45 protein-coding genes, 3 tRNA genes and 4 pseudogenes (2 of these 52 only partly in view) are annotated in these 57,671 nt (G+C 34.4%); 29 read left to right on the top strand and 23 right to left on the bottom strand.

The genetic code is table 11. The features are described 5' to 3' along the window. The 4 genes from rpoC to Bho11B_RS03535 form a co-directional block, all read left to right on the top strand. On the top strand, positions 1-1,722 hold the end of the coding sequence (gene rpoC / locus Bho11B_RS03520) for a DNA-directed RNA polymerase subunit beta' (RefSeq protein ID WP_078673684.1). 2,490 nt of this gene lie to the left of the window's left edge; the window shows 1,722 of its 4,212 coding nt (coding positions 2,491-4,212); its start codon lies beyond the left edge, outside the window; the stop codon is at positions 1,720-1,722. 470 nt (positions 1,723-2,192) lie between these two features. Next, positions 2,193-2,579 (top strand): MerR family DNA-binding transcriptional regulator, encoded by a 387-nt coding sequence (locus Bho11B_RS03525; RefSeq protein ID WP_035006010.1) that lies wholly within the window; start codon positions 2,193-2,195, stop codon positions 2,577-2,579. A gap of 1,167 nt (positions 2,580-3,746) precedes the next feature. After that, entirely contained in the window at positions 3,747-4,433 is a 687-nt protein-coding gene (locus Bho11B_RS03530) for a nitroreductase (protein ID WP_035006008.1), read from the top strand. 316 nt (positions 4,434-4,749) lie between these two features. After that, complete coding sequence (locus Bho11B_RS03535) at positions 4,750-6,147, top strand: L-serine ammonia-lyase (protein WP_035006007.1); 1,398 nt, start codon at positions 4,750-4,752, stop codon at positions 6,145-6,147. Between the two features lie 364 nt (positions 6,148-6,511). On the opposite strand, the gene Bho11B_RS03540 is transcribed toward Bho11B_RS03535, so the two are convergent. From Bho11B_RS03540 to Bho11B_RS07365, 4 genes are all read right to left on the bottom strand, one after another. Beyond that, positions 6,512-6,787 carry a hypothetical protein gene (locus Bho11B_RS03540; RefSeq protein WP_078673685.1) on the bottom strand — a complete coding sequence of 92 codons (276 nt, stop codon included), beginning with the start codon at positions 6,785-6,787 and terminating at the stop codon, positions 6,512-6,514. A gap of 31 nt (positions 6,788-6,818) precedes the next feature. Continuing rightward, positions 6,819-8,168, bottom strand: a complete 1,350-nt coding sequence (locus Bho11B_RS03545) for a D-alanyl-D-alanine carboxypeptidase (protein ID WP_078673686.1) — start codon at positions 8,166-8,168, stop codon at positions 6,819-6,821. 952 nt (positions 8,169-9,120) lie between these two features. Further along, the gene (locus Bho11B_RS03550) at positions 9,121-9,555 is read right to left on the bottom strand and encodes an HIT family protein (RefSeq protein WP_078673687.1); all 435 of its coding nucleotides are present in this window, start codon (positions 9,553-9,555) and stop codon (positions 9,121-9,123) included. Positions 9,556-9,959: 404 nt separating this feature from the next. Next, positions 9,960-10,049 carry an F-box protein gene (locus Bho11B_RS07365; RefSeq protein WP_153300821.1) on the bottom strand — a complete coding sequence of 30 codons (90 nt, stop codon included), beginning with the start codon at positions 10,047-10,049 and terminating at the stop codon, positions 9,960-9,962. A gap of 227 nt (positions 10,050-10,276) precedes the next feature. On the opposite strand from Bho11B_RS07365, the gene Bho11B_RS03560 reads away from it, so the two are divergent. From Bho11B_RS03560 to lpxB, 13 genes and pseudogenes are all read left to right on the top strand, one after another. Beyond that, entirely contained in the window at positions 10,277-11,113 is an 837-nt protein-coding gene (locus Bho11B_RS03560) for an EipB family protein (protein WP_035005999.1), read from the top strand. Between the two features lie 173 nt (positions 11,114-11,286). Further along, the gene (rpsB, locus tag Bho11B_RS03565) at positions 11,287-12,087 is read left to right on the top strand and encodes a 30S ribosomal protein S2 (RefSeq protein WP_035005998.1); all 801 of its coding nucleotides are present in this window, start codon (positions 11,287-11,289) and stop codon (positions 12,085-12,087) included. Between the two features lie 103 nt (positions 12,088-12,190). After that, on the top strand, positions 12,191-13,114 hold the full coding sequence (tsf, locus tag Bho11B_RS03570) for a translation elongation factor Ts (protein WP_078673688.1): 924 nt from the start codon (positions 12,191-12,193) through the stop codon (positions 13,112-13,114). A gap of 145 nt (positions 13,115-13,259) precedes the next feature. Further along, entirely contained in the window at positions 13,260-13,979 is a 720-nt protein-coding gene (gene pyrH, locus Bho11B_RS03575) for a UMP kinase (protein ID WP_035005994.1), read from the top strand. A 37-nt stretch (positions 13,980-14,016) separates the two neighbouring features. Further along, positions 14,017-14,577 (top strand): ribosome recycling factor, encoded by a 561-nt coding sequence (gene frr, locus Bho11B_RS03580; RefSeq protein ID WP_035005993.1) that lies wholly within the window; start codon positions 14,017-14,019, stop codon positions 14,575-14,577. 462 nt (positions 14,578-15,039) lie between these two features. Then, positions 15,040-15,849, top strand: coding sequence for a phosphatidate cytidylyltransferase (locus Bho11B_RS03585; protein WP_035005991.1), 810 nt, complete (start codon positions 15,040-15,042; stop codon positions 15,847-15,849). 20 nt (positions 15,850-15,869) lie between these two features. Beyond that, positions 15,870-17,038 (top strand): annotated as a pseudogene (locus Bho11B_RS03590) (RIP metalloprotease). A gap of 169 nt (positions 17,039-17,207) precedes the next feature. Continuing rightward, positions 17,208-19,604 (top strand): outer membrane protein assembly factor BamA, encoded by a 2,397-nt coding sequence (gene bamA, locus Bho11B_RS03595; protein WP_035005990.1) that lies wholly within the window; start codon positions 17,208-17,210, stop codon positions 19,602-19,604. Positions 19,605-19,671: 67 nt separating this feature from the next. After that, positions 19,672-20,718 carry a UDP-3-O-(3-hydroxymyristoyl)glucosamine N-acyltransferase gene (gene lpxD / locus Bho11B_RS03600; protein WP_078673689.1) on the top strand — a complete coding sequence of 349 codons (1,047 nt, stop codon included), beginning with the start codon at positions 19,672-19,674 and terminating at the stop codon, positions 20,716-20,718. 1 nt (position 20,719) lies between these two features. Beyond that, positions 20,720-21,187: a 3-hydroxyacyl-ACP dehydratase FabZ gene (gene fabZ, locus Bho11B_RS03605; protein WP_035005988.1), complete on the top strand. Its 468-nt coding sequence runs from the start codon at positions 20,720-20,722 to the stop codon at positions 21,185-21,187. A gap of 22 nt (positions 21,188-21,209) precedes the next feature. After that, the gene (lpxA, locus tag Bho11B_RS03610; RefSeq protein WP_035005987.1) at positions 21,210-22,025 is read left to right on the top strand and encodes an acyl-ACP--UDP-N-acetylglucosamine O-acyltransferase; all 816 of its coding nucleotides are present in this window, start codon (positions 21,210-21,212) and stop codon (positions 22,023-22,025) included. Positions 22,026-22,034: 9 nt separating this feature from the next. Continuing rightward, entirely contained in the window at positions 22,035-22,907 is an 873-nt protein-coding gene (locus Bho11B_RS03615) for an LpxI family protein (RefSeq protein ID WP_078673690.1), read from the top strand. After that, complete coding sequence (lpxB, locus tag Bho11B_RS03620) at positions 22,900-24,093, top strand: lipid-A-disaccharide synthase (RefSeq protein ID WP_035005985.1); 1,194 nt, start codon at positions 22,900-22,902, stop codon at positions 24,091-24,093. The genes Bho11B_RS03615 and lpxB overlap by 8 nt, the downstream gene beginning before the upstream one ends. Positions 24,094-24,102: 9 nt before the next feature. On the opposite strand, the gene Bho11B_RS03625 is transcribed toward lpxB, so the two are convergent. From Bho11B_RS03625 to gltX (Bho11B_RS03650), 6 genes are all read right to left on the bottom strand, one after another. Beyond that, entirely contained in the window at positions 24,103-24,882 is a 780-nt protein-coding gene (locus Bho11B_RS03625) for an amino acid ABC transporter ATP-binding protein (RefSeq protein WP_078673691.1), read from the bottom strand. Between the two features lie 80 nt (positions 24,883-24,962). Then, entirely contained in the window at positions 24,963-25,670 is a 708-nt protein-coding gene (locus Bho11B_RS03630) for an ABC transporter permease (RefSeq protein WP_035005982.1), read from the bottom strand. Positions 25,671-25,674: 4 nt separating this feature from the next. Continuing rightward, a complete protein-coding gene (locus Bho11B_RS03635; protein WP_035005981.1) occupies positions 25,675-26,388 on the bottom strand; it encodes an ABC transporter permease in 714 nt (237 codons plus the stop codon). An 81-nt stretch (positions 26,389-26,469) separates the two neighbouring features. After that, complete coding sequence (locus Bho11B_RS03640) at positions 26,470-27,222, bottom strand: transporter substrate-binding domain-containing protein (protein WP_078673692.1); 753 nt, start codon at positions 27,220-27,222, stop codon at positions 26,470-26,472. 711 nt (positions 27,223-27,933) lie between these two features. After that, positions 27,934-29,238 (bottom strand): citrate synthase, encoded by a 1,305-nt coding sequence (gltA, locus tag Bho11B_RS03645; RefSeq protein ID WP_078673693.1) that lies wholly within the window; start codon positions 29,236-29,238, stop codon positions 27,934-27,936. A gap of 261 nt (positions 29,239-29,499) precedes the next feature. Further along, positions 29,500-30,915: a glutamate--tRNA ligase gene (gene gltX / locus Bho11B_RS03650; protein WP_035006686.1), complete on the bottom strand. Its 1,416-nt coding sequence runs from the start codon at positions 30,913-30,915 to the stop codon at positions 29,500-29,502. Positions 30,916-31,028: 113 nt separating this feature from the next. On the opposite strand from gltX (Bho11B_RS03650), the gene Bho11B_RS03655 reads away from it, so the two are divergent. Continuing rightward, a complete protein-coding gene (locus Bho11B_RS03655; protein WP_078674145.1) occupies positions 31,029-33,293 on the top strand; it encodes a ComEC/Rec2 family competence protein in 2,265 nt (754 codons plus the stop codon). 71 nt (positions 33,294-33,364) lie between these two features. Here the strand turns inward: Bho11B_RS03655 and bfr are convergent, their stop codons facing one another. Further along, entirely contained in the window at positions 33,365-33,850 is a 486-nt protein-coding gene (gene bfr, locus Bho11B_RS03660) for a bacterioferritin (protein WP_078673695.1), read from the bottom strand. A 472-nt stretch (positions 33,851-34,322) separates the two neighbouring features. Between bfr and rpiA the strand changes: the two genes are divergently transcribed. From rpiA to gltX (Bho11B_RS03690), 6 genes and pseudogenes are all read left to right on the top strand, one after another. After that, on the top strand, positions 34,323-35,027 hold the full coding sequence (gene rpiA, locus Bho11B_RS03665; protein WP_035005976.1) for a ribose-5-phosphate isomerase RpiA: 705 nt from the start codon (positions 34,323-34,325) through the stop codon (positions 35,025-35,027). A 61-nt stretch (positions 35,028-35,088) separates the two neighbouring features. Further along, entirely contained in the window at positions 35,089-35,646 is a 558-nt protein-coding gene (locus Bho11B_RS03670; protein ID WP_035005974.1) for a DUF2059 domain-containing protein, read from the top strand. 196 nt (positions 35,647-35,842) lie between these two features. Beyond that, the gene (gene gorA / locus Bho11B_RS03675) at positions 35,843-37,222 is read left to right on the top strand and encodes a glutathione-disulfide reductase (protein WP_371441553.1); all 1,380 of its coding nucleotides are present in this window, start codon (positions 35,843-35,845) and stop codon (positions 37,220-37,222) included. Between the two features lie 108 nt (positions 37,223-37,330). Next, positions 37,331-38,603, top strand: a pseudogene (locus Bho11B_RS03680) (3-deoxy-7-phosphoheptulonate synthase); the annotation flags it as partial. A 122-nt stretch (positions 38,604-38,725) separates the two neighbouring features. Next, positions 38,726-40,402: an NAD+ synthase gene (locus tag Bho11B_RS03685; RefSeq protein ID WP_078673697.1), complete on the top strand. Its 1,677-nt coding sequence runs from the start codon at positions 38,726-38,728 to the stop codon at positions 40,400-40,402. Positions 40,403-40,413: 11 nt separating this feature from the next. Beyond that, positions 40,414-41,802: a glutamate--tRNA ligase gene (gene gltX / locus Bho11B_RS03690; protein ID WP_035005970.1), complete on the top strand. Its 1,389-nt coding sequence runs from the start codon at positions 40,414-40,416 to the stop codon at positions 41,800-41,802. 39 nt (positions 41,803-41,841) lie between these two features. On the opposite strand, the gene Bho11B_RS03695 is transcribed toward gltX (Bho11B_RS03690), so the two are convergent. After that, on the bottom strand, positions 41,842-43,242 hold the full coding sequence (locus tag Bho11B_RS03695) for a DEAD/DEAH box helicase (protein ID WP_078673698.1): 1,401 nt from the start codon (positions 43,240-43,242) through the stop codon (positions 41,842-41,844). Between the two features lie 149 nt (positions 43,243-43,391). Next, complete coding sequence (locus Bho11B_RS03700; RefSeq protein ID WP_078673699.1) at positions 43,392-44,165, bottom strand: NAD kinase; 774 nt, start codon at positions 44,163-44,165, stop codon at positions 43,392-43,394. 263 nt (positions 44,166-44,428) lie between these two features. Between Bho11B_RS03700 and Bho11B_RS03705 the strand changes: the two genes are divergently transcribed. The 3 genes and pseudogenes from Bho11B_RS03705 to Bho11B_RS03715 all read left to right on the top strand — a co-directional run bounded on the left by Bho11B_RS03705 (position 44,429) and on the right by Bho11B_RS03715 (position 47,888). Further along, positions 44,429-44,505: transfer RNA gene (locus Bho11B_RS03705), tRNA-Arg, on the top strand. Between the two features lie 43 nt (positions 44,506-44,548). After that, positions 44,549-46,042, top strand: a pseudogene (locus tag Bho11B_RS03710) (aromatic amino acid lyase). A 436-nt stretch (positions 46,043-46,478) separates the two neighbouring features. Continuing rightward, positions 46,479-47,888 carry an amino acid permease gene (locus tag Bho11B_RS03715; protein ID WP_078673700.1) on the top strand — a complete coding sequence of 470 codons (1,410 nt, stop codon included), beginning with the start codon at positions 46,479-46,481 and terminating at the stop codon, positions 47,886-47,888. Positions 47,889-48,115: 227 nt separating this feature from the next. On the opposite strand, the pseudogene Bho11B_RS03720 reads toward Bho11B_RS03715, so the two are convergent. From Bho11B_RS03720 to Bho11B_RS03740, 4 genes and pseudogenes are all read right to left on the bottom strand, one after another. Continuing rightward, a pseudogene (locus Bho11B_RS03720) lies at positions 48,116-49,036 on the bottom strand (MFS transporter); the annotation flags it as partial. A gap of 576 nt (positions 49,037-49,612) precedes the next feature. Beyond that, positions 49,613-49,687 (bottom strand) — tRNA-Val (locus tag Bho11B_RS03730). 95 nt (positions 49,688-49,782) lie between these two features. Continuing rightward, positions 49,783-50,145, bottom strand: a complete 363-nt coding sequence (cpdR, locus tag Bho11B_RS03735) for a cell cycle two-component system response regulator CpdR (RefSeq protein WP_035006684.1) — start codon at positions 50,143-50,145, stop codon at positions 49,783-49,785. A 407-nt stretch (positions 50,146-50,552) separates the two neighbouring features. After that, positions 50,553-51,449, bottom strand: coding sequence for a serine aminopeptidase domain-containing protein (locus Bho11B_RS03740; protein WP_078673701.1), 897 nt, complete (start codon positions 51,447-51,449; stop codon positions 50,553-50,555). Between the two features lie 261 nt (positions 51,450-51,710). On the opposite strand from Bho11B_RS03740, the gene Bho11B_RS03745 reads away from it, so the two are divergent. After that, entirely contained in the window at positions 51,711-52,217 is a 507-nt protein-coding gene (locus Bho11B_RS03745; RefSeq protein WP_035005963.1) for an Hsp20 family protein, read from the top strand. Between the two features lie 188 nt (positions 52,218-52,405). Here Bho11B_RS03745 and Bho11B_RS03750 read toward each other — a convergent pair. Beyond that, a tRNA-Pro gene (locus Bho11B_RS03750) sits at positions 52,406-52,482 on the bottom strand. A gap of 548 nt (positions 52,483-53,030) precedes the next feature. Here Bho11B_RS03750 and Bho11B_RS03755 point away from each other — a divergent pair. Beyond that, on the top strand, positions 53,031-53,408 hold the full coding sequence (locus Bho11B_RS03755) for an iron-sulfur cluster assembly accessory protein (protein ID WP_035005961.1): 378 nt from the start codon (positions 53,031-53,033) through the stop codon (positions 53,406-53,408). Positions 53,409-53,470: 62 nt separating this feature from the next. Here the strand turns inward: Bho11B_RS03755 and mazG are convergent, their stop codons facing one another. The 5 genes in view from mazG to Bho11B_RS03780 are tightly spaced (at most 56 nt apart) and all read right to left on the bottom strand, a layout consistent with a single transcriptional unit that may run on beyond the window. Continuing rightward, complete coding sequence (gene mazG, locus Bho11B_RS03760) at positions 53,471-54,292, bottom strand: nucleoside triphosphate pyrophosphohydrolase (RefSeq protein WP_078673702.1); 822 nt, start codon at positions 54,290-54,292, stop codon at positions 53,471-53,473. Positions 54,293-54,315: 23 nt separating this feature from the next. Further along, the gene (locus Bho11B_RS03765; RefSeq protein WP_035005959.1) at positions 54,316-55,248 is read right to left on the bottom strand and encodes a lipid A biosynthesis lauroyl acyltransferase; all 933 of its coding nucleotides are present in this window, start codon (positions 55,246-55,248) and stop codon (positions 54,316-54,318) included. A 2-nt stretch (positions 55,249-55,250) separates the two neighbouring features. After that, positions 55,251-56,279: a zinc-binding dehydrogenase gene (locus Bho11B_RS03770; protein ID WP_078673703.1), complete on the bottom strand. Its 1,029-nt coding sequence runs from the start codon at positions 56,277-56,279 to the stop codon at positions 55,251-55,253. Positions 56,280-56,335: 56 nt separating this feature from the next. Continuing rightward, the gene (locus Bho11B_RS03775; protein WP_078674091.1) at positions 56,336-57,610 is read right to left on the bottom strand and encodes a beta-ketoacyl-ACP synthase; all 1,275 of its coding nucleotides are present in this window, start codon (positions 57,608-57,610) and stop codon (positions 56,336-56,338) included. 15 nt (positions 57,611-57,625) lie between these two features. Continuing rightward, on the bottom strand, positions 57,626-57,671 hold the 3' portion of the coding sequence (locus Bho11B_RS03780) for a beta-ketoacyl-ACP synthase (protein ID WP_078673704.1). It continues 1,130 nt past the right edge of the window; only the last 46 of its 1,176 coding nucleotides appear in the window; the start codon falls outside the window, past its right edge; it ends in the stop codon at positions 57,626-57,628.

Here is a 57,671-nt window from a genome sequence, read left to right on the forward strand (position 1 = left end):
TCTCTTGGTCAGAGAATTCTTGGTCGTACGGCACTTCTTGATATTTTGCATCCAGTTTCTGGTGAGGTTATTCTTGAAGGTGGTGCAATGATTGAAGAATCTGATGTTGCTAAGATTGAAGAGGCAGGGATTCAGTCTGTTCAAATACGTTCTGCTTTGACCTGTGAAACGCGTCTTGGTGTTTGTGCTAAGTGCTATGGTCGTGATTTAGCACGTGGAACATTGGTTAATCAGGGGGAAGCAGTTGGTGTTATTGCAGCTCAATCAATTGGTGAGCCAGGAACTCAACTTACGATGCGTACTTTCCACTTAGGTGGAACAGCACAGGTTGTTGATTCATCTTATTTTGAGGCGTCTTATGAGGGTACAATAGAAATTCGTAACCGCAACGTGGTTAGGAATTCTGAAGGCCATTTGGTGGTTATGGGGCGCAATATGGCTATTATTATTAAGGATGAGGCTGGTAAAGAACGTGTTGTACATCGTATTAGTTATGGAGCACGTATTTTTGTTGATGATGGTGATGTTGTAAAATGCGGTCAACGTATAGCAGAGTGGGATCCTTATACACGGCCAGTTCTGACTGAAGTCGATGGTTATATAGGTTTTGAAGATATGGTTGATGGTTTATCAGTTACTGAAACAGCTGATGAATCTACAGGTATTACTAAGCGTTTGGTGATTGATTGGCGTGCTAACCCACGTGGTGCTGAGCTAAAACCAGCGATTATCATCTATACAGATAAGAAAAGCGAAACTATTGCTAAATTGTATAAAGGTGGCGAGGCCCGTTATATGATGTCGGTAGAGACAATTCTTTCTGTTGAGCCTGGTTCTTATGTTAAGGCAGGCGATGTTATTGCACGTTTGCCAATGGAAAGCGCTAAAACTAAGGATATTACCGGTGGTTTGCCACGTGTAGCTGAGCTTTTTGAAGCACGTCGTCCAAAGGATCATGCTATTATTGCTGAAATTAGTGGTACAGTTCGATTTGGTCGTGGTTATAAAAATAAACGCCGTATTATTATTGAACCACATGATGAATCCCTTGAACCAATAGAATATTTAATTCCAAAGGGTAAATTATTTCATTTGCAAGAGGGTGATCAGATTGAGAAAGGTGATTATATCCTTGATGGTAATCCAGCGCCTCACGATATTTTGGCAATTAAAGGTGTTGAAGCTTTGGCGTCTTATCTTGTTAATGAGATTCAGGAAGTTTACCGTTTACAGGGTGTTTTGATTAATGATAAGCACATTGAAGTGATTGTTCGCCAGATGTTGCAAAAAGTTGAAATTACTGAAGCTGGTGATTCTGGTTATATTGCAGGTGATCATGTTGATCGTATTGAGTTAGACGAAATCAATGATAATCTAATTGCGGAAGGTAAAAAACCTGCAGTAGGTAATCCTATACTTCTTGGAATTACAAAAGCATCTCTTCAGACACCCTCTTTTATTTCAGCAGCGTCATTTCAGGAAACAACGCGTGTGCTTACTGAAGCGGCAGTTTCTGGAAAAATTGATACTCTGCAAGGGCTTAAAGAAAATGTTATTGTTGGTCGGCTTATACCTGCAGGTACAGGTGGTGCGATTGCCCAAATTCGTCGTATTGCTACTGTTCGTGATGATTTGATTATGAATGAGCGCCGAAAATCCAGTGATGACGAAACCACGAAAGCTATGTTAACAAATATGACAACTAGTACTGTTGCAGAATGATTAATAATGCTAAGAAAGATGTAAAGCGCCTGAAATAAAATTAGGCATTTTTATTAGGCTTTAAAATTCAGAATAGCATTTCTGATAAATGTGTTTTTATAAAAGTTTTATAAGGTGATCTTAGATTTAAGAAATTTTAATGTAAATTAAAATTTTTAATTATAATATTTAGTATTTTGATTGTTCTACTATAAGTTTGCGATATTTAGGTAATTAGGAAGAGAAATTTATTTTTGTATATTGAAAATTGAAAGATCTATAAAATAAATGGTAGTTGTTTGTTACCTTTCAAGGGATAAGATAAAGAAGTTAGATTATTTGATAAAAAAGGTATTCTTTTTAGAAAGTTTTCTTCAGTTTATATTTTTTATCTTTCAAAAGAAAACAATAAGAAAATTCTAACTAAGATTTGATAAAAAGCCTATACGTTTTGGATAACAATGTAGTTGATTTATTGAACAGATATTAGAATGCAAGGATATTATTCAATTGATGATTTAACTCAAGAGTTTTCAATAACTGCTCGGACTTTGCGTTATTATGAAGAAGAAGGATTACTTACGCCTTTTCGGCGTGGGCGTAAGCGGTTGTATACGCAAATGGACCGTTGTAAATTGAAGCAAATATTACAGGCTAGGAGGGTTAATTTTTCCTTATCTGAGATATCCAATATATTCGCAATAGATAGAAAACCACCTGATAATGAAAAAAAACTTAAAGAATTAATTGAAACTATCAATAAAAAACGTGCTGATTTGCGGCAGATGCAGAGCGATATTACTGATTTATTAAATGATTTAGAATGTATCGAAGAGACTTTTTTTGAGAGTTTAGCTGAATTAGGAGTTAATCGTTAACTTTAAGTTTTATAAGTTTGACTAAAAACTTAGTAAAATTCTATCTCAAAATTAAGGTGTCTTTTAGTGATATTTATAGTGATATTTATACTAATATAAAAAGAAATTACGTGTAACACTAAAATACTAAATATCAAAACTTGGATTGAGAAACACTAAACTCAAAATTGATTTGAGTAATTTTAGCTGTTGCAGTAGCCGGAATTGGGGAAGACGGTTATCCTCTTTTTTTGATCTAGGAATAAGAGCAAACTTAGTGTGAACAATTTTTATGTCTTTTCAAGAATAAGTAATACATATTGATATAGTGCATGAAACACTTAAATTATTGATTACAGTATCAAAAATTAATTTGTTGTATAAACACGGAAATTATATCATAGAATTACTATCTGTTCTATGTATTATAATATTTTTGTAAGGAAATAAAAACTTACAAGAGAAGTTGTAGAGATTATAGCAGTCAAATAACAATTTTAAATGCAGTTATCATACTTTATGATAGGATTTTTTCGCAAAATAATGTAAACAATAAGCGTTCAAGAGATACCACCGTATTTCTGTTTATGTTTGGTACGATGTATTTTGTCTTGTTCTTTATTTAATATTCTATGTGTTTATAAATTTTTACATAATCATATTTTTTGCAATTAATGGTTCCCGTTGTTAAATAAAATAAGATTTTCAGAAATACATATAGTTGATTTTATTGATAATTTTAATGAGTTCTTCTTAATACCATAATAAGAGCAGATTATGCGGTTTAATGTTGTAATAATAAAGGTTATTTTATGCTTTATTGAATATTTATGTGCATTATGATACTCGCGCTATTTTTTCCTTATTGTTTTTGTTAAAGCTTGGTGAGTTTTTATATTTTATAAAGATTAGGCAATTGAAATATGCATTAAAGTATAGTTTCTGCAAATGATTTTAAAAATATAGAATCTATTGATTTTATCCCATTTTTATATAATTCATTGGTGAGAGAAAGCCATAGTAAGCAGAAAAAAAGAGATAAGATTAGCAGATAAAGCATGTAACCAACAAATTTGCCTTATCCAGTGTACTAGAGATCCTAAATTAGGAAGTATAAGAGTTTTTTATTTTTTTCATTAAAGAAGAGCGGCATTTAAATTATCTTTCATATAAGAGAAAGTAAGTACAATGAAGGGTTCTATTGTTGATGTTTTTCAATCTGTTTTATCACGAAAATCAATTCGAGCTTTCACTGATCAACCTGTTAAGCGAGAAGTAATTGAGCAAATATTAAGATTTGCAGCACGGGCTCCATCTGGAACAAATCTTCAACCCTGGAAAGTGATTGTTTTGACAGGGGAAGCGTTGCAGAAAGTTGGAGAGGAGCTTTCACAATTGGTATTATCGGGTATAAAAGGGGAGCGTGAATATCAATATTATCCACGTCAATGGCGTGAGCCTTATCTTTCTCGACGTAGAAAAGTTGGTTTAGATCTTTATAAAAGTCTTGGAATTCAAAAAGGTGAGCAAGAAAAAATGTTACGCCAACAAGCACGGAATTTTTCATTTTTTGGTGCACCTGTTGGATTTTTATTCACAATGGACCAAGATATGGAGATTGGGAGTTGGCTTGATTTAGGTATGTTTATGCAAACCATTATGTTAGTTGCGCGTGGCTTTGGATTAGATACGTGTCCCCAAGCTGCATTTGCTGATTATCATAAGCAATTATGTGCACTTTTGTCAGTACCTTCCGAAGAGCGTATTATTTGTGGTATGGCTCTTGGTTATCGTGATGCAAATGCTCCAGAAAATAATTTTGAGACTGAGCGCGAACCGATCAGAAACTTTGTGCGTTTTATTCAGTCATGTTAGGAGTTATTTTTATTTGTTTGAGTATAAAATGAAGAATTACACAAAATGTTTTATGAAACTTTTCATTTTACATTTTATTTTAATATTGCGTCTTAATACTTATTTTACTATATTTCATATAGTGAGATGGGGGTGTTTTAGGTTATTGTTTACTCCTTAAGGGTTAGATATGGAAAATGCTATAGAAAAGGATTGCTGGATGGTAGCAAGACGTGCTACGTTCATGTTTGTAGCTATTATTTTTTTTATTTACTTTACAATTTAATTTTAATGAAAAACGTGTACTCAAGATCCGCGTTTGATTTTGAGATGGGCGGTGTTTTTATCTGTTTTTGAAATTTTTAAGATTGGCATTGGTCCTTCTAGTTCTCATACAATGGGTCCAATGCTAGCTGCTAATATGTTTTTGCAGGAGATTATTGCAAGGAATCTTTCTCAGCCATCGCGTCTTAAGATTTCTCATATTCGAGTTTATCTTCATGGTTCATTAGCTTTTACAGGAATAGGTCACGCTACCGATAGAGCTGTTGTATTAGGGCTTTTAGGGGAAAAAGCATCTACTGTTGATCCTGATTGTATAGGGTTGCTTTTTGAACAAGTGAAACGTGAAAAAAAAGTATGGCCAGAAGGTCATCCTGTTTATCGCTTTGATTTAGAAAGTGATCTCATTTTTGAAAGAAAAAGGATTTTGCCTGGACATGCTAATGGTCTCGCATTTGAAGGGCTTAATGCTGAGGGAAGTGTTCTTTTACGACAGATTTATTATTCTATTGGTGGTGGTTTTGTTGTAACTGAGGATGAATTAAATCGTGCAGATTATAACACAAAAGTAAAAACATCACAGGTGCCATATCCCTTTGATTCGGCTGATAAAATGTTATCAATGGCTAAAGCTTCGGGTTTTTCAATTGCTGAAATGAAACGTATAAATGAAGAAACCAAAATGGACCGTGCTGCTTTGAATACTGCACTTGATGAGATTTTTTCTGCTATGATAAATTGTATTGATAGGGGGCTTTTACAAGAAGGTGAGTTACCAGGTGGATTATGTATCCCAAGACGAGCTAAAAGACTTCATGATAAGCTGTTGGAGGATCAGAAAAAAAATTGCAATAAACCACTTTTAGCAAATGATTGGCTTTCTGTATATGCTATGGCAGTAAATGAAGAGAATGCTGCGGGTGGTCGTATTGTTACGGCTCCGACAAATGGTGCAGCTGGTGTTGTATCTGCTGTTTTGCGCTATTATACTCAATTTCATGATGGTGCAGATAAAGAGGGAATTCATAATTTTTTATTAACAGCAGCAGCTATAGGTGGTATTATTAAACATAATGCTTCTATCTCTGGTGCTGAAGTCGGCTGTCAGGGTGAAGTTGGAGCAGCGTCTGCTATGGCAGCAGCAGGGTTGACAGCTGCATTGGGTGGAACGCCAGCGCAGATTGAAAACGCAGCTGAGATTGCTCTTGAGCATCATTTAGGTATGACGTGTGATCCAGTTTCTGGTCTTGTTCAGGTTCCTTGTATTGAACGTAATGCGATGGGTGCTGTTAAAGCTGTAACAGCCTCTTCTCTTGCTTTGCACGGTAATGGAAACCATTTTGTTTCTCTTGATACTTGTATTGAAACAATGCGTCAGACAGGGCATGATATGAGTGAACGTTATAAAGAAACAAGCAAAGGTGGTCTTGCGTTGAATGTTTTATCTTGTTAAATCATTTAGTGTGTAAGAAAGTCATCAACCTAGTAAAGAAATTCAATAATATCAGTAATGTATGCTTTCTTACTTAAGCAGTAATGCACTATTAAGAAAGTTTTTAAGTTATTGAGTAGAAATACTGAATATTTTTGTTAATTTCTATAGGATTTTCTTTTCTGATAATGAAAAATACAATTGAGTTTTTTAGGTCTTAATAGACTAAGGAAATATAATATTTTTCTATTCTCAGCTTTTATTGTAAGGATAATATTATTTTAAAACTGACAGTAAAAAATGTCAGGCTCATTATAATCTTTATAGATTTTAAGATAAGAATTATTCAAATTTATAAAATATTTTTCTGAAATTTAATTGTAAACTATTTATTTGTTGCTCCTAGGCGGAGTTTAATAGGTACATTGCCAGTTTTACTTGCGACACGTAAGTGGATATGTACAGAAGGCATGGCTAAACGACGATTTCGAGTTGTTTGGCAAATGAGAAGGCTGACAAGAGAATGAGTATTCAATGTAGTTGAGTTATGTTTTAAATTAGCTAGTTTTGTTGCAGCTTCGTGAAGTGATCGTAATGAAAGAAGAGATGGTTGTTTGAAAAGCTTTTCTTTTTCAGATGGGTTAGTAGCATTATGTGTCATAGCACTATCCTTAACATGGAATTCAAAATTTTTAATAAGCTACAGTATAGCAGTTAAAATTTGCTTTCTTTAAAGCCATACAAGTATTCAGTGCAGCTTTTTTTGATGGAAAGCCAATAAATCGAGCGCGATAATAATGATGTCCATCTTTTTGAAAAGGTTGCATCTGCGGAGATGCATATCGTAAGGTAGAATGAGCAGCATTTGTTGCTTTTGAAAGCATGATCTTAGCTTGCTTTTCACTAGGAAGAGAGCCAATTTGGATAGCCCATCCACTATTTTTAGATAAAGAAGCAGAAATAACTGTATTCATTTTAACAGTCTCAGTTTTGTGAGGATTAGGAATTGGTATAATAACCTGGTTTACGGCAGCTACAGCTGTATTAGAATCGTTAGGCTGTTCTGCAAGTGCTGTTAAAAGGCTAGAAATTTCATCATCAGAATTAATTAAATTGTTTTTTGTAAGAGGTATAGGTGTAGCAGCTCCAGTAGGTAATTTATAGCGAGCAGTAGCCACCAAATGTTCATTACTCTCTACACGGCTTGCTTTTGGCAAATACTGCTTTAATAAATTAGCCATGTGAATGTTACGTGTATTAGATGATTTTCCTCCCATAACGACAGCAACAACAGAACGTCCATTGATACGCATTGATGTTGCTAAATTAGAGCCTGACATTTGTGTATAGCCTGTTTTGATTCCGTCAACACCTTTTATTGTTTTGATTAATGTATTATGGTTATTAATTGTCTGTCCACGAAATGTAAAATGTGTTGTTTTAAATAGCTTGTATTGTTCCGGAAAATGTCTACGTAAGGCTAACGCTAAGGTGGCCATGTCTTGCGCTGTAGAATAATTACGTGTATCTGGGAGGCCTGAAGCATTGGCAAAATGAGTATTTTTCATACCAAGTGTGCGCGCTTTTATTGTCATCATTTGAGCAAATTTTTGTTCACTTCCACCAAGATATTCGCCAATAGCGGTAGCTACATCATTTGCTGATTTTGTAATAAGAGCTTTAGTAGCGGCTTCTATAGCAATTGTTTGTCCTGCCTTAATACCAATTTTTGTTGGTGGGCGTGTTGCTGCATAATTAGAAATAGGAATGGGTGTATTTGGTGTTACGCGACCGTTTTTTATAGCTTCAAAGATCATGTATACTGTCATCATTTTTGTTAAAGAAGCAGGATAACGCTTTAAAGTTGCATTGGCTTGAAATAATGTCTTTCCTGTATTTGCATCTATAACAATAGCTGCATATTTATCAGGATAAGCTTCTTTAGGAGTGGCTATTGCCCAAGAGCAAAAAATAACTAAAACAGTGAGAGCAATTCCTACTTTTTTATAGCAATGCACAATTTCTGACCAGTTGATATACACTTAATAACATCCTATTTATGCTAAAAGTTTTTTATTAATATTTACATTTTTAGTTGATTTTATATAATTTAAACGAATGATATTACTAATTTATTTATAAACATCATTTTATGAATTTTTATACCCAATTTAATCTAATTATAAAAAATATCGCCGTCAGAGAGGGCTTTTATTCTATGTGTAATCACATTACAATAATTGTAATTTAAATTCATAATGAAATTATCTAAATAAAAAGATTATAATAATGAAAAAGGCAAAAATTGGGGAATAAAAAAATTGTCGCTATTATACATTATATTATTCAAAATTTTAAAGGTTTAAATTAATTATATTTAAGGATCTTTTTATAAAGATCATTGACCAAAATTTTTAAACAGTTATCATTATTAAATGATGTTGAGAAGATTCATCCAAAATTATTTAATATTTTATTGTCGATGGTACATTATAGTCAATTAACAGAATAGAATAGTAAGAAAATTTGATTATTGTATATTTTAATTATGCTATTAGTGCTTAACTCAAATATAGCACAATCAGGTCGTTGAAGTTGTTGAAATGTATCGCAACGATGCTAATATATAAGCAACTAATTAGTTATCTATATCGAAATTTCATAATTAGTCCGATACTATTGTTTTATTTGAAATTTATCTCAATTAATCATCAGTTAGACTGTGCAAAAATCTACTTTTTAGCTTAAGGCACAGTTGATGGATCGAGACGCCAATTTTAAAATAACTAATTTTATAATAACTGGTGAAATTTTATTTGGTAAACTATGAAATAATAGTACAATCAGTATAATTATCTTCAAATTGGATGGAGGAGAAGGGGAGCTGTTGCTAAAACTTCACCTTCTAGTATGTTTACTTGTCTCAAAGTGGGAAAAGTTGATAGTATTTCATTTGTTTCTGTCAAAGAGACAGATCAGAGGAACTTTTGCAATCTAGGGGTGCATTAAAAGGGCTGCTCGGATTTTTTTTGCATTTTCTTCAAGTATTTCTGTGGGTGTTATTACATTGGTATGGGCATTGAGCTCTACTCCTTCCATACGCGGTATAATATGGAAATGAAGATGGTAAACTGTTTGTTTGCTAGCTGCTTCATTAAATTGCATAACGGTTACTCCATCTGCTTCAAAGGCTTTTTTTACTGCTTTGGTGATTTTTTGAACAGCTTTAATAACTGGAAATAATATTTCAGGATCTGCATCCAATAGATTTCTACAGCTTTTTCGAGGAATGACTAGCGTATGACCTTCCGCTTGAGGCATGATATCCATAAATGCAATAATATCTTTATTTTCATAGACTCTAATAGATGGAATTTCATTACGAATTAATCGAGCAAAAATATTATTATTATCATAAATTTGTTGCATGAAGCATTTCCTTTGATAGCGTCCTTAATCCAGAAAGAGTGTTAGTTACAATGGTTTAGATCTTAAAGCAAAAGAAGAAATGTGAAAACTTGGTAGAATATGAATGAATTTTTTGTTTTTATCTAAGATATTAGATTTCTATAAAGAAGGGCTTCTATTTCTACTCGATCATAGGAAGAACAGCAACCCCAATAGCAGAGCAAGCATGTTTTCCAGGCTCATCACCAAGGAGGTTTACAAGTAGATCAGAAGCTCCATTAGCAACGAGAGAAATATTGGTAAAGTTGGAATCTGCTGCAACAAAGACGCTGATTTTAAGTACTTTTTTATTTTATTTAAATTACCAAGGGCTGTTTTTATTTGTGCAGGGAATAGCTTACACTTGTGCTGAGTTTTGGGCTTGTTTATTGTTGACAGTTGCAGCAATTTTCCCAATTTCTACTGGTTTTCATTAGTAAGAGGTAACTGACTAGAGATAAAAAGCTGATTACCATTTTGTAATACTATTACAGTTTGTAACAGGTTGTAATACTTCAAGAATAATAGTGTTGAATTTTTCTAAATGATTTTCAATTGATTCGGTCATATTTTAGTCTCATGATTATTATATAATAACCTGCTGCATAGTTTTGATTTAATGAAAATGCTGTCGTTAATTAAGGTAGAAGCTTTTCTTGTTTTTGATTATTTGATGGGTATGAGATAAGTCTGGAAGTTAAGAATGCTTAAGTTGTTGTTTATAATAGGTTTTTATATTATTTATTTATGTTCTGTAAGAGCTGAAGAAGCTATTTTTTTAGCTCCTCATCGAGTAGTTTATGATTTTCAGATGGATAATGCTTCTTGGGATCCGGTCGTTATAGGAATGTCTGGGCGCATGGTTCATGAGATCAAGGGGTCTGCATGTCAGGGATATACAACACATACTAGCCTTGGTGTTCGCGTTTATACGGAAGGTATGCCTGTTCGTTTAATGAGTCAGGAGGTAAAAACTTATACAACAGGTGATGGTCACAGATTCCACTTTGACATAAAAAAGGTAATGGAAAAAAATGTGGGAAAGAGTACCGAAGGAATTGCTGAGCTTACTAAAAATGGAACTTTAGTTAAATTAAAGAAACCAGAAGAAAATGTGTATAGGCTTGAGAAAGCTGATTTTCCAATTACAAGCCTGAAAAATATTATTCGACACGCAAAGGCTGGTCATCGTTTTTATAATACAACTTTGTTTGATGGAGATAATGGTGGCGATAGAGTGATAAAAGAAAGTGTTGTTATTGGAGAAAAGAAAAAGTCAGTATCTGATTCTGAGATAAAGGAATTGAAAAAATTAGATGAGAGTGGCTATTGGCATGTTATAGTTTCTCATTTTGATGATACAAAAAACAAGGATGGTTTACCGATTTATCGTCAGAGTTTTCATTTATATGAAAATGGTGTAGTGCGTCACTTGCTTATAGATTATGGGGATTTCTCAATACGTTTAAAATTGAAGAGTCTTCAATTTCTCGATGAGAAAAATGATCTGCATAACTGCAAACTTAATAACATTAAATGATGTGCAGAAAATAACTTGAAAAAAAATCAAATGTTATTATGGTAGCATTATCTCACACGCGGATTTTTGGGTGTTTACGGAGTGATTCTAGTGCAGAGTGATTCTGGAAAATGTCCACCGGTAGTAGGCTTGCTTACTTTTTCCGCGGAGGTCAAACCGGAAAGGATAAAATTATGGCATTACCAGATTTTACTATGCGCCAGCTTTTAGAGGCGGGTGTGCATTTTGGTCACCAGACGCATCGCTGGAATCCAAAGATGGCTCCCTATATTTATGGTCAGCGTAATAATATTCATATTATTGATCTTTCTCAGACTGTTCCACTTTTACATCAAGCGCTTAAGGTTGTTTCAGATACAGTTGCACGTGGAGGGCGTGTTTTATTTGTTGGCACTAAACGGCAGGCATCTGATATTATTTCTGATGCAGCAAATCGCTCTGCACAATACTATGTTAATGCACGTTGGCTTGGTGGTATGCTAACAAATTGGAAAACAATTTCTAATTCGATCCATCGTTTACGAAAGTTGGATAAAACTCTTTCTTCTGGGGTGCAGGGCTTTACTAAAAAAGAGCGTTTAAATCTTGAACGTGATCGTGAAAAACTTAATCGTGCGCTTGGTGGTATTAAAGATATGGGATCTGTTCCAGATCTTATGTTTATCATTGATACGAATAAAGAGAATATTGCTATCCAAGAAGCGAAGCGTTTAGGTATTCCAGTTGTTGCTGTTATTGATACTAACTGTGATCCTGATAATATTGATTATCCAATTCCGGGTAATGATGATGCTTCGCGTGCAGTTACTTTCTATTGTGATCTTATTGCGCGTGCTGCTCTTGACGGTATTGCTCGTCAGCAAAGTACGATGGGAGTTGATTTAGGAGCTCAAGTTGATGCGCCTATGGAGCCTGTGTTAGATGTGCCTGTGGAGCCTGTTTTAGAAGATTCGGCTACTGTTACTGAAGAATAATTTGAAAACTTCTGTTAAAGCACTTTTTTTATAGAAAAGGTTTTGAGTGTGCGTTGGATTTCTCTGTACGCGCTTTCATTATTATCAAATTAAAGAGGAAAATATGAGTATTACCGCTGCACAAGTGAAAGAACTTCGAGAATTATCAGGTGCTGGTATGATGGACTGTAAAGCAGCTTTAGCAGAAAGCAATGGTGATATGGAGGCTGCAGTTGATTGGCTTCGTAAAAAAGGAATAGCCAAAGCAGACAAAAAGGCTAGCCGTACAGCAGCTGAGGGGTTGATTGGCGTTTTATCAAAAGGTTTAAGTGCTGTTTTGGTTGAAGTTAATTCTGAAACAGATTTTGTTGCTCGTAACGATGCATTTCAGGAAATAGTGCGCAATGTAGCAATTGCTGCTTTAGATACGAAAGGAGATGCTGAGTCTGTTTCTGTATCTGTTTATCCAGGTTCTAAAGAGACTGTAGAGACAGTTATTAAAGATGCAATTGGTACAATTGGCGAGAATATGACATTTCGTCGTTCAGCTAAATTATCTGTTACTGATGGTGTTGTTGCTTCCTATATGCATAATGCTGTTGCTAATGGTCTTGGTAAGCTTGGTGTTTTAGTTGCTATTGAGACTTCTGGGAATAAAGAAGCTGCTGCTGCTTTTGGTCGTCAAGTTGCTATGCATATTGCTGCAACTAACCCATTAGCATTAACAGCGCAAGATATTGATGCTAGTGCTATTGAACGGGAAAAGTCGATTTTTTCAGATCACGCACGTCAATCTGGAAAGCCTGAAAATATCATTGAAAAGATGGTGGAAGGGCGCATGCGCAAGTTTTATGAAGAAGTGGTTTTGCTTTCTCAAGCTTTTGTTATGAATCCTGATATTACTGTTGAAACTGCTTTGAAAAATGCAGAGCAATCCATTGGCGCACCAGCTAAAATCACAGGCTTTATCCGTTTTGCTTTAGGCGAGGGTATAGAGAAAGAAGAGTCTGATTTTGCTGCAGAAGTTGCAGCTGTAGTTAAGAGCTAGTTATTTTCCGAATTATTTGTTAGAAACATCAAATTATAGCACAATAAATATTAAAAATTGTAATTATTTCAGGGGTATTACGTGACAAGATGGTGCCCTTAGTGTATCGAAGACAAAAAGTACAAATGCTTTTTGGGAGATTGTAATGACATTAGCTCTTCGATATAAACGTGTCTTATTGAAAGTGTCTGGTGAAGCACTTATGGGAGGACAAAGTTTTGGCATTGATGTTTCAGTTGTAGATCGTATTGCTACTGATATTGCTGAAGTTCGAGCAATGGGCGTAGAGGTTGCTATTGTTATAGGTGGAGGTAATATTTTTCGTGGCGTTGCTGTTGCTTCACGTGGTGTGGATCGTGTAACTGGCGATCATATGGGAATGCTTGCAACTGCTATTAATTCTCTGGCATTATGGACATCATTGACGAAATTAAAGATTGAATCAGTTGTTTTATCGGCAATTGCTATGCCGCAAATTTGCGAAAGTTTTTCGCAGCGCAAAGCAATAAGCTATATGAATCAAGGAAAAGTTGTTATTTTTGCTGGTGGTACAGGTAATCCATTTTTTACCACTGATTCTGCAGCTACTTTACGTGCAGCAGAAATAGGTGCAGATGTGTTGTTGAAAGGAACACAAGTGGACGGTATTTATTCTGCAGACCCTAAAATAGATCCCATGGCTAAGCGTTTTGATAAATTAACGCATATTGAGATTTTACAAGGGGGGTTATCTGTTATGGATACAACAGCTGTGACTTTAGCACGTGAGAATAATTTACCTATTATTGTATATTCTATTCATGAAAAGGGTGGCTTGGCTAAGGTGTTGAATGGAGAGGGACAGTTTACGATAGTATCAGAATGAAAGTGATTTTCAGGATACAATGAAGGGAAGCATAAATATGGATATAACACTAATTATGGATGATCTGAAACGTCGCATGGAAGGTGCTATTTCATCTTTTAAACATGAATTAGGTAGTTTGCGGACTGGGCGAGCATCGGCTAGTTTATTAGAACATTTGACAGTTGAGGCTTATGGCTCTATTGTTCCAATAAATCAAGTTGCCAATATTTCTGTTCCGGAATCACGAATGCTGTCAGTCTCTGTATGGGATAAAACGATGGTTGGGGCTGTTGAGCGTGCTATTCGTGATTCTGGTCTTGGTTTAAATCCTATTACTGATGGTGTGAATTTGCGTATTCCTTTACCTGAATTAAATGAAGAGCGTCGAAAGGAATTAGTAAAAATTGCATATCAATATACAGAGCAAGCTCGTATTGCTGCTCGCCATGTTCGTCGTGATGGTATGGATAATTTAAAGAAGTTAGAAAAGGAAGGAAAAATTGGACAAGATGAAGCACGTAGTTTGTCTGAGAAAGTTCAAAAGCTTACGGATGAAACTATAGCTGAGATTGATAAAATTTTGGTTTTGAAAGAAACTGAAATTATGCAGGTTTAGATTTTTATCATTGGACAAGGATATCATATTCTTGTTATCTGCCATTTACTATAGATTAAGAGAATGGTAAAAATATATTATTTCGCAATTTTTTTGATAATCTTTTAATTCTTCAGTAAATGACTTACGATTGTAATAATAAAATATCTTATGTGAACAGAATATAGATATCAAATTTAATTATTTGCGTAAGTTTTTCATGAGTAATGAGCAGAAGTTTTCTGATTTTTAAAATTGGGTAACATATTTTAACTCTCTTTTCTTTTTGTTTTTATTTTAATTTTAATCGATAAAATTTTGAAGTAATTATAGATGATGTTAGTTTTATAAGTGTCATTTTTTATCGAATTTTACTATCATTATTAGTAAATCTTAGAAAAGTACGGGTATAAAATATTGCATAGAAAATTTTGGATATTATCTCTTCACTTGATTCTTCTTTTTTATCGTTTGGAGATTGTTTTGTCTAATCTTATGTCTCGCATTCTGACAGCCATTATTTTGGGTACTATTACTTTGTATCTAACGTGGTGTGGCGGAACTTTGTTTTTTTTGTTTACGTGGGGAATTGGTGGTTTTATTCTTTATGAGTGGATTGATATCACTGAAGAGAAATGGGGCCTCTTACAAAAAATATTAGCTAGTGTTTTTTATTGTGTTTGTGGTTTCTTGTTGATTTTTAGTACATCTGCTTCATTAGTGTTCAGTGTTTTAATGATTCTAGCAGTATTGTTAGCTCTCCTGTCTATTGGGAATGCTGGTTGGATTTTTGGAGGATTTATATACGCATCTTTTCCAGTAGTGGCTTTGTCTTGTTTACGAGGCTACGATTTATTGGGTTTTTGGAGAGTGATTTTTTTATTTGCAGTAGTGTGGAGTACAGATATCGCTGCGTATTTCGGTGGTCGTGTCTTTGGTGGCCCGAAGTTAGCACCACGATTTTCTCCTAACAAAACATGGTCAGGGGCAATCGTTGGAACACTTGCTGGGCTTTCTAGTGGCATAGTGGTTGTGATTTATGTTTTTGGTATCAGTGCAGTGAATTATTTTGTATTCTTCCTTGCTTTAATATTATCCATTATTTCACAAATAGGTGATTTATGGCAATCATGGCTAAAAAGGCGATTCTCTGTTAAAGATTCTGGTTTTTTATTACCTGGACATGGAGGATTTATGGATCGTATGGACGGGTTGGTGGGTGCTACTTCTCTTTTTTATATAATTGGCTCGTTTATGTTTGATATGAATACTCCTTTAATCTTTTTTATGTGATTTTATTGGAAAATGATACTTTGGAATTTTTAGGTCATATACTTAATGTGGGTGGTCTCTTTTTAAGAGGCTTAAATGTTATTTTTACCATTTTAATTATCGTTTTTGTACATGGGATGGGACATTATCTTATTGGAAGATGGTGTGGTATTCGGGCGTCTGTTTTTTGATTGGATTTGGATCAGAATTTCTGAGTTATACAGATAAGAGAGGTACAAGGTGGTGTTTAGAGCTTTTTTTATTAGGAGGATATGTAAAATTCATTGAAGATAATAATGGACTAACATCATCGTCCAAATCATCTTCATTTACACCTGGTTCATTTATGGGCGCTCATGCTTGGAAAAGAGCAATGACTGTTTTTGCTGATCCCTTATTCAAGGTTTTTTTTTACTGTTGTTATTTTAACATTTTTTCTTTTTTTATGGACGTGTAGTTGTTGAACCGGTTTTTGGTTATCTAGAAAAAGATTCTTCAGTTATTCAAGCTGTTTTAATACGGGGGAATCATTTTGGTTGAAATGGATGGTAAACAGATTGAAAGTTTTGGAGATTTAGTAGCTTATGTAATTTTACATGGTAGAGATTCTATAGAATTAAAATAGAGTATGTGGATCAAATTTTAACGGTATTAATTAAACCTATAGTAATCAAGCGAGATGATGGATTTGGCAATCAGGTTTAGGTCGATATGATTGGTGTGAGAGTTTCTATTGTTTTCTATAATTCTGAGCGTTTAGATCCAATTTATAAGAAACATATTTGCTATAATTGGATAGAATCAATAGCAGAGTCATTAAAGAGTACAACATTGATTATTATCCAAAAAAATCTTTTTTAGTTGTTTAATCGGTGTGCAAGGAAGACCATTGCCAATTAAGCGGTCCCTCTAAAACTGTTTAGATTGCTTGGAAAATTAGTGAAACAGGTTTGTCCTCTATGTTGCATTTTACAACTTTTTTTCAATTCGCATTGGGCTTATTAATCTTTTTCCTATTCCACCGCTTGATGGTGAACATTTATTGTTTTATATTGCTGAAGCTATGACTGGTAAGTCAGTTCCAGCTAAAATTCAGGAAATTGTTTTTCGTATAGGATTTTTTATTGTCATTGTATTTATGATTTTTGTGCTATTTAATGATTATTTTGTTGGTTTTGCTATTATTTATGGAGAATATTGTATAAATTGAGGAATAATTAAAGATTAGCAGGTTGTTTACTATATTCGCAAGATATTGTGGCGTAGTAAGCTAGGGATGGTAATTAAGTGCATAAATAGTTCCTAATAAGGAGTTGCTGTAACTTAACTTATAGGGATATGTGCCTAAAAACAAAGAGAGTATTAAGGTGAAGAGGCTAATGACTGCGAATTCGAGATTTTTAAACGCAACATCTGCATTGGTGCTAGCTATAGTTGCAGTTGTTCCAGCAGCAGCTGTTATGTCAATTGCAATGGTTGAGGAAACACAAGCATCAATTGTTCATTCTATTGAAGTTCGTGGTAACAAGTATGTAGCTGCTCAGACTATTAGAGATAATATGAGAATTAAAGCTGGAAGAAATTTTTCTGAAGGCGATATTGATGCTGAAGTGAAACGTCTTTTTGAGCTAGGATTATTTTATGATATTAAAATAAATCAGGTAGGCAATAAGCTTGTTGTAGCCGTTAAAGAATATGAGGTTGTTAATCGGATACTCTTTCAAGGGAATAAAACATTTAAAGATCCTGATCTTAAACGTTTCATTACTCTAAAACAAAATGAAACTTTCAGTTCTGATAAGCTTTCAGCCGATATAAAAGTGATTCGTGAAGCATATAAGACTGTTGGTCGCAACAATGTTTCTGTTACAGTTCAAACTATTAATTTGGGTAAAGGACGTGTAAATGTGGTTTTCAATATCGTTGAAGGCCAGAGGACAAAGATTGCCGATATTACGTTTCAAGGGAATAATACATTTGGAGTGCGTCGTTTGCGTGATGTGATTTTAACGAAGCCTTCAGGAATATTTTCGTTATTGTTGAAGGGTGACGTTTATACAGAGGATCGTCTAGCTGCAGATGAAGAGGCCCTTCGCCGTTTTTATTATAGTCGTGGTTATGCTGATTTTCGCGTTATTTCATCTAAGGCAGTTTATGATGAAAAAAATAATGCCTATAAAATTCATTTTATTCTTGATGAAGGGGCATGCTATAAAATTGGTGATATTCAGATTGAAAGTGATATTGCTGGAGTTGATACTCAGTCTCTGAAAAAGATTATTAAAACTCGTACAGGCGATGTTTATAATGCGGAACATGTTGAGCAGTCTGTAGCAATTATTAATAATAAAGTTGCTGACTCTGGATATGCCTTTGCTAAAGTTGATCCAAGAGGAAACCGTAATTTTAAGAATAATACAATTTCAATTGTTTATAACATTGAGCAAGGTCCTCGAGCGTATGTCCAGCGAATTGAGATACGTGGTAATGAAAAGACTCGTGATTATGTTATTCGGCGTGAACTTGATTTAAATGAAGGCGATGCTTACAATCAAACAATGGTGCAACGTGCAAAACGTCGACTAGAATCTCTAGGATTTTTTAAATCAGTTAATATTTCAATGGTTACGACCGATCAACCTGATCAGGTTACATTGGTTATAGATGTAGTAGAAGTTCCAACAGGAGATCTTTCTTTCTCTGGAGGGTATACGACAGGTGGTACGAGTCCAGGTATGTCACTTGAAGTATCTGTCACTGAGCGTAACCTTGGAGGGCGTGGTCAATATGTACGTTTGGGGTTAGGGGCTGGTCAAGAAAAATCTCGTAATTATAATTTATCGTTTGTTGATCCTCATTTCTTAGGTTATCGTTCATCTGCGGGTCTTGATATTTTTCGCAGTACTTATCGCGCTGATAAAGCATATGATGTACGGCAAACAGGTGGCTCGCTTCGATTTGGGTTGCCAATTAATGATAAATTATCTGCTAATTTAGCTTATTCTTATGTACAAGAAGAATATGATTTTGGTGCACAATATGATTTAACTGATGACCAAGTCGTAAAAGAATTGTACGGAAAATATTCTGGTGCAATCGTTCAAGCTGCTAAGCATAGCCCTTGGCATCGCTCGTCTATTAGTTATGGTTTAACTTATAATTCCATCGATGATATGAAAAATCCCCATGATGGTATATATGCTCGTCTTCTTCAGGAATATGCAGGGCTTGGTGGAGATGCGCAGTTCTTGAAGACAACTGGTAAGGCAATGATGTACAAGACACTCTCTGATCGAATGGATATGGTCAGTTTATTTTCTGTTGGAGCGGGTTATATATATGGAATAGGAGATGATGGTCTTCGTATTTTTGATATGTTTAAAAGCAACAATGATATGATTCGAGGCTTTAAATATAATGGAATAGGGCCGCGTCAGGTTTCTCAGTTGGGTGAAGTGTATTTCTTAGGTGGTACAACATATATGAATGGAACTGCTGAAGTGCAATTTCCTATACCTATTGTTCCTGATAGTTTAGGATTCCGTGGTGCTGTATTTTTAGATGCTGCGACACTTTATGGTAATAATTATAAGCCTGTTTTGAAAGATGAAACGCCAGTTACAAATTCTCATAGTTCATGGCGAACATCTGCAGGTATTAGTTTAATGTGGGAATCTCCATTTGGTCCGTTGCGTTTTGATTATGCTTGGCCATTAACTAAGCAAGAAGGCGATAATGTACAAAATCTGAACTTTGGTATTTCTACTAAGTTTTAATTTGGATTTTCTCTAAGAGAGTAAACTTTAAGGGAAATTACATTAGACCGGGAGAGAGAGTATTTTGATGGCGGATACATTTTTTTTTACGCCGTCTCGGCGGTTGACAGTTGCTGACGTAGTAAAGTTGACAGGTGCGAAGCTTCTTAATCCAGAGTTTTCTAATACAGTTATAGATACTCTTTCTTCTGTAGAGAGTGCTGGGGAGGGCTCTCTTGTTTTTATAGAGAATCGAAAGTTTTCTGATGCTTTATTAGGGAGCTCTGCGGTTGCTGTCTTTTGTACGAGTGATATTGTTTTTAAAGTGCCTGAAACTATTGCAGTTTTGGTGACATCTACACCGCAACGTGATTTTGCTCAAGTAGGACGTATTTTATTTCCTGCTTCTGTTAGGCCAACACCTTGGTTCGGTCAAAAAGAAATTTCACCGCATGCTCATATTCATCCAAGTGCTAAACTTGAAAATGATGTGTGTGTTGAGGCAGGAGCTGTTATTGGTAGAAACGTTGAAATTGGTTCGGGTACTCTTATTTCATCAACAGCTGTTATTGGAGAAAATTGTCGTATTGGACGTGATTGCTATATTGCTCCTAAGGTAACAGTTCAATATTCTTTAATCGGTGATAGAGTTTATATTTATCCTGGTGTTTGTATTGGGCAGGATGGTTTTGGTTACGTTCGAAGTGCTATTGGTGTTGAAAAAATTCCTCATCTTGGCCGTGTGATCATTCAAGATGGTGTAGAAATTGGTGCAAACACAACGATTGATCGCGGTACATTTGATGATACAATTATTGGCGAGGGGAGCAAAATTGATAATTTGGTGCAGATTGCTCATAATGTGAAAATTGGTCGTTATTGCCTTATTGCTGCTCAATGTGGAATCGCTGGAAGCACATCTATAGGAGATATGTCTCAGCTGGGGGGAAGTGTTGGCATTGCGGATCATATTACAATAGGTGAATGTGTTCAAATTGCTGCTGGCAGTGGTGTTATGAATGATATTCCAGATGGAGAGAAATGGGGAGGCAGTCCAGCACGGCCATTTAAACAATGGTTTCGCGAAGTGGCAGCATTGCGTAGTATCGGAAAAGTAAAAAGGGAGAAACGGTGATATGACCGATACTGAAGAAACTAAAAGTCTAGAATCTATGGATATTGATAAATTATTGTCAATATTACCACATCGTTATCCATTTTTATTGATCGATCGTATAATCGAAATTGATGGTGATCAAGAAGCTATCGGCATTAAAAATGTAACAATTAATGAACCCCATTTTACGGGACACTTTCCTGAAAAGCCAGTTATGCCTGGTGTTTTGATTTTAGAAGCTATGGCACAAACAGCGGGAGCGATTTCACTTTTAAGTTTAAATAGTAAGGAATTAGGCTTAGTTTATCTTATGACTGTTGATAATGCGAAATTTCGTAAACCGGTTACACCCGGTGATCAACTGAAAATTCATGTCCGATTATTAAAAAAACGGTCAAATATTAGACGTTTTTTATGTATTGCAAAAGTAGAAGATGTTCGCGTTGCTGAAGCAGAAGTTTCTGCAATGATTGTTGAATCAAAGTAAATAATGTAATAGGAATGTGGGAATGTCTGATACAAAAATCCATCCAACTGCTTTTGTAGAAAAAGGAGCGCAACTTGGTAAAAATGTATCAATAGGGCCGTTTTGTCATATTGGTCCAAAAGCTGTAATTGATGATGGATGTCATTTAATGAGTCATGTTGTCATAATGGGCGAGACAGTGATAGGTGCGAATAGTAAGATATTTCCTCATGCAGTTTTAGGTGCAGAGCCACAGAATAATAAACATAAAGGGGGGCATACAACTCTTTTTATTGGTAAAAACTGTATGATTCGTGAGGGTGTTACGATGCATAGAGGCTCGGATTCAAGCTCAGGAACAACAGTTGTTGGTGATAATTGTCAATTCTTTTCTTATTCTCACGTTGCACATGATTGTTGTGTAGGAAATCATGTGACATTCGCAAATAATGCAATGATTGGCGGTCATGTTATAGTTGGTGATTATGTTATTATTGGTGGTGGTGCAGCTGTTCATCAGTTTGTTCGTATCGGACATCATGCATTTATTGGTGGTGTATCTGCATTGGTTGGAGATTTGATTCCTTATGGAACGGCTGTTGGTGTACAAGCGAGACTTGCTGGACTCAATATTATTGGTATGAAGCGTGCTGGTCTTGCACGTAAAGAGATTCACGCTTTACGTCACGCAGTTTCTATGCTTTTTGATCGCAATAAACCGTTTAAAGAACGTGTTAATGACGTTTTTTCTTCTTATTCTACTTCGCAATCTGTAATTGATGTAATTAATTTTATTCAAGAAAAGGGAAAACGTTTTTATTGTACGCCTAAATTTGAAGATAACGTGATAGATTCATAAGGACTAAAAGTGCCTTCTTCTAATGCCAGAAGTTTTCTTTCCGGTAGAACTGCCATAATCGCTGGAAACGGTGTTTTACCTACTGTAGTTGCTCAAGAACTTGAAAAACGTGGACAAAATCCTTTTCTTGTTCTTTTGCGTGGTGAAGCTGATATGGCACTTTATGATTATGAGCATTGTGAACTATCAATTGTAGAATTAGCACGATTATTTAAAATTTTAAAAGCGGCTGAAATTCACAATATTATTTTAGCAGGTGGTGTGAAAAAGCGTCCATCTCTTTTGCAATTACGGCCCGATTGGACAACTTTGTCGGCTTTATCAAAGTTATTTAAGGCATTGAGAAGTGGAGATGATACATTATTAAGAGCTTTTATCCGTATTTTGGAAGACTATGGTTTTTGTGTTATTGGTGCTCATGAAGTTGTACCAGATTTACTCGCTCCAATAGAATTTAATTTAACAGTGCAACGTGCTAATTCCAAGCAGAATGCTGATATTCTTTTGGCGGCTGAAGCAGCAAGAAGCTTAGGTCGATTAGATATTGGACAAGCAGCTGTAGCTATTGATGGCCGAGTGGTAGCAGTAGAAGATTCAAAGGGAACTGATAATATGTTAAAGCGAGTTCAGGAAATGCGGGAAAGGCAGAAAATTGTCCCGCAAGGTGGTGTTCTTGTGAAATGTGTAAAACCACAACAAGATCATCGGGTGGATTTGCCATCAATTGGACCTACAACAGTAATTAATGCTGCTAAAAGTGGATTGTCTGGTATTGCAGTGGAAGCAAAGAAAAGTTTGATATTATCTTTAGAAAAAACGATAGAGGAAGCAAATAAACGTTCTTTGTTTATAGAAACATTTAGGACAACGGATAATGAATAATAGTTCTTTAAAAATTGCTGTTATTGCAGGTGAAGAATCTGGTGATTTACTTGGAGCAGACTTGATTTCTTCTTTATCTAAACAGACAGAATGCAATATTTATTTGATTGGTGTTGGAGGCAGACATTTAGAAGCATTAGGCTTGAAAAGTTTTTTTGACTTTAATGATATTGCTTTAATAGGTTTAGGAGCAGTATTAAAGAAATTGCCATTACTATTGATGCATATTCGTAATTTGTCTAAGTTCATTGTACAGGAACAACCTGATTGTTTAATTATTATTGACAGTCCTGATTTTACTCATCGTGTTGCAAAAAGAGTACGCACTTTAGCACCTTCTATTCCTATTATTCAATATGTTGCGCCAACTGTTTGGGCATGGCGGCCAGAACGTGCTAAAATTATGCGTAAATTTGTTGATCATATATTGGCTATTTTTCCGTTTGAAGAAAAGATTATAAAAGATTTGAATGGACCAGATACAACTTATGTTGGGCATCGTCTTTTAACCTATCCCCCGCTTTTAGCTGTTCAATCGAAAAAAAAGCGTTTACGTAATGAACCAATATTGCAACCTACAATTGTCGTTTTGCCAGGATCACGGAGGTCAGAGATACGCAGTTTGATGCCTATTTTTGGACAAGCAATAGAAATTGTTAAACAACGTATTCCTCATTTACGTATTATTTTACCAACTTTACCGTATTTAATAAATGAGATTCATCTTTTAACGCAAGATTGGAAAAATGAGGTTGAGATTGTTGTTGGTGAAGATGAGAAATGGTCTGCTTTTGCAGAAGCTGATGTTGCACTTGCAGCGTTAGGAACAGTTTCACTTGAATTAGCGCTGGCAAGAATTCCGATGATTCTTTGCTATAAGCTTGATTATTTTTTTAAATTATTTTTTTTTTCAAAAGTATTACTATGGAGTTCTGCTCTTCCGAATATTATTGCTGATAAGCCTGTTGTGTCCGAATATTTTAATGAATTTTTGCGACCTGGCATGTTAGCAAGGCAGATAGAACAACTTTTACATAACCATTTATTACGGCATGTACAATTTGATTCCTTTGATATAATAGAAACGAAAATGAAAACAGAAGTGCCATCAGAAGATATTGCTGCTCAAACGATTATACGGTTTCTTAAGGAAAAAACAGAGCATAAAAAATTGCTGATACCATAATGTTTATGGCTAATGTTTGATTTTAGCTAGAAAATCACGAGCACGTTGGCTTTTAGGATTAGTAAAAAATGTGCTCGATGTTGTGTCTTCAATAATTTTTCCGTTTTCTAAAAAGAGTATCCTCTCTGAAACTTTGCGAGCGAACCCCATTTCATGGGTAACGCAAAGCATTGTTATTCCGGTATTTGCTAGTTGAGCCATAACCTCTAAGACTTCTCCAACGCTTTCTGGATCAAGTGCTGACGTTGGTTCATCAAAAAGCATTATTTGAGGTTCCATACAAAGAGCACGTGCTATAGCTACACGCTGTTTTTGTCCACCAGATAGTTGTAAAGGATACTTATTACAGTGTTTTTCAACACCAACTTGTGTAAGGTAATGGATTGCTTTTTCTGTTGCTTGTTGTTTAGAAAGTTTGTGAACGGTTATAGGTGCTAAGATACAATTTTGTATAACGGTCATGTGAGGAAATAAATTAAAGTTTTGAAAAAGCATTCCTATTGTACGTAAAATATTTTTTTGTTGTTGTATGGGAGCTGTATTAATATCAACATTGTTGACTAAAATTGAACCTTCTTGTGCTTGCTCCAATTGATTAATACAACGAATTAGAGTTGATTTTCCTGATCCTGATGGACCGCAAATAACAATACGTTCGCCAGTTTTTATATCTAAGTTGATATCACACAGTACCTGAAAATCCCCATACCATTTATTTAAGTGGCGGATAGAGATAATCAAACTTTTTGTATTATCAATAGGATGATTATTTTTATTTTCTAGATTCATTTTTCATTTTCTCAATTGATAAATAAATAGATTAATTTAGCATTTTGATTGGGCGAAAAGCTTTTATAATGATTTTTTATCTATCGTAAATATCGGGTTAGATAGTGTTCAATCAAAATAATAACTCGATGAATAAGCTCGACGATAATAAGATAAATAATAGCAGCCCAAACATAAACTTGGAAATCAAAAGTACGTGAGTAAATTAGTTTAGTTGTACCCATTAAATCATAGACAGTTACGAGTGAAGCAATAGCACTAGATTTAGTCATTAAAATAAATTCATTTCCTAAGGGGCGTAATGCTACTACCATCGCTTGTGGAAAAATAATTTTGAAAAATGTTGTAGAGCGATTCAGTCCTAAAGCTTTTGATGCTTCTCGTTGTTCTGCTGCTACTGCTAATAAGCTGCCTCTAAAGATTTCAGCTTGATAGGCAGCAGAATTAAGCGAAAAAATAAAAAGACAACAATACCAAGCATTTTGAAAAAACCACCATAAGCCAATTTGTTGCCAGAAGCTACTCAACGATCCAAGTCCATAGTAGAAGAGAAAGAGCTGTGCCAATAAAGGAGAACTGCGAAAAAAGTAGATATAAGCACGCGCCAAATATTGTAAGGGTTTATTATTAGATAAACGTATGAATGTGATCAATATGCCAAGAAGAAGTCCTATTGAACAAGAAATAGAAACAAGTTTTAAAGTAACAATAAAGCCATCAAATAATTTTAGGCTATAACGGTTTAAAAGTGCAGGATTAAAAAGAAAATAGGGCGCATCAGAAATCATTAGATTAGTACCTTTTATTCCTACTTGAGTGCATTTTATCTAGATAACGTAAAATTGCTGAAGAAACTGCTGAAAATAATAGATAGAGTAAGCATGCTACAAGATAAAACAAAATAGGTTCATTGGTTGCTGTAGCAGCTAAATTAGTTTGTCGCATGAGATCAAGCAGTGAGATAGTTGAAACGAGGGATGTATCTTTAAGCAGAGTAAGCCAATTGTTAGACAGGCCTGGTAAAGCATTGTGGAGAAGTTGAGGAAAAACAATCCGGAAAAATGTTGTTGAGCGTGAGAGACCTAGAACTTGCGCTGCTTCATATTGGCTTTTATCAAACATCTTAAATGCCGCAAGCCAAACTTCACAAGAAAAAGCTGCAAAAACCATACTGAATGCAAGAACACCAGCAATAAAAGCATTAATACTAAATATTATGTCAATATTTAAGAAATCAAATATAGCTTGAATACAGTTTTGTAAGCCATAATAAACGAAAAACAATGTTAAAATTTCTGGTAGTCCGCGAAATACGGATGAAAATAAAGTTGCTATAGCTTTAAGTATCCTGATATTGGATTGAATCATTGTTGCGTTCATAAGCCCTAAAGGAAGACCTAAAATTATGGAGCATAGAGCTAATGATAATGTCATTCCTGCACTTGTCAGGATTACCATACCCCACCCACCATTGCTAAATGATAGCAATGATAAACTGTCAATCATCTCCATTCTCCTAATAAAGGTTTGAAGTAATTATTTGCTGAAAACGTAAATCATTTGCTCAATTTGTAATTAATTTTATACTTAATAAATATCAATTTGGAAGTATTTTTTAGTAATTTTATCATATGTTCCATCATTACGGATTTCTTTTATGGCTTTATTGAACTGATTTTTAAGATCGTCATTGTTTTGGCGTATAGCAATTGCAATAGGAAGTTCAGTTCCTTCAATACTTCCTAAAAAATGGCAACAATCTTTTCCTTTGTGTTTAAACCAATCTAATATTTGTAATTTATCAAGAATAACGACATCAAGGCGGTTACTTAACAAATCACGTATTACTTCTTTTGTTGTGGGATAGAGTTTAATATTCACCCCTTTAGATGCATAATGATTTTCTGCATATATAGCTTGTGTTGTGTTTAATTGTACACCAAGATTTTTTCCTTTAAATGCTTCTACTGAGATTTCTTTAATTTGTGAATCTTTAGGAACAATTGCAGCTAATTCTGTACTGTAATAAGCATCTGTAAAGTCAATTTTTTTTAGTCGCTCTTGTGTAGGGGATAGAGATGCAATAATAGCATCATATTTTTTAGCAAGAAGGCCTAGGATAATTCCATCAAAATCTTGAATAGTGATAACACATTCAATTTTCATCTTTTTGCAAAGCGCATGAGTTATATCAATATCAAAACCATGAAGTTTATTATTTGAGTCAATATAATTGAATGGAGGATAGGAGCCTTCAGTTGCAATTGTCAACGTTTTAGCATTAACGAATTGGGAAAATAGTGTTGCACTTATTATGAAAGCTGCAGCCAATAATTTCATTATCCTCTCCTATGAAGTGCACAAAGAGATACTATGCTATGACATATTTTATAATCTGTAAGCTTTATGAAGAGCAATACAAAAATTTATTGGTATTGATTTAATTATAATCATAACAAGTCTTTATCATGTTAGGAGTATATAATATCTGTACAGGAAGAAATTCACAGTAAGTAAAATATGAGTTGTATTTTCATTATCTCTATATAAGCATTATTTTAAATTAATGATGCTATAGTTTAATATTTTGGGAATGGCTGGGCACTGTTCTATTATGTTGCAATAAACATGTTTTAATGTCGTCAGTTTGCATTTAGTAAGAAACATATCAAGCATAGAAAACATGATAAATAATTTTAAGAATGGTAAAATATCGATAAAAAGTAGTGATAGAATAGATTTACTAGCTTAACGTCATTTTTTAGTAAAATGATTAAATTTTTCACGGTTTGAAGTAGTTTCTATAGCCTCTTTATTTGTTATTGACATAACATATCTTTAAAGAGCATGGTCTATTAGAATGCAAGTTAAGCCGCGGCTAGGAAGAATTAAATGTAATATAAGACCTTATTTTAACTTAATATGACGTCTTTATGTTTTTAAAAATAGAAAGATCAATATACTCTATCTGATAAAAATGAGATTGGTAATTGGAAGGAAATACCAAAAAAAATAAAGCCCCAATAAATTAAGGCTTTATTAATTGATTTTTTATTTTTTTGAATTTGTGCGGTCGTTTATCGGAATATATTCACGTGTTGAAGGACCTGTATACAGTTGGCGTGGACGGCCAATTTTTTGTGCTGGATCTTCAATCATTTCTTTCCATTGTGCAACCCAGCCAACACTACGTGCTAATGCAAAGAGAACAGTAAACATTTCAGTTGGAAAACCTAAGGCTTTTAATGTGATACCAGAATAGAAATCAACATTAGGATAAAGCTTTTTTTCAATAAAGTATTCATCATTTAGAGCAATTTTTTCAAGTTCCATAGCAATATCAAGAAGTGGATCATCTTGAATATTGAGTTCTTTTAAGACTTCATGGCAGGTTTGTTGCATGATTTTTGCACGTGGATCATAATTTTTATAGACACGATGACCAAAACCCATAAGACGAAAACGATCATTTTTATCTTTTGCACGTGCGATAAACTCAGGAATTTTTTGAACAGTGCCTATTTCTTGCAGCATTTTTAGACATGTTTCATTAGCACCACCGTGCGCTGGTCCCCAAAGGCATGCCACACCTGCTGCTATACACGCAAATGGATTAGCTCCTGATGAACCAGCAAGACGTACCGTTGATGTAGATGCATTTTGCTCATGATCTGCATGAAGGGTGAAAATTCGGTCCATAGCTCGAGCAAGTACTGGATTAATTTTATATTCTTGGCAAGGAACAGAAAAGCACATATGAAGGAAGTTTGCAGCATAACTGAGATCGTTACGGGGATAAATAAATGGTTGCCCAATACTGTATTTATATGCCATCGCAGCAAGGGTTGGTACTTTGGAAATAAGACGAATAGAAGCAATCATTCTCTGTTGGGAATCTGTAATATCAATGGAATCATGATAGAATGCAGACATTGCTCCAAGGCAAGCAACCATAACAGCCATAGGATGAGAATCACGACGAAAGCCATGGAAAAATCTTGCAAATTGTTCATGCACCATCGTGTGTTGCATAATACGGTAGTCAAAATCAATTTTTTCTTGTCTGGTTGGTAGTTCTCCATAAAGCAAAAGATAACAGCTTTCGAGAAAGTCACCTTTTTCAGCAAGTTGGTCAATAGAATAACCGCGATAAAGTAGGACTCCTTTGTCACCATCGATATACGTGATTTTTGATTCACAAGAGGCAGTTGAGGTAAAGCCAGGATCATAAGTAAAGGTATCAGTTTCTTTATAAAGAGATGCAATCTCAATGACATCAGGGCCAATGGTACCTTTACGGACAGGTAATTCTATTTTTTTACCATTGACAGTCATATATGCTTTATTTTCGGACATTAAATATTTCCTTTCAGTGCTTCCATTTTTTTAAATTGATATGCTGTTTTATTAGCTATAGCAATTTATAGTTAAAGCTTTTCCTACCTATTTTAAGAATAGATTGACTCTAAAATTTTGTTTATGCAATCTGAAATATTGTTTAGCATAGTTTTTTTTAATATTTATTTCAATTTTTTAAATTAAAAAACAAATTTATTTTTCATTGAGAGAATTATACTTTAATATTTTCTAGTTTTATATATTAAATTAATATACTGTTCAGGTAATTTGGTCATTAATGCGGTTCAGGGACTCATCTTTTCCTAATAAGATAAGCATATCAAAAATTCCTGGTGATGTTACGCGTCCTGTGAGGGCGGCTCGAAGTGGTTGAACAACAGCTCCAAATTTAAGTTTTTGTATTTGTGCATAATGTCGGATGGTTTCATCCAAAGTTTTTGCATCCCATTTTTGGCATGACATTAGAATAGGATAAATTCCTTTTAAAATAGTTTGACCATTTTCATCTAAGAGTGTTTTTGCTTGTTCATTAAGAGGCAACGGTCGTTGTGCGAAGATAAATGATGCGTCATTAATAAGTTCAAGCAACGTTTTTGAACGTTCTTTCAGAATTGGTATTGCAGCTAGAAATTGCGCACGATGTTTTTCATCAAGTTGTTTTGTTATTTTTAATTCATTTGCATTTTCTGGTAAAATATTAAATGCAGCATCACATAGATCTTGATTATTACTTAGACGCATATAGTGTCCGTTGATGGCATCTAATTTTTTGAAATCAAAACGAGCAGCACTTTTATTGATATCATCAATATCAAACCAGGCAATCATGTCTTCTATTGAAATAATTTCATCATTACCATGGCTCCAACCTAGACGAACAAGGTAATTGAGCAAGGCAATGGGGAGATATCCCATTTTCCGATATGCATCAATACCTAGCGCACCGTGCCGTTTTGATAATTTTGCACCGTTTTCACCATGGATGAGCGGAATATGGGCCATAACAGGGATATCCCATCCCATTGCATTGAAGATAATTGCTTGGCGAGCTGCATTTGTAAGATGATCATTACCACGAATTATATGTGTTACCCCCATATCATGATCATCAACAACAACAGCATGCATGTAAGTTGGAGAGCCATCAGAACGTAAAATTATAAAGTCATCTAGATCTTTATTAGGAAAGCGAATATCACCTTGAACACGATCGTGCAAAATTGTTTCACCATCTTGTGGAGCTTTAATTCGAATGACAGGTTTGATTCCTTTAGGGGCTTCAGAAATATCACGATCGCGCCAGCGCCCATCATAGCGTGCTGGGAGACCTTTTGCAAAAGCATTCTCACGCATTTCAGCTAATTCTTCAAGTGTTGCATAGCAATAATAAGCTTTGCCATCTTTTACCAGTTGTTCAGCAACTTGACGGTGACGCTCTGCTCGTTTGAATTGTGAAATAGGATCTCCTTCATACTGGAGTCCCATCCAGTGCAAACCATCTATGATAGCTTTAACTGCAGCTTCTGTTGAACGTTCTCGATCTGTATCTTCAATACGTAAAAGCATTTTTCCTCCAGTATGTTTTGCATAAAGCCAGTTAAAAAGTGCGGTACGAGCGCTACCAATATGAAGGAATCCTGTAGGAGATGGTGCAAAACGGGTAATAACAGACACAGACATTATCCTCTAAAATTAAGATGTTATTTATGAATTTTATTGAAGAACTATGTTAGCATAGGTATTAGGGTGTGCAATAGCCGCATTGCAAGTAAAGTGGGGATTTGCGGATGTTAGATCAAAATAAAGTTAAAGATGATCTACCAGGAGGTTTTTTCTCACAAAGAAAAAGTCTTGTTTTGTTACAGAAGGGTGATCGGTTTGTTATTGATGGTGCAAGCAATGCTATCTATAATAGGAAAGAGGACTCTTTATTTTCCTTTTTTAAGGAAAAAGTAGTTTTTTTCTGGAAGTGGCTGATAGATTGTATAAACAGAGAAATTTCTTTTGGGCTGCTTTTCTTATTAGTTTTTGTCTTTTTTTCTACAGGCATTATTTTTTATTTCAGCTTAGAGCAAGAACCAAGTTGGAAACAATTTGTTATATTGATTATTATATTCCCTAGCCTGTTATATGTTTTACGGTGTTATCGGAAGATATGGTTTATAACTGGATTTTTATTTTGTATTGTATTAGGCGCTTTGGCTGCAAAAATAGAAACATGGCATATGTCTACGCCAATGTTGAGTCGCGATGTTGTTACCATATTAACAGGACGAATTGTTTCTATTAAGTCTGTAGGGAAAGGGGGATTTCGCTTAAAAGTAGATGTTTTGAAGACAGAAAAACCTACTTTATCTTATAATCTCAATCGGGTGCATTTAGTCGCAAAGTCTTTACCAGATGGGTTAACTCCTGGAGATGGCTTATATGGGAAAGTAAAGCTTCGTGCTTTATCTGGAGCGATACGTCCAGGAAGTTATGATTTTAGTTTTCATAATTATTTTAAAAGAATTGGTGCACAGGGATTTTATTTAGGAAAACCCAAAAAGATATCAGTTCTTCAGCCTGATATGATGCTAGGAAAAGTTTTACAAAAAATTGAAAATTTACGCATGCAAATGACTGAAAAAATTGTTAAAGCGGTTGGTGGAGAAGGAGGGAGAGTTTCTGCTGCTTTAATAACAGGGCAGAGAGGGGGTATTTCACATAATACCAATGAAGCATTACGTATAGCCGGATTGGCACATATTTTATCAATATCAGGTCTGCATATGGCTTTACTGAGTGGTATGGTTTTTATTATTATACGGAGCTTTTTTGCATTTTTTCCAGTCTTTTCCTCTTATTACTCAGTTAAAAAATTTGCTGCCATTGCTGCATTAATAGTTACAGCTTTTTATTTGATATTGTCTGATGCAAATATTGCTGCACAAAGAAGTTTTTTGATGGTAGCTGTTATGTTGGTTGCTATATTATGTAATCGCTCTGCTGTAACAATGCGTAATTTTGCTATTGCTGGTTTAGTAACTGTAGCTATAAGTCCGCATGAGATATTAGAGCCTAGTTTTCAAATGTCATTTTCTGCAACCGTAGCTTTGATTGCTGCTTTTTCCTGGTGGAGTGATGGGTATTGCTCTTGTAAAGGAAATACAGCACCTTCTTATATTGGAGGAAAGGTGCTTCGTTTTGTCTTTTTATCCGTTTTTTCAACTTGTATGTCCTCATTAGTAGCTGGTTCTGCAAGTGGGATTTATGCAGCTTATCATTTTTCTAATGTAGCTCTTTTAGGTGTTATCAGTAATGCTTTAGCTTTGCCTATAGTATCAATTTTCATCATGCAATTTGGACTACTTTCAGCCTTTTCAATGTTTTTTGGGCTTGAATGGTGGCCTTTGCAGATTATGGGATTTGGTACGAACCTTATGATAAAAATTGCTTATGCAATACAGGCTATTTCTCCTGTTTTAAATCCTGGATTTATCCCGCTATCTGCATTGATTTTATTAAGTATCGGTTTAGTTGGGCTCACTTTTTTAAAAACGGCTATTAGACTCTTCTTTGTTTTTTTTATTTTGGCAGGTATTCTAGTTTGTATGATGCAGTCACCTGTACAGTTAATCATAGCAGATGATATGAAAATTGTAGGTGTTTTGAATGACAAGATATTATATGTTGATCGTTATCATCCTTCTAAGTTTACAATATCTTTATGGGAAAAATCGTTTCGCATAAATAAAACCATTAAACCAACAAAAATTGGTCCATCTCTCAAAGGACAATTTATTTGTGATGATAAGATCTGTACAACTTTATTAGAAAATGGATTTAAAATTGCTATTTTATACGGAGAGACAGATCATTGCATAAAAGCAGATATCATAATTAAAAAACATGCAACAAGCAATGAAACATGCGATTCAATAAATGCAATAACATTTACGTCTCAACAATTATTATCGCGAGGAAGTGTTATACTGACTAAAAACAAAAGCACTCTTTGGTCTTCTGCAGGTTTTTATAGACCATGGAATATTCATAGAAAAAATTTATAAAGGCTAGCTAATTTATAGCCTCTATATAAATTTTATAATAACTTCATTTCACAAATGAGATAATAGTTTTTCTAACATTCACATTCAGCAGAGCTTGCATTGAGCTGACTATATTTCTCTTCTCCTATTGTTTTAAAAAGCTGAAGTTGAGTTTCAAGAAAATCAATATGATTTTCTTCGTCTTCAAGCAATTCATCAAACAATTTCTTTGAGACATGATCAGAAAGCTTAGCACAAATTTCACGTGATTTTAAATAAAATTCTCGAGCTTCATATTCACTGGCAAGATCACATTCTAAAATATCCTTGAGGTTTTTTCCAATACGTAAAGGCTCAGAAGTTTGAATATTTGGATGTCCTTCAAGAAAAGTAATACGCTTAATGAGTTTATCTACATGTTCCATTTCTTCTATAGATTCTTTGCGCTCTATTTTAGCTAATTTGATATAGCCCCAGTTTTCTATAAGAGAAGAATGCAACAAATATTGATTAACAGCACTAAGCTCAAGAGAAAGAGCTTTATTGAGTTGCTCGATAACTTGTGGATGACCTTTCATAGTATTCTATTGTCCTATTTTGTTTTTAGTACTAGATACGACTAATACAAGAAATGATACTAATATATTGCCTTGATTAAGTGTTGGGCTAGTCCTCTTTATCCTTGATGTGAATGATTCAATAACATGAGGAAAATGAACTGGCACATTTTACTACATCATTCGATTAATTTATAAATTAATTAGAAAGAATCAATAGCTAATAATCATTTTTTTAAAGTAGGCATTTTCTTGATATTTTCCTGCTTTATAAGCCTATAGGAGCATACTTTGTATTAGGATTTTTAAATAATTATTTTATAAATTATAAGCCTTTTATTAAAAAACAGAATAGTTAATTACTGTATTCTATATAACAAGTCTTATTTCCAATAAGCTAACAAATAAAGTTATAGCTGCTTAGAGCGATAAATCGTTTTTTATAATTCATAATAAATATTGCTCATTGAATTGATATAAAGGAAGGTAATGTATGGATATCCAAAAATTAAAAAAAATGGCTGCTGCTCAAGCGCTTGAATTTGTGCAAGATGATATGAATCTTGGTATAGGCTCTGGTTCTACAGTAAATGAATTTATTCGTCTTCTTGGTGAGTGCATTACAAATGGTTTAAGGATAACTGGTGTTGCTACTTCATATCATTCTGAGCATTTATGTCGTCAGTTTGGAGTGCCTATTACTACTTTAGATAAAATATCTAAGCTTGATCTTTGTATTGATGGAGCTGATGAAATCGATCCTCAGATGAGCTTGATCAAAGGAAGGGGTGGAGCATTATTGCATGAAAAAATTGTAGCATCTGCATCTGATGAGATGTTTATTATTGCTGATGAAACAAAGATGGTAAAAACGCTTGGTGCTTCTGGGGTGCCAATAGAAGTTAATCCATTTGGGATGAATGCTACATGCAAAGCGATTGAAAAGGTAGTGAATAATTTAGGACTTTCAGGAGAAATTAAATTACGTATGAATGGAGATATTCCTTTTGAGACTGATGGCGGTCATTTTATTGTTGATGCATTTTTAGGATCTATTCTAAATCCAAAAGAATTATCAGATGCGTTATTGGGAGTTCCTGGTGTTGTTGAACATGGTCTTTTTTTAGGTTTTGCTTCTCGTGTAATTGTAGCTATGGCAGATGGTACAATAAAATTTTTAGAATCATCTAGTAATTGAAAACTTGTTAAAAATTTAAAATAATAAATTCAAACTATAATTCTATGGAGTCATCATTATTATGAGAATAACAGTTTTTTTTCAGAAACTTATAACATTACTTAGTGCAGTTGCTATTTTGATTGTGAATATTCAAATAACTTATGCGCAAGATGTGAGTGATAAACATTTAGATTCAGCTAAAAAGGTGATTAGTGCTATTCGTGCAACTGATCAGTTTGATAGTTTTTTACCAATGGCAGCACGTGATATTAAAGAAAAATTAATAAGTAATGATCCAAACTTAGAAAAAAATATTTCTGTAATTGTTGATAAAGAAGCGCTTGCTTTAGCTAAACGGCGTGCTGATTTAGAGAAAGAAGTGGCCTATGTATATGCAAAGCATTTTAGTCAGGAAGAACTTGATAAAATTTCAGCATTTTACAGTTCTGATGTTGGTAAAAAATTTTTGATGACAGTTCCAGATGTTGCGCGCGATGCTTATTCTGCATTTGATGCATGGTCTTCTACTGTAATACAGGATCTTATAAAAAATGTAGAAAAAGAAATGTCCCAAACACTTAACTTAAATAATTCTATTACTCCTATGGAATCTACTTCTTCACAATCTCCAATGTAATTCATTAGTTTCATGAGTATTATAAGCGTTTTATTTAAAAGCAGCAGTTAGATACTACTTTAAGGAAGAAGAGTGCTCTGAGAGTATTATCTTTGTATAAAAAAATCAGAAAAAAGAAAAAGCTTTTATTTGTTGACAAAAAGTAGTACTTGTACAGTGAAAACGCGTGGGAAAGGATATTTTATGATGTTTTATGATGTTTTATGATTTGTTCGTTATTGGAGGGGGATCGGGTGGAGTACGTGCTGCTCGTCTTGCTGGACAACTGGGGAAGCGTGTTGCTATAGCAGAAGAACATCGTGTGGGAGGAACTTGTGTTATTCGCGGTTGTGTTCCTAAAAAATTGTTTGTTTATGCATCGCAATATGCACACGAATTTAAGGATAGCATTGGTTTTGGCTGGGAATATGTTAATCCAGTTTTTAATTGGAGCAAGTTGATTAAAGGTAAAAATATAGAATTATCGAGGTTAGAGGCGCTTTATTCTAAGGAATTAGAACTTAACAATGTTCAAATTTATAAGAGTCGCGCTGTTTTTATTGATGAGCATACATTAGAGCTTTCTGCAACAGGTGAGCGAGTAAAAGCAGAAAAGATTTTGATTGCGACAGGGGCAACGGAGCGAGATTTTGCAATAAAAGGCGGTGAGTTATGTCTTACTTCTAATGAGATTTTTGATCTTGAAAAATTACCAAAATCAATAGTTATTGTTGGTGGTGGTTATATAGCTCTTGAATTTGCTGGTATTTTTCACGAATTAGGTGTGAAAACAACATTAGTTCATCGTGGTGATTTATTTCTTCGTGGTTTTGATTATGATTTGCGGCGGTTATTAAATGATGCGATGATTGAAAAGGGAATTTCTATTATCTATGAGGCTACAGTTAATCAGGTTGAATCTCAAAATGGCCACTATAACGTTGTTTTATCGAATGGACAAATTCTTAACACTGATCAGGTTATGTTGGCTACGGGACGTGTGCCAAATACAAAAGGCTTAGAACTTCAGAGGGCAGGTGTTAAACTTAATAAGGATGGCGCTATTATTGTTGATGAAAAAATGACAACAAATATACCTCACATTTGGGCTGTTGGTGATGTAACAGGTCATGTTCAGTTAACACCTGTTGCTATACATGAAGCAATGTGTTTTATTAAAACTGCTTTTGAAGATACTCCAACGATACCGAATTATAATTTAATTGCGACAGCTGTTTTTTCGCAGCCAGAGATTGGAACTGTCGGTCTTTCAGAGGAAGATGCCATTCGTGATTATAAGCGTGTTGAAATTTATCGTACACAATTTCGTTCTTTGCGTAATACTCTTTCTGGTAATGCAGAAAAGATGTTTATGAAATTGATTGTTGATGGTCAGAGCCGTATTGTTATTGGTGCTCATATTTTGGGAGAAGGTGCTAGTGAAATGGCTCAACTTGTTGGAGTTGCCCTGAAAGGAAAGCTGACAAAAGATGTATTTGATGAAACTATGGCAGTTCATCCAACATCCGCAGAAGAGTTGGTAACGATGTATAAACCGAGTTATATATATGAAAATGGAAAGAAATTAGAAAGTTAAATAGCGGATGTTATAGAAAATTATAAAGATTTGCATACTGTAGGCTGATTAGATAGGCTTTAGAGAGGATGCGATGATAAAAAAATAGCTCCTTGAATCTTGGAGAGAAAATTAATTAAACAAATTCTAACTTGTCCCGATAAATCTATATTAGCGGAAATTAGAGAAGAATTGAGCAAATATTCTCTTTATTTTTTTATGGTGAAGTGTGCTAGTTTAAAGAATGAGCTAGCAGCTTTATTACGGGGGAGATTGTGCAGAAAGTTTTGCTAAGCATAAGGTTGTTCATATCCGTGATTTTTTTCGTGTATTTTTATACATGGCAGTCATTTTAACTTTTGAGAGTTTTAAGTCAGTTGTTAAAATTGATTATACTGTTGGTGAATTTTCAGAAATACGCTTTTCTGATATGGAAGAAAAGAAAATAAAGAATTGTTTCCTTATAGAGAGAATGTCATTAATGGGACTAAATTTAATAAAACTGCTTGTACTTTTAATGAATGTCCATGGTTTATCATTAGTTGAGGGCAACACTTAATTTATTGCGTGCTTTTTAATAAGGCGGGTATGCTAATCTAGAAGATGTCGATAAATGGATATTAGATTTTATTTTAATAGTCCACAACGTTATGAGCTATTAACAAAGCGTATTTCTAAAGTAATCGATTTTATACATTTAATAGGAGGTACAGCTAAAATGAATCTCTCATTACGTGAAGCATGTTCTTATATAAGCCACAAAGCGTTTTTGTTAGGCTTTGATAGGAATTAATGCAACCTTTGATAATTGGTATGCGGTATCTGGCCATATGTTATAGATTGCTGATCATGCATGTTATCTTAATCATGTGCATGTAGAACATTATCGTAGAAAAATTCTATTGGATTAAAATGTAATTCTTCTATTAATTCTGATGAGCTTTTGAAATTGATTGATATTCTCAATCCTATAAACAAACCGGAGCGACTTATATCATTATTATGCGTTTTGGTTATGATAGGTTTGGAACTATCTTCTTAAATTAATTGGTGTGGTTAAATGTGAGAATCGTAGTATTGTTTTTGTGATTCAATACATAGTAATACAATTACGGCTAATGATTATAAATGCGTTCTTTTAATTATATTTTAAAAGAATTTGAGAATTTTTTCTCAGTTTATTGGGAAAAGGGGGCTTGCCCAGGCGTATTCATATTGCAGTGATAGGATGCGACGTTACTAAATATACAGACAATATGAAAGCCATTTCAGAAAAAGATATTTCTGATTGCTATAATAAGTACTTCATTGTGATATAAGATTAAACGGGAATCGATTACCTGAATTGGCTTTTTTTGTTGAACTTTTGAAAAAAGTCGTGATGCTGCTTCGGTTATTTTAGGGAGAAGGTTTAGGTAACAATCCTATTCTGTTATTTATTTCCAATTTTTATGGAAGTAAGCACTTTTGGTAAAAAGTCCTTTGATGGTTGAAACTGATTGATGGCCACGCTAAATTGATACAATGACACAAAAACTTATAAAAGACGATTTGCGGATTGTAATTGCTCAATTAAATCCTATCATTGGTGATATTAAGGGAAATTTTTCTCTTGCGAAAATGGCATATCAAAAAGCTTACGAACAGAATGCTGATCTTGTTTTGTTGACTGAGCTTTTTATAAGTGCTTATCCCCCTGAAGATCTTGTTCTTAAATCTTCTTTTACAAAAGCATGTGAAGGTGCTGTGAGAAAGTTAGCACAACTCACGAAAGAAGGGCCTGGAATTATTATTGGCGTTCCTTTAAAACGTGATAATAGCCTTTATAATGGTATCATGCTTCTTGATGATGGGCAGGTGATTACGGAACGTTTTAAGTGTGATTTACCTAATTATTGTGAATTTGATGAAAAGCGCGTATTTTCTTCTGGTCCACGTCCTGAGCCTATTGTTTATCGTGGGATAACGTTAGGAGTTGTGATTTGCGAAGATATTTGGAACGATCCTTCTATTTGTGCTGAACTTAGCCATAAAGGAGCCGAGATTATTCTCGTTTCTAATGGGTCCCCTTATTACCGTAATAAAATGCAAAAGCGTTTAGAAATTGTTCGTGCACAAGCTATTCAATCATGTGTGCCAATTATTTATGCTAATCAAGTTGGAGGCCAAGATGAATTAGTATTTGATGGAGGTTCTTTTGCACTGGATGAACACGGTCAAATAGTATTTCAAATGAAGCATTTTGAAAGTCAGATTGCCTTGAGTCATTGGCAAAGAAAATCTATTAGGTGGCAATGTATTTCTGGTCCAAATGAAGAACTTTTAGATGGGATCGCTGCTGATTACCATGCCTGTGTTTTAGGTTTAAAGGATTATGTCAATAAAAACCGTTTTAAGGATGTGCTTCTTGGTTTTTCAGGAGGAATTGACTCAGCACTTTGTGCTGCAATTGCGGTCGATGCGTTGGGAGCTGAAAGGGTTCATGCTGTGATGATGCCTTATTATTATACATCACAGGAATCATTAAAGGATGCTAAAGATTGTGCTCATCTTTTAGGATGTCGTTATGAAATAATACCTATTTTTAAACTTGTTGAGAGTTTTTTGAGCATAATGGCTCCTATTTTTTCAGGGTTGAAAGCTGATGTTACAGAGGAAAATCTTCAAAGCCGTGTACGTGGAAGCATTTTAATGGCTCTTTCAAATAAATTTGATTCGATGGTAATAACGACAGGTAATAAATCGGAAATGGCCGTTGGGTATGCCACGCTTTATGGCGATATGAATGGTGGTTTTAATCCCATTAAAGATATTTATAAAACGCAGGTTTATAAATTAGCTGAGTGGCGTAATAAAAATTACTTGCAGAATTTATTGGGACCCAAAGGAATTGTCATTCCAAGTAATATTACAACAAAAGCACCTTCTGCAGAGCTTCGGGACAATCAAAAAGATGAGGATTCTCTTCCTCCTTATCCTGTTTTAGATGATATCTTGCAATCTCTTGTAGAAGATGACATGAGTGTTTGTGATATTCTTAAGCGTGGACACTCACGGCAAACAGTTGAGAAAGTAGAACATTTGCTTTATTTGGCTGAGTATAAAAGACGGCAATCTGCACCGGGTGTGAAAATTAGTTATAAAAACTTCGGGCGTGATCGTCGTTACCCTATTACCAATTATTTTCGCGATAAAAGTTGAGCATTATTTTGATGATAAAAGTTCGTTTTGCCCCATCTCCAACAGGTTATATTCATATAGGAAATACTCGTATTGCATTGTTTAATTGGCTGTACGCGAAAGCGCATAACGGTACATTTATTTTACGTTATGATGATACAGATGCTGAGCGGTCCAAACAAGAATATATTGATGCTCTTATGGTTGATCTCGAATGGCTTAGTATTCAACCAGATGAAGTTTATTATCAGTCTAAACGTTTTAATCGATATGATGAAGTTGCAGAAGTTTTAAAACAACGTGGCCTCCTTTACCCCTGCTATGAAACAGCAGAGGAATTGGATCGACGCCGTAAAATACAACTTTCACGTAAATTACCTCCTGTTTATAATCGTGATGCATTAAAATTGGCATTAGAAGATAAAAAAGCTTTTGAGGATCAAGGTCGTAAACCTCATTGGCGGTTTCTTTTGCCTAATTTTGAAAGTAATCCATTTCAAACTAAACGAACAGAAGTTTATTGGGATGATATCGTAAAAGGTAGGCAGATGATCGATTTGGCTTCTATGTCAGATCCTGTTTTAATTCGTGAGGATGGGAGCTATCTTTACACTCTACCTTCTGTCGTTGATGATATAGATATGGCTATTACACATATTATTCGTGGCGGTGATCACGTTGCTAATACTGCTGCGCAGATTACTCTTTTTAAAGCCCTCGATGCAGTGCCTCCAATTTTTGGTCATATTAATTTATTAACAACAGCTTCAGGAGAAGGGCTTTCAAAACGAAATAGTGATCTTTCCATTCGTTCTTTACGCGAAGATGGCTTTGAATCTATGGCTGTTCAGTGTCTTGCAGTGTTAATTGGAACATCGCAAAATGTGCAGGCATATTCTAATCAAGATACTCTTTTAAAGCATTTTCATCTCGAAGATACATCAAAATCATCAGCAAAATTTGATGTGGCTGATCTTCTTGTATTGAATAGTCATTTTGTTCACGAATTAACTTATGAAGATATTAAGACACGACTTGAAAAATTTTCTATTCATGGAGAACAAGCAGAATATTTTTGGAATACGGTAAAAAACAATATTACTAAGCTGAATGATGCAGCCTTATGGTGGAAAATTATTCATACTGATAAGAGCTTTGATATAATTTCACCTGAAGATCGTGTTTATGCACAACAGTCTGTTCATTCGTTACCTGACGGAGTATTGAATGATGAAAGCTGGAAAATTTGGACGACAGCATTGCAGGAAAAAACGGGGCGAAAAGGAAAAGCTTTGTTTATGCCGTTGCGTCAAGCTCTTACAGGGATAACGCATGGGCCTGAAATGGGAAAATTTTTACCACTTTTAGGACGTGAAAAGGTAGTAAAAAGACTGACCACGGTAGGTAGTGGGAAACTCTAAATCCAGTAGAGCATTCGCTATTACTTATCAGTAACCAAATTAAGTATTGTTTTTTATAAGCATAAATGCTGGGATATCATCGCCAAATCCAATTGGAATAGGGCTGTTGTTTTTTTCATGACATTTGTTTGATGATTTCTCTTTATTATCTTTAGTTTCAATGTAAGCTGACTTCTCTTTTTCTAGTATTTTTTTCGTTTGAGTTTTACGTTTTTTTTGAGCAGTCTTCTGTTGTGATTTTGTGGGTTTTGTTTTTGAAACAGTATCGTTTTCTTCATCATGAGCTATTAAAGTAGAAAGATCGCCATTAAGCCACTCAATTTTTTCTTTGCTTATTTCTTCAATGGCACGGATATATTTTTCGTCAGCTTTTGTGACAATGGTAAAAGCTTTACCACTGCGTTTTGCACGTCCTGTACGGCCGATACGATGAATATAATCTTCCGCATGTGTCGGTACATCATAGTTGAAAACGTGGCTGACTGCTGGGATATCCAGACCACGAGCAGCGACATCAGAAGCAATAAGAAGTATAAATTTATTGTTTTTGAAGCTAGCTAATGTGTTTGTGCGTGAATGTTGATCCATATCACCATGAAGTGTACCTACACTGAAATTATGTTTAATAAGATATTGAAAAAGTTCAGAAATATCTTTTTTTCGATTACAGAAAATGATAGCGTTTTTAAGTTCATCACCTTCATTCTGAATAAGTTCTTTTAAAACAGCTTTTTTATCACATGATTTACTTCCAGACTTAACAAGTCGTTGCGTGATTGTTTTCGCTGTTGAAGACGCTTCTGTAATTTCGATATATACAGGAGAATGTAAAAATTGCTTTGTTAATTGTGCAATTTCTGGTGCCATTGTTGCTGAAAAGAATAAAGTTTGGCGTGTAAAAGGAGTCACTTTACAAATACGCTCAACGTCAGGGATAAAGCCCATATTTAGCATGCGGTCAGCTTCATCAATGACTAGAATTTCAACACCTACTAAGAGTAATTTACCACGCTCAAAGTGATCCAGCAAGCGTCCTGGTGTTGCGATCAAAACATCGGCGCCTCGTTCAAGTTTACGATCTTGGTGTTCGAAAGAGACACCACCAATTAATAATGCAACGTTTAAATTATGATTAACACCATATTTATCAAAATTTTCTTTAACTTGGGCAGCAAGCTCTCGTGTTGGTTCTAATATGAGGGTACGGGGAATTCTTGCTCTTGCACGTCCTTTTTCAAGTAAGGTAAGCATAGGAAGGACGAAGGAAGCTGTTTTACCAGTACCTGTCTGAGCAATTCCTAAAACATCTTTTTTTTGAAGAATATGAGGGATCGTCCTACTTTGAATAGGAGTTTGGATTGTATATCCTGCTGATTTTATAGCTTTAATAACCTTTTTTGAAAGGCCTAAATTATCGAAATTGTCCAAAGCTAGTGTCATTCTTTCTTTTTGCTGATTATTTTGCAATTTTAACGATTATCTAGGATATTGGCTAAGTCAACATTCCATTTTCTTGAAGACGGGTTAAGATGCATTTTAAAAAAAGTCAACTATAACTACTATATATCCGCAAAAAGAACGATAAAAAATTAATAACGAAATTGTTCTGATAAGATTCGTTCGTCCCAAGAATGGTCAGGATCAAAAAGGATAGAGACTGTTATTTCTGTTGCTGATGAAATAGTAACTGAATGGACAGATTTCACTTCAATGTTATCAGCAGCTGCATTGACGGGACGTTTGTTATATTCAAGCATATCAAAGCGCACTGTGGCGGTATTTGGAAGTAAAGCTCCATGCCAGGCTCGAGGACGAAAAGGGCTAACGGGAGTAAGGATCATAAGGGGCGCCATGAGAGGTAGAATAGGTCCTTGGGCTGATAAGTTATATGCAGTAGATCCCGCTGGTGTGGCAACAAGAATACCATCGCAAATTAATTCTTCCATGCGAACTTGGTTATCAATACTGATACGAATTTTAGCAGCCTGATATGATTGACGAAATAAGGATACTTCATTGATTGCAAGTGCTTCAATATGTCCTTGAGTTTGTGCATTTGCGATCATGCGTAAGGGATGAATTTCTTTTTTATGTGCAGCAGCAATACGGGCTGGTAATTTTTTTTCATGAAACTCATTCATTAGAAAACCTACTGAACCTCGATTCATACCATAAATAGGTTTACCGGTATTCATGACATCCCGTACTGTTTGCAACATTGTTCCATCTCCACCAAGTGCAACAATGGCATCGGCTTCTTCAAGAGAAGAGTGACCATAAATAGATATTAATTTATTGGTGGCCTTGATAGCTTCTTCAGTTTCTGCAGAAACGAAATGAAAGCGACTTGGTAGTGTAGTCATTAAAAATTGTCCTGATATTCACGACTTATTTTTTAGAATTTAAAAACTTTATATAAGGATTGTTTTGATAAAAGAAAGAATTTTGTATGAAAAGTAATTTATTAAAAAAAAAGGAATATGTATGCAAAGTAGCATTAAAAAATAATATAATTTTATCAAGAATAAGCATATATTCTTTATTAAGTTTTTAAAAGGAGTGATTCATCATTGAAGCTGGGAACATGATCAGCTAAAGGAGTATAGCAGTTTTAATCATCATTTAAGCACCCGTAGCTCAGCTGGATAGAGCGCTGCCCTCCGAAGGCAGAGGTCACAGATTCGAATTCTGTCGGGTGCACCAAATTTTCCACTTTGCTGTATATTTCTTATAAAAACTATTTTAAATATTAAATCCAGGTAATGCTACTTTGAATGAACTTGAATCTGTTTATTGGGATGGTAAAATGAGCAAGCTCCATCATGACACACATTTGGCTATTAAAAGAGAAGCAGTGTGTATTGCTGCTGGCAATGAATAAGTTTATGGCATTAATATTGGATTTGGCAAATTAGCCTCGATTAAAACTGATATAGATAATTTATCCATTTTATAAAGAAATCTTATTTTATCACATTATTGTAGAATAGGAACGTCTTCACCTGAAAGTGTTTTATGATTGATGATGACTTTGAAGCTTATTTCTCTTTTGGGACGATGGATTTTAGGTGTTGGTTTGGAATTATTGTATTTACTAGAGAATATGCTTGCAAGTAGAGTTATTCCTGTTTTTCCTGAAAAAGGCTCAGTAGGTACATTAGATAATCTTGTTCCGCTTGCACATATAGCTTCTGTGATGATAGGAGAGGGAGGCGCGTTTTTTCAACATTTTGTATGAATGAGAAGGCTGCACTAGAAAAATCAGGATTATCTGCCATTATTTTAGAGGCAAAAGAGGGGAGAGTCTATGCAATAGACTCAAACATCAACAGTGCTTGTTCTTGCGGTTTTTTTATAGTTATAGTGCACTGTGTGGTGGACTTCTTTCAGAGGCATTAATAACAGATGTTGCTATGGATGCAATGGAACCATTTCACTCTAATATTCATATTCTGCATGGCTATTATTGTGTCACAGACACTAGAAAGGCTTGTAAAAGATTGAGAAATTCGAGGAGCACATTTATGTAAAGGTAATTGTATCCAAGATTCTTATTATATACGTTGCTAACTATACATTTCTTGATATTCTAATAGCAGCAGAAAAAACACTAATTATTGAAACAAATGCAGTTACAGATAATTCATTAATTTAAAGAAATAGTGATATTCTATCCGATGAAAATTTTCATACTAAACTTATAGTATAGCATTTGAGTATTTGTTTCTGATCAGGTTGTTTTTCTTTACATGAAATAGGATTAATTTCTCAAAGATGTATTGCTCTTAATGGTTGAGCTAACAATTTCTTGCAGATTTTCAGCTTTTTAAGCTAAAATATAAGACTTAATTCCGGTTTTATAATTACTGAGGTGACTGCTGCTTTCATGTTTGAAAATAAGCAAATGGCATATTCTTCTTCAGTTGATTCGAGATAACTTTGACAAATCAAGAAAATCACGTTTCAATGGCTTGCCACGGTTTTTGTCGGTTGTTGGTAATGAGTGGGAATCTTTGTTATTATTGATATCAAAATGCTTGTTGCAGTACAAGGAATTGAATATCACACTCCTTTTAAAACGAGTCCCTTATTACAATTTGTTATAAGGCACTTACGTCACCGTATTAAGATTCTAGAGAAATATCGTTATATGGCTTCAGATTTTGAGAAGATATGTGCCTTTATGAATAAAGGATATTTTTTATCAGTTTTATCAGAAACAATTTTTCCACTATTGTAGCCATAAGTAAATTAATTTTAAACTATGGTGAGAACATTATAAAGAAAATTATAAAGAAAGAGGCTAGAGACTCGTTTTTTTATGATGCTTGCCCATCAGATTTTTTTTTGATAAATTGAAGAGCTACTTAGTTTAAGTGAGAGAGTAGTGTGTGTTGTCATAATACAATTGCCCTATTATCTACATTTCCTTAAAGCTGAAGGAAAAGGAAGAATGCGGTTTTTTTGTTGTAAACGGTATATGTTGCATCACCATATAAAATGAAATTATGCATCTTAGCCGTTGTGAATTGTATTCTTGTATGAAAATATAGAAAATAAAAATTCAAGTCCTTCAGATCTTTTAGAGTTTTTTACATTTCAATCGGCTTCGGTTCTTATTAATCTGCCAATTTTGCTTCTGTAAAAGTTAGGATGATGTTTGAAGAAGGATAGAAATGACAACAAATGAACTTAAACGAGGTATAAATCAGCGTCAGGTTATATTTTTAGCTCTTGGTTCTGCTATTGGAACAGGGCTTTTTTATGGATCGGCACAGGCGATTAATCTTGCTGGCCCAAGTGTTTTAATTGCCTATTGTATTGCAGGTTTAGCTATTTTTATAGTTATGCGTGCTTTAGGAGAAATGATTATTCATAATCCACTGTCTGGTTCTTTTGCTCGTTATGCTACAAATTATATATCACCATTAGCTGGTTTTTTAACAGGATGGACATATGTTTTTGAAGTAGTGCTTGTTGGTTTAGCTGATATTACAGTTTTTGCAACTTATATGAGTTTTTGGTATCCTGATGTTGCTTCTTGGATATGGACATTGAGTATTACTCTTATCATTACTGGTATTAACCTAGCAGCAGTGAAAGTGTACGGTGAGCTAGAATTTTGGCTTTCTTCCGTAAAAATTATTGCCATTTTCGCTATGATTATTTTAGGAATAGCAATTATTTTTTTTAATTGGAATACAAATACATTTTCTACCATTGGGATTCATAATTTATGGCAAAATGGTGGAGTATTTCCAAATGGTTTATTTGGTTTTTTAGCTTGCTTTAGTGTTGTTGTTTTTGCTTTTGGAGGAGTAGAGATTATTGGAATGGCTGCAATGGAAGTACAGGATCCTGATAAAACAATTTCAAGAGCAATTAATTCTATTCCAATTCGAATTGTGCTCTTTTATGTTATGACGTTAGCAGTTTTAATGTCGCTTTATCCTTGGAATGAAATTCGCCTTATTAGTAGTCCTTTTGTTACAATTTTTGAAAGATTTGGTATTTCGTCAGCAGCTCATATTCTTAATATTGTTGTTATCACAGCTGTAGTTTCTGCGATTAATAGTGAAATGTATGGTGCGGTTCGCATGATACATGGTTTGTCGCAGGAAGGTTATGCATTTAAAAAATTCCAATATTTATCAAAAAACGGTATACCGATTTTTGTTATTTTACTCGTATTTAGCATCTTTATTTTTGGTGTTATTCTTAATTATTATTATCATGATCAGCTTTTTTTTCTTATTGCGACAATGGCGACATTTGCGACAGTTTTTGTGTGGGTAATGATTTTGCTTTCGCAAATTTTTATGCGGCTTAAAATGTCTGCAGAAGAACACCGTGATCTAAAGTTTCCAATACCGTTTTGGCCAATAGGATCCATTTTTGCTACTTTATTTATGATCTTTATTTTTATTTTGTTATGGTTTTTTGATAATACGAGATCAGTGTTGATGATAGGTGTTATTTGGCTTTCTTTTCTTGTTGTTTGTTTTTATGCACTTAAACTTTATAATTTAAAGAAAAGAAAAGTCTATCAAGAAGAGAAAAGAAGATTTAAAATCAAAAAAGTGTAATTTATATAATTATCTATAGTTAAGGAGGCTTTAGAATATAAAAAATGATTGAGCGATATGATTTTAAGAGAACGTCGCTATTTAAGAAGAGAGGGTAGTCTTTGTTAAGGTTTTTATACTTATATTGCTTTATTTAGTGAAAAAGAAAACTGATTTCTATAACCCCCATCTTGCAAAGTAACATCAAGTTTTTTAAGCACAATTCTCTCCCTAATTGATTATTTAATTTACTTCAAAGTCATAAAATAATTTGCTTTTCGACTATAAATTACAAAACCCACTATGCAGCATAGTGCCAATAAAATGGCAAAACCCCATGGATTATGTCTAGATATTGTTCCAATCATTATTGCACTGAATGCAGCACTTCCTAATTGTAATGCTCCCATGACTCCGGATGCTGCTCCAGCGGCTTTTGGGTGTGATGAAATAGCCAATGCTATTCCTAATGGCAACAAAAAACCATTGTCAAAAGTAAGAATAGAAATGGCTATTAAACTCGTTAGAAGCGGCCACGGACTTACATACATTTGTATAGCAAATAATATGCCACCCATAACAAAAATAACATATCCACGTTGAATAGTACGTTCCATAGACTCTCGCTTAAGAAAGCTTCGCGCTACCAAATTACCCAAGACATAGGTTAAAGAAACACCAATGTAGCTATAACAAATGTATAGAGTTGATAAACCTAGGTTTGTAAGAAAAAAAGGAGATTCTACGATATAAGCAAAGTAGGCTGCATAGGCAAAACATGGAATCAATGCGTAAAAAATAAACTGTTTATTTCTAAGAACTTCCAAACTGTTCTTAATAATTCCTACAGGAGTAAAAGATTGACGTTTTGTAAGAGGGAGAGTTTCTGTTAATACAAAGTGACAAAGGAAAATGGATAAAAGTATAAAAAGGCTTAAAAAGATAAAAATGGATTGCCAATTAAAAGATTGTAATAAAAGCTGGCCAATTAACGGTGCAAGTGCTGGTGATGTTCCGACAAAAGGGAAAATAACCAAATAAAATTTTCCTGCAGCTTCTTTGTTCATTAAATCGTTAATAATAGCGCGACTTAAAACAATCCCTGAACAGGCTCCAAGTCCTTGTAAAAAGCGTAGTATTAAAAAGGCTTGGATATTGATTGTATATAGTTCTTGCGTCTTGTGTGGAGTTAATCTTGATTGCTAAGCGCTTACGGGAGGAACGTTTGTGATCTTGTGGGGAAAAAAATATTGTGTGGTGATGATGGCGGCTATAGCCGCTTTTTTTTATAGCCTTAGTAAGAGTTTTTCGTTTAGTCAAGAAGACTGAACAGCAAAAACAAACAGAAACCCTCATCAAGAGAGCAATAACCCGGCTGGAAATAGAAAATGAAGTTAATAAGCAAAGTGATGGCGGTGTGCGTTCTGATCTTTCTCAGTGGGTGCGGAAGTAGAAGCTTTTCTTGTATCGGTTGGTCTCCTCTGTATTTGGATCAGAAAGATCTCACTGTCATCAGTATCAACTTGGCCAAACAAATCTTGAAACATAACAAATATGGTGAATAGTTGTGTGGATGGAAACAGGTCCAAAAAGTTAAAACACAAAGATAAAGAGATCAAAAAACAAGACTGATTCGCAATGTATTTTAGAGAAAAATTTAAAATCTTATTCCTTAACCTTTATTTATCCCTAATCTTAAAAAAAGATAAGTAAAATCAGTATGTTATATTTATGTATAAAACACCTGGTGGGCGTGACAGGGATTGAACCTGTGACCCCTACGATGTCAACGTAGTGCTCTCCCGCTGAGCTACACGCCCATTATATAATGGTAGCATCACGTATAAAACTGTAAACGTTAATGCTTGATTGAATTTTTATAATAAAATACGAATAATTAAAAAAAATATCTTTTTCAAGCAGCTATAAGTATTTTTTCGATTTCACTAACCAATTCACGTAAATGAAATGGCTTAGAAAGCACCTTAGCATCAGGAGGAGCATCATGATTTGAATTTAATGCGACTGCTGCAAAGCCTGTAATGAACATTACTCGTAAATCAGGGTCAATTTCAGTTGCACGTCGTGCTAATTCGATTCCATCCATTTCTGGCATTACAATATCAGTAAGTAGAAGAGAAAAGGGCTCTTCTTGTAAGCATTCATATGCGCTAACACCATTATCAAAATCAGTAACTTCATAGCCTGCACGTTCGAGTGCTTTTGCTAAAAAGCGGCGCATATCATTATCATCTTCTGCAAGCAAGATTCGTTTCATCATTATGTCCAATTGCTTTATTTATCAGAATTTATCATATTGATTTATACATTGTAGAGCATTTATAGGAAAAGCTATAAAACATTTATAATGAAAATGAATGGCGAAATGGTTAATTTCTTAGCTGTTATCCAGAATTCACATTATTATTTTTACTTTTTGAATTCGTTATGTACATAATTTGGGTTAAGAATCCGATATTTTGAAGGTTTTAGCTCACTTAATTGCAGATTCTATTTTTTTCCACTTTTGCTGATTCTTATCAGATTGATTATATACATTTTATGATTATGTCAGTTTTAGGAGCTGCTAATTATTGAAACATTAGAAGATTATTAATTATTTTTTATATCGAAAGTTTATATAATCAGGCAATGCTTTTGATTGTGTGAAAACTTATATATTTATTAAAAAATTTTGTGTTTTTGATGGTTGTTAGAAATAAAGCAGTCAAATGCAGACCAAAATTGTTTATAAAAGTATTCTTCACGCATAATTGTATCAAGCTCAGCTCCTATAATTGTAATACTGTCTGTCAAATGTGTTGATCGACATAATTGTCTTGCTTCAATATTATTCGCAATATTATTTTGATTAGCAAGGATAAACAGTGTTGGAATTTGTAACTTCCCATGAAGTATATTTGTTTTCATTGCATCGATTGCATTGAGCGTTGAGGACAGCCACTGAGCCGTTGTTGGATTAAAAGAAAAATTAGATTCTGTGTTTTTCTGTTTTAATTTTTTTCTATCTTTAACAGGTAAAAAGCCAAGGCCTATATCGGAAAAAAATTGTGTTAGCTTATGTTGAAAACTGTTTGTTTTATTGCCTAGTGGAGCAAAAAGAGGAGAAACGCAAAGCATTCTGTTAAATTGATGAGTGATAAGGCTTAGCCCGTTAAGTGCTATTAGTCCTCCCATACCGTAAGTAAGCATGTAATAAGGTGGAGGGCAATCAGTATAAACAATTATTTTAAGAAATTCTGATAAATAATTGATATAATTATTAATATTAAAATAATTATGTTGATACCATTTTTGTTTGTTCGGTTGGTTCCCTTCTTGACCAAGCCAATCAAATATTGCGGTATAAAAACCGCGTTGAGAGATTTCATTCATTGGTAAAAAATATTCTTCTAGAGTATCTGCATAGTTTTTGAGAATAACAACCGTTCCTTTAGTTTTTTTTATTTCAGAATTTGTTATTGCAAAACGAATCTCATGGTTGTTAGCTGTTTTGAAATAGCTACTATGCATATTAGAAAAAGAAGAATTATGCTCTGGAGAATAAAGAGGTGTTTTCAATTGGCATCCTTTGTTGATGTACGTGCACAAGTTGATGCAAGATAAAAAAATCTGTTACTTGTAATGCTGATGAAGAGTTAAAAAACATTTATTTTATTTATATGTATTTTTGTAAATTAAAATACAAAGGAGTTGAAATAAAAAAGATTTGTTCCCAAATAAATATTACAGTTGCCATATTGGGACTGTTGGTCTGCAAATATATCTGCCATTTGGAGACTTGAAGGATCAATTATAGTCGCTCTAAAGGAGGGCAAGTTTATGCGTCAAGTAGACTTTTCACCATTTTATCGTTCAACAGTAGGTTTTGACCATCTTCTTAACTGGTTTGATTCCAGGACACAATTAGATGATATTTCTTCTTCTTATCCACCGTATAATATTGAGCGTTTAAGTGAGGATTCTTATAGAATTTCTATGGCTGTTGCTGGCTTTTCACAAAATGAAATAGATATTGAAATACATTGTAATCAGCTAACCATTAAGGGTGAGAAAATGCCAGAAAATGACGTTGCAGGGCGTGAGTTTCTTTATCGAGGAATTGCTTCACGTGCTTTTGAGCGTCGTTTCCATTTAGCTGATCATGTTAAAGTTATTGGAGCTGAACTAAGTGATGGTCTTCTCCATATTCAACTTCAAAGAGAAACGCCAGCTGAATTAAAACCAAGAAAAATAGCTGTGCAAGCAGCGACGTCTGCTACTAAAAATAGCAATAATCATAATACATCTACAGAAAATTTAAAACTTAAGGCAAAAGAACAATTATAATTTTCTAAGTTATTTGAGCAACACGGGATAAAAGTCCCGTGTTTTTTATATTGCCTTGAAGAGAAAGTCTAAAGATTCTTTGTATAAAAACAGCTATAAATAATTGAAAAAGCAGAATAGATGTTTGAAATTATATATAAAGAAATTTTCTCTTTAGGAAAGCATCCTTTTTTCTTAATTTTGAAGGATGGTCGGAGCGGCGGGATTTGAACCCACGACCCCTTGACCCCCAGTCAAGTGCGCTACCAGGCTGCGCTACGCTCCGAACTATTTAGCACGACTAAACAACTGTTTCTTTAAAGGCAAGAGAAAAACAACATCAAATCTATCAGAATATTCTTTTGTGACAAGAAAGAACCACTAAGATGATAAAAGAAAGACTTTGTAGTCCAGTATTTATAATTTATTTGCGATAAGTAATTCGATCACTAAGTTTTTTATTTACTGATTTTTAGCAGCTGCTGTATGCAGAGCTTAAGGATTATTAATAGTATGATGATGAAGAAAGTGAATAGTTTTTATGATTTCAAATAAATTTATTTTTATTGCGGCATTAGTGGAAAAGCAAGGATATCTCTTTCATATTTCTGTGTATATTGAGAATCTGTTTTGAGGATAAATCAATTATGTTGACATAATGATAGATTAAATAAAACGAAAAGAACTTTTTAACTACTTTAAAGAGATTGTAAGAGGAATTAAAAATCTAAAGAAATGTATACATAATTTATTTGCTTAATCCGATGCTTGTTTTAATATCAAAAATGGCATTATTGCAGCTAAAATCTTTGTTCAGTGAAAGAATAATAAACGATGAGCCGTTTTTCAGTAATAAATTTGACAGAAGCTGCCATAGATCGCGTTAAAACTATTATGAAAACAAAAAATGCATATGGTATTCTTGTTGGTATCAAGAAAGGTGGTTGTGCAGGTATGGAATATACCATAACTCTTGTAACAGAAGAAATGCATGATGCTGATGTTGTTGAAGTTAACGGTGCTCGTGTTTTTGTCGCACGCGATGCAGTATTATTTTTATTAGGAACGCAGATGGATTATGAGGTAACAACATTACGCTCAGGTTTTATATTCAATAATCCTAACCAAATTTCATCTTGTGGATGCGGTGAATCGGTAGAGATTCGTCCTGTTTCGCAAAATAAGATAAATGAAATATACAAGAAAATTTAGTTAAATAACAAATTGTTATATAATTTTTCTAATTATATCTATTAAGATGTATAAATAATTTTTTATTCTGCATTTTTGGCTTTATTCCAAAGATCTTCCATTTCTTTTAAAGAGACATCGGTTAGCATTTTAGATTGAGCTAGTAGATTTTCTCCAATATTCGCAAAGCGATTTCGAAATTTTGTATTAGTTTTTTTAAGTGCTTTTTGTGGATCAATATTCAAGTGACGTGCGAGGTTCAATAGCGTGAAATAAAGATCGCCGAATTCTATTTCTATATCGGATTTTTTTTCAATTTTTATTGCTTCTTTGAGTGTATTGAGTTTTTCTTTGATTTTTGCAAAAGTTTTATCACTATCATACGACTTAAAACCAACTTCTGCAGCTGCTTTTTGTAATGCGAGGGCTTCTTGATCTGCTGGTTGAGCTGATTTTACTTGGATAAGATAACTTGCTAGTTCATTATCTGGTACACTTATTTTTTCATATTGTTTTTTCGGTTCGGCTTTTTCTATTTTCTTGATATGCTCCCACATTCCTTCCACAAAACCACGGCTTTTTTGCTCTGTATTTCCAAAAACATGAGGATGACGGCGAATCATTTTTGCCGTAATTGCATAAACAACATCTTCAAAAGTAAAGCTTCTTTCTTCTGTAGCAATCATAGCGTGATACACTACCTGTAAAAGAAGATCACCGAGTTCTTCACAAAGATCTGTTCGATTACCTCGTTCAATGGCATCAATAACTTCGTAAGCTTCTTCAAGCATATAAGGTATAATGGACTCAAAAGTTTGTTTTATGTTCCAAGCGCAACCACTTTCAGGGTTTCGTAATGCTGCTACAATTGAAATAAGGTCATTGATATCTTTTGATGCTAGCATTAATGTCTCTTTATATAATATAATTATAGGTCCCAGCGTCTATGAAACCACATCCATTGTTCGGGATATTCACGTACCCAAGATTCAACAATATCATTTAGTTTTTGTGTGGCAGCAGGTATGTTAATTTCATTTTTTTCATCAAGTGGTAGGTCTACACGTTCATATAAATCTAGACGATAACGTCCTCCAGTTAATCGGATACAACGTGCTGGATAAATATCACAATTATATTGTCGAGCGAGTTTTATAATTAGGGGATTTGTTTTAACTGGTCGGTTAAAAAATGTTCCAGGAATACCTCGACGGAATTTTTGATCGACAAGAACGCCTGTATTTTCACCTTTTGCTAGTTTGGCAGCTAGTATCCAGACTGCACCAGCTTTGGATGGTACAAGATGTCCCATAGAAGTTTTGCGCGCTTTAAGAACTTTTTTTGCAATATAGGGATTATTGGGTGGCCTAAATAATACTGTGACGTTAAGATCAAAACTTTGAGCGCATATAGGAAGAAGTTCAAAATTTCCAGTATGAGCTGTGAAAAAAATATGTGGTTTTTTTTCGTTCTTTAATCGTTGAAATATTTCAATGCCGTTGACTTCAACCAATCCTGGCTTATCAGCATTAGGATCGAAGTCAAAAATTTTATCAAGAAAAATATATTCGGCCAGAAGTCGCCCCATATTTTCCCACATTTTTATTGCAATTTTACACAATTCTTGTTCTGTTTTTTCTGGATATGCAGCTTTAAGATTAGAAAGTACAATTTTATGACGAGGTACAAGAGGACCAAATGTTTTTGCTAACCAGGAAAAAAAAGAAAAACCAATATTAGCAGGAAGATATCGTAGAATGGCTAAAAAACCGATTAGTAGGTGCGCCCATAGAAAATTGAAATAATTTTTTATATTGATTTTAATACGATATATAAAATTTTTAATATAATACTTTAACATAATTAATTGATTTTCAGGATGATTTTTCCAAAAACATCACGACTTTCCATGCGTTTTAAAGCTACATCAATTTGATCAAAATTAATAATTGTATCAATGACAGGATATATAATTCCTTGCGCCATTTTCTCCATAGCATTTGCCATATTTTCCATACGACAACCAAATGAACCAAATATTTTCAGTTGTTGCTGAAATAATTGCATTAAATTCATAGATGTTGAAATACCAGAAGTAGAACCACAAGTTACCAAACGTGCTCCGCGTTTCATACTCAGCATAGAACCTGCCCATGTATCAGCTCCTACATGCTCAAAAACAACATCAACACCTTTTTTTTGCGTTAATTTACGAACAATACCTTCGAAACGTTCTTTACGGTAATTAATAACATGATCTGCTCCGAGAGATTGTGCTTTTTCAATTTTGCTGTCTGAACCAACTGTAGTGATGACTGTACATCCCATGTTTTTTGCAATTTGAATAGCTGCTGATCCAATACCAGAACCACCAGCATGTATTAGAATTGTTTCTCCAACTTGTAATTTTGCATTATCAAACAGCATATGCTCTACGGTTCCAAAGGTAATAGGGGCCACAGCTGCTTTTATTTCATCACATTTTAAAGGCGCTGGCACTAGTAGATGTGCTGGAAGATTGACGAGCTCACAAGCAAATCCATCAAGATGAAAACCATATACACCTTTTACTTGATCGCAAAGATTATCACGCCCTTCGCAGCAGGCTTGGCATAGACCACAAGTATGCGCTCCATAAATTGAAACGAGTTGCCCAACTTGAAAATTTTCAATGCCATCTCCTAATTGAGCAATTTCACCAGAAGCTTCTGCACCTATAATAAGTGGCATTTTTCTTTTTGCAAAGGCCATACCGCGCCATCCCCATACATCAATATGGTTGAGAGCAACAGCCTTTATCCGTACTGTGACTTCACCGGGATTTGGTGGCGGTGGTGGTGGAGTATTAGTAATTTTAAGTTGGCGCTCATTGATTAGTTGCAGTGTACGCATCGTTATTCTCTTTGAATCTCTATAAAGATTGATAGTTTTCAGATCAATTTAAATGATTATCCTTTATACGCTGTAATAACAAGGCTAGTATTTTGACCTCCAAAACCAAATGAGTTGGATAAAATTGCATTTATGCAGGCTTTACGCTTATGATTAGGAACAACATCTAAAGGAATTGTAGGATCAGGATCATCATAATTAATTGTAGGGGGAAGTATTCCTGTTTGGATGGTTAGAAGTGAGAAAACGGCCTCTATGGCACCTGCAGCAGTTAATGTATGGCCAATCATTGACTTATTAGAAGAGACTGGGATGTGTTCCAAAATATCACCAAAAACTGTTGATAATGCTAGATATTCCATTTTTTCATTTTCAGGTGTAGAGGTTCCATGCGCGTTGATATAATCAATTTCATTGATAGTTATTTTTGCATCGGCTAAGGCTTTACGAACTGCTTCAATTGCAGGTGATGCATCGGGCTTTGAACGTGTACGATGAAAATCATCAGCTGTTTCTCCACAGCCTGCCAAAATTCCTAGAATTTCCACTTTACGAGCTAAAGCACTTTGAACAGACTCGAGGACAAGAGCACCTGATCCTTCAGCCATCACAAAACCATCTCGATCGCGGCTAAATGGTTTTGCTGCTTTTTCTGCTGGATCATTTTTGGTGGAAAGAGCAGATAATAGTGAAAAACGGATAAGGGATTCTGCTGAAACCGAACCATCCGTGGCGATTGTGAGGGAACGATCTGTTTCACCTCGTCGAATTGCTTCAACACCTAACTGGATAGCTGTTGCACCAGATGCACAAGCGGTTGAAAGGGTAATGGGAAGCCCTTTTGTTCCAAATTTTTCTTGAATTTTTTCTGCAATTGTTCCAAATTGAGTAGCTTCAAAAAGCGCATGATGAGGTTTTTTACTACAAACTTCAAGAAGATGTGCATAAGTAGGTTCATGACTGGATACTACTTCTTTATCAAGAGCGAAACGTGCTTTCCATTCAAGTTCAACTGGAGGAGCAGCTAAAAACAATGGTCCATTAAAATCCTCTTTGTCAAGATTTGCTTGTTCTAAAGCCTCTTCTGCAGCAAGACGCGCTAATCTTTCGGAAAGAGCTGCAGCACCGGTTGTACTTTCTTCAAGAAAATCAATCGTTCCTGCGATATGTGTATTTAATCCTTCAACAGGAAAGCGCGTGATCTTATGAATGCCACTAACACCATTAATTAATTTGTTCCAATTTTCCTGTTTTCCTTGTCCTAGTGATGTTACAACTCCTGCTCCAGTGATTGCTACAAGTGGACGTCCAAGATGATCATTATATTTCATCATAGAAACTTTCTTTTAGACAGCGGTAAGGTGCACTATTCCTTCAGCTCTTTTTATACCA

It is taken from the genome of Bartonella sp. 11B (genome assembly GCF_002022625.1).
GTDB lineage: Bacteria > Pseudomonadota > Alphaproteobacteria > Rhizobiales > Rhizobiaceae > Bartonella > Bartonella rochalimae.

Coding starts and splice junctions, on each gene's coding strand:
- Bho11B_RS03525 (WP_035006010.1), top strand. CDS start 2,193: ATGCAAGGATATTATTCAATTGATGATTTAACTCAAGAGTTTTCAATA.
- Bho11B_RS03530 (WP_035006008.1), top strand. CDS start 3,747: ATGAAGGGTTCTATTGTTGATGTTTTTCAATCTGTTTTATCACGAAAA.
- Bho11B_RS03540 (WP_078673685.1), bottom strand. CDS start 6,787: ATGACACATAATGCTACTAACCCATCTGAAAAAGAAAAGCTTTTCAAA.
- Bho11B_RS03550 (WP_078673687.1), bottom strand. CDS start 9,555: ATGCAACAAATTTATGATAATAATAATATTTTTGCTCGATTAATTCGT.
- Bho11B_RS07365 (WP_153300821.1), bottom strand. CDS start 10,049: ATGGTAATCAGCTTTTTATCTCTAGTCAGTTACCTCTTACTAATGAAA.
- Bho11B_RS03560 (WP_035005999.1), top strand. CDS start 10,277: ATGCTTAAGTTGTTGTTTATAATAGGTTTTTATATTATTTATTTATGT.
- rpsB (WP_035005998.1), top strand. CDS start 11,287: ATGGCATTACCAGATTTTACTATGCGCCAGCTTTTAGAGGCGGGTGTG.
- tsf (WP_078673688.1), top strand. CDS start 12,191: ATGAGTATTACCGCTGCACAAGTGAAAGAACTTCGAGAATTATCAGGT.
- pyrH (WP_035005994.1), top strand. CDS start 13,260: ATGACATTAGCTCTTCGATATAAACGTGTCTTATTGAAAGTGTCTGGT.
- frr (WP_035005993.1), top strand. CDS start 14,017: ATGGATATAACACTAATTATGGATGATCTGAAACGTCGCATGGAAGGT.
- bamA (WP_035005990.1), top strand. CDS start 17,208: ATGACTGCGAATTCGAGATTTTTAAACGCAACATCTGCATTGGTGCTA.
- lpxD (WP_078673689.1), top strand. CDS start 19,672: ATGGCGGATACATTTTTTTTTACGCCGTCTCGGCGGTTGACAGTTGCT.
- fabZ (WP_035005988.1), top strand. CDS start 20,720: ATGACCGATACTGAAGAAACTAAAAGTCTAGAATCTATGGATATTGAT.
- lpxA (WP_035005987.1), top strand. CDS start 21,210: ATGTCTGATACAAAAATCCATCCAACTGCTTTTGTAGAAAAAGGAGCG.
- lpxB (WP_035005985.1), top strand. CDS start 22,900: ATGAATAATAGTTCTTTAAAAATTGCTGTTATTGCAGGTGAAGAATCT.
- Bho11B_RS03625 (WP_078673691.1), bottom strand. CDS start 24,882: ATGAATCTAGAAAATAAAAATAATCATCCTATTGATAATACAAAAAGT.
- Bho11B_RS03630 (WP_035005982.1), bottom strand. CDS start 25,670: ATGATTTCTGATGCGCCCTATTTTCTTTTTAATCCTGCACTTTTAAAC.
- Bho11B_RS03635 (WP_035005981.1), bottom strand. CDS start 26,388: ATGATTGACAGTTTATCATTGCTATCATTTAGCAATGGTGGGTGGGGT.
- Bho11B_RS03640 (WP_078673692.1), bottom strand. CDS start 27,222: ATGAAATTATTGGCTGCAGCTTTCATAATAAGTGCAACACTATTTTCC.
- gltA (WP_078673693.1), bottom strand. CDS start 29,238: ATGTCCGAAAATAAAGCATATATGACTGTCAATGGTAAAAAAATAGAA.
- Bho11B_RS03655 (WP_078674145.1), top strand. CDS start 31,029: ATGTTAGATCAAAATAAAGTTAAAGATGATCTACCAGGAGGTTTTTTC.
- bfr (WP_078673695.1), bottom strand. CDS start 33,850: ATGAAAGGTCATCCACAAGTTATCGAGCAACTCAATAAAGCTCTTTCT.
- rpiA (WP_035005976.1), top strand. CDS start 34,323: ATGGATATCCAAAAATTAAAAAAAATGGCTGCTGCTCAAGCGCTTGAA.
- Bho11B_RS03670 (WP_035005974.1), top strand. CDS start 35,089: ATGAGAATAACAGTTTTTTTTCAGAAACTTATAACATTACTTAGTGCA.
- gorA (WP_371441553.1), top strand. CDS start 35,843: ATGTTTTATGATTTGTTCGTTATTGGAGGGGGATCGGGTGGAGTACGT.
- Bho11B_RS03685 (WP_078673697.1), top strand. CDS start 38,726: ATGACACAAAAACTTATAAAAGACGATTTGCGGATTGTAATTGCTCAA.
- gltX (WP_035005970.1), top strand. CDS start 40,414: ATGATAAAAGTTCGTTTTGCCCCATCTCCAACAGGTTATATTCATATA.
- Bho11B_RS03695 (WP_078673698.1), bottom strand. CDS start 43,242: ATGACACTAGCTTTGGACAATTTCGATAATTTAGGCCTTTCAAAAAAG.
- Bho11B_RS03700 (WP_078673699.1), bottom strand. CDS start 44,165: ATGACTACACTACCAAGTCGCTTTCATTTCGTTTCTGCAGAAACTGAA.
- Bho11B_RS03715 (WP_078673700.1), top strand. CDS start 46,479: ATGACAACAAATGAACTTAAACGAGGTATAAATCAGCGTCAGGTTATA.
- cpdR (WP_035006684.1), bottom strand. CDS start 50,145: ATGAAACGAATCTTGCTTGCAGAAGATGATAATGATATGCGCCGCTTT.
- Bho11B_RS03745 (WP_035005963.1), top strand. CDS start 51,711: ATGCGTCAAGTAGACTTTTCACCATTTTATCGTTCAACAGTAGGTTTT.
- Bho11B_RS03755 (WP_035005961.1), top strand. CDS start 53,031: ATGAGCCGTTTTTCAGTAATAAATTTGACAGAAGCTGCCATAGATCGC.
- mazG (WP_078673702.1), bottom strand. CDS start 54,292: ATGCTAGCATCAAAAGATATCAATGACCTTATTTCAATTGTAGCAGCA.
- Bho11B_RS03765 (WP_035005959.1), bottom strand. CDS start 55,248: ATGTTAAAGTATTATATTAAAAATTTTATATATCGTATTAAAATCAAT.
- Bho11B_RS03770 (WP_078673703.1), bottom strand. CDS start 56,279: ATGCGTACACTGCAACTAATCAATGAGCGCCAACTTAAAATTACTAAT.
- Bho11B_RS03775 (WP_078674091.1), bottom strand. CDS start 57,610: ATGAAATATAATGATCATCTTGGACGTCCACTTGTAGCAATCACTGGA.